Raw genomic sequence first — 56988 nt, forward strand, 5'->3', positions numbered from 1 at the left:
AAGGCATTGAGTAATACGAATAGGTGTAAAATAGAGAAAAACAAAAAGAAAAACATAAAAAAGGGGGGAGCGCAAAGCGCTCCCCCCTTTTGTCAACAGCCCCTTATTGCACCGCTTTCTCACCTTCCAAATTACGAGCTGTTTCACTCGTTTCGACATCTTTTCCTTCTTTATATGTCTTGAACAAAAAGTCGTAAAACAGATTCGATACTCCAAACCAGTAGTTCTCATTTTTATAATGATGGAGTATATGCTGTTTCTTTAGCCATCTTCCATATGGAGTCATTGGACGGATTGGCCGATGGGCAATGTAATGTTTCCATTCATATACTAAAAGCATGAAAACCATTCCGATTCCAAATGATAATGTCACCGTGAAGCTAGAAATAATACCATATACAATGAATAAATATATCGTAAATCCAGGAAGACTATACCAAACAGGTAAAAATAATAACTTTAAATCATTCGGATATACGTGATGATCATAATGAAGACGTTTTAACATTTTTAATAAAAATGGATTCTTTGGCGGCTTTAAATGAAATAAAAAACGATGTGTTACATATTCGTTAATTGTATAAAAGATAATACCCGCAATAACTGCAATAGCTGCAATCCATGTAAACAATTGCATGTTCAAAAAAACGATAAAAGCAATTAATATTCCAATCATAATGGCAATATCATGCTGAAAGAAAAACTCTTTTATAACTCGCTTCATCCCTATGTTCCTCTCCTTAGAAAGCGGCCGTAACGTATTGTTATGGCCGCTTTCTTTTATCTCTATTCTATTCCCATTATAAACTTACTTGTTTCTTTATTTGGATAGAAAAAATTACTTGAACCAAATATATTCTGTTTTGGAATAATATGTTCCACTGCAAAAACTGTTACTTCTCCTCTTTGTACTTCTCCAATAATTAATCCTAATATTTCATGATTTACAGCAAATGTCGGTTGTTTTGTTTGAAGCAATCGTTCAACAGTTTGAAGAACAGCTTCGTATAATGGATTTCTGTCTGTTACTTCTTTACGAATTTTTGGTGCTAATGTAATAATAATTTCTTTTTCATTTACTATGGTTCGATACATAAAAATCTCCCCTTTAATCTTATATGAACAATTGTAAAACTTTATACGCAAAACGACTGGTAGAGCCGACTAATATAACTCCTGCTCCACTGTAATATACCCAAATGCTTTGGGTCGAAGCATTGTTCTTTTAAAATGAACAGAAAAAGCAATATTTGATGTATTTCTGAAAGAAATTCTTTTGCCTCTTCCTGTTTATATTCCATATTTTATTGTAAAATTCCTTGTTTTACACTTCAGAATCCAAGATAAAACAATAAAAAAATCCTATATAGCACATGAATGCTTGTACAATATGTATATGTAAATACAAAAAAACAATCTAAAATGACAAGGAAACGCTAGATTTAATACAACATTAGAAAAGCTTTCGTATTCCTGTAATATCCAAGTTGGTATATCATCCCCTCATTATCTAATAAATAAGACCCATGCATTCTTTCATATTTTTATGTACAGCCTTTATTTAAAGATCTTAAAAATAGCAATTGTCCTTTATCCATTCATAAAGCTAGTGTAAAAAATTATTTAAAAATACAAAAAGATAAAATCGCTTACTTGACTAAAATCTCCCATTCCATGTATATTTAAGTTATCATTTAGCAGAATATTCGAGAATATAACAATTTCAATTTTATGAATTTGTAAATGTTTTCGTTCACTAAATGAGAAAGTAATCATATTTAGGAGGCATTATAACATGCAAGGTAAAGTAAAATGGTTTAATAGCGAAAAAGGTTTTGGATTTATCGAAGTTGAAGGCGGAGACGATGTATTCGTACACTTCTCTTCAATTCAAGGAGAAGGCTACAAATCTTTAGAAGAAGGTCAAGAAGTTTCTTTCGAAATCGTTGAAGGAAACCGCGGACCTCAAGCTGCTAACGTAGTAAAACTTTAATTCAACATATGACAGGAGGTTGCCTATTGGTAACCTCCTTTGTTTATCCCGCTATTCGCGGACAGTAAGCCCCCCACTGATGGAAGTTTCACTTTATTCCTCTGTATATTTCTTTTTCACAGAGCGAAAACTATGTGAAATGAGAAAATAAAGGAGGAGAAAACAATGGGTTCACCTGTAAACGATTTTGAAGAAGTAAAATTCCGCGTAGAAACGGCTCAAAAGATGGTTGGTTCCGCGACGATCACAATGGATCCTGAATCATTACAGCATGCTACAAATGCGGTTGAATCAGCTCGCCTTCAACTCGAAACAATGAAAGAAGTGGCAACAGATTTAGATACACCATTCTTATTAGATCAAGAAGAAAAATTAGAGAAATGTGAGCATCAATTACAAGAAGCAAAGCACTAAAAACATCCAGGGGATTTTCTCTGGATGTTTTTAATGTACATAACAAATTGTAATGTTTCATTTTCTACAAAGTGAAACTTCCATTATCTAGGGGTTTGCTACCCTCGAATAGCGGGATACAAACTAATGCAAGTTTCACTTTTACATTCAGTCCGATTTGAAATTTCTAATATAATAATACAAAAAATCCTCCTGCCTCAATAAAGTAGATAAGAACCTTTCAAGACAGTCGTTCTCCATACTCTTTTAGCTTTGCTCCTATTGTACATTGCCGAATGCAAAAGGAGTGGGCATAACGTTGACTATGTTCTTTTCGAAAATACTGCTGTAAAAAGCAGCCATCACAATATGTTTCTAATAAATCATTCACTTCCGTAATCAGCTGCTTGCGATCCACTCCTTCACACCCCCTACTCTGTTATTTCTTTATGACTATCAATGTTCGTTCCTTCAAGTGCTTGCGTTGCCAATTGATGAGCTTCCTTATTCTGTTTTCTAGAAACGGGTTCACATATTAGTTTTATTCTCATCTGTTTTGCTTTTTGTTCGACTTGATCTAAATAATGGATTAAATGTTCCTCATAACATGGCCACTCACCCGCTAATTGCTGAAGCACCACTTGAGAATCACCTCGAAGAATAACGGATTCATACTTAACTCCTAGCTCTTCTAGCACGTTCATTCCATATAATAGTGCAGCATATTCCGCCTCATTATTATCATCAATACCTTCTATGTAAGCATTGCGACGAATTCGATACGTTTTTCCCTGCTTCTTATAATAAATGCTCACTCCCACGCCCGCTTCTTTCGTCTCAATATCGTACCCTCCATCGAAATACAATAGGAGATCTTGCGGCTCTTCTTCGACTTGTTTACTCAATTTCTTAACTTCTTTTACCGTCCATTCTGCCCCCATTTCATCGTAAAATAACAGTTCTTTTGCTCTCCCTGTTTTTTCAAAGTCCACTGCAAACTGCATCGCCTCTTCTAAACGAAGATAATCTGTTTCAAGTTTAGTCTCGAAGCCATGCTTTGTTCGATATAACCAAGTTATTTTATATTTCATTTTGCTCCCCCTTTTACATACAAAATCCATACACTACCAAATATTACATGTTCATTTTATAATATTTTGTCTATGAGCACAGTATTCTATTCTGAATACATCACATCTTCAAACGATGAAGTGAAACTCCTGCGAGCATAAAATGAGGAAAAGAAATAAGAGTTGTCACGATTAAGTAAACAACTCTCTTATCCATCTTATACAAATTTTTCAAACTGCACTCGTTTATTAATAAAATACATAACAGGTGCTCCAATAGCCATTACAACAAATTCACCAATTGCACATGTTAGCCATGTAAGCAAAAATGGTAAATCGAATGCAAGATGTAGTTCAATGGCAATAAGGAACATTGTAAAGGTAAAGACAACTGTATTAAAAATCATACGCGCCCATATCCCTTTTATGAAACGCATAGAAACAATTGTACAAAGCAAGGCGACAATAGATTGCCCCACCCCAAATACAAGATCATATGCAATCATTGGTGAGAAAAAGAGATTTGTTAAAAATACTCCTAACACAATCCCATAAATATATTTTTTATTGAACACAACAAGATGATTAAACATTTCTGAAATACGAAATTGAATATTCGTAAAACCAAAAGGCTGAATAAGCATGGAAACAGCAATATATAAAGCTGCTAAAATCCCGTTACCAACAATTGTCTTAACTTTCATTTTGCATTCTCCTTAGTTTTTTTACGTGGGATGGTTCCGAACCACGTGAATATGTAAATGAACAAAAATACATTATATTTATAACTTGAATTTAAGTCAATATGGCAGAAGACATATCTAATGAGCTGAATTACAAACGGACATTCATAAACTACCCTTTTCTTTTTATAGGACGTATAATAAAGTGAAACTTCCATCATAATGGAAAGCCCGCCCAATGGGGCGCATACCAGCAGTTTTCCCTTACCTATCTTCTGAGGTGGGGTGCTTACTGTCACAAATAGCCGGATAAAAATATGAGAGATTTAGGAGGAATTGTTCATGATATCAACGATTCAAAATGAAAAAATGATCGTTTCCATTTCTGAAAAAGGTGCAGAGTTGCAAAGCATTCGCTTAAAAGAAGATCATACAGAATACATGTGGCAAGGAGATTCAAAGTATTGGGGACGACGCGCACCCATTTTATTTCCAATCGTCGGAAGATTAGTCGATAATACATATTATGTTGATGGAGAATCTTATTCATTAACACAGCATGGATTTGCTCGCGATCTAACATTTACAATAAAAGAACAAAGTGAATCAAAAATTACATACGTAGTAACGAGTAATGAAGAAACATTACAAAACTATCCGTTTGCATTTGAATTACTCGTTTCCTATGAATTAAATGAAACATCTGTATACGTAACATATGAAGTAATCAATCCAAACATGAAAGAAATGTATTTTTCAATTGGAGGACACCCTGGTTTTAATTGTCCTTTACTACCAAATGAATCTTTCACAGATTACTACTTATCTTTCAGCACTCCAGAGCATCTAGAAACAAGCGTATTAGAAGGACCATTTCTTTCTAAAAATAAACTCCTAGTAGCAGAAGGAACAACAGAACTTCCGCTTACATACGATTTATTTAAAAATGATGCACTTATTTTTGAAAATATGAACAAAAACGAAATTGCTATCCGTTCTCATAAACATAATAAATTTATTAAAGTAGCATTTGAAGGATTTCCATTTGTAGGTGTGTGGACACCTGGAGACGGGGCACCGTTTTTATGTATTGAACCTTGGTATGGCATTGCCGATGAAGTAGAACCTGTAAAAGACTTTAAAGAAAAAAAAGGAATTCAAATGTTAAAAGCGAATGAAGCATTTACATGCTGCTATAGCATTACAATCGGTTAATCGGAGGTTTTCAAGTTGATTGAAGTGTACATTGATGGTGCATCAAAAGGAAACCCCGGTCCTTCTGGCGCCGGTGTTTTTATCAAAGGTGTTCAACCGCCTGTGCAGCTCTCTATTCCACTCGGAGTTATGAGCAACCATGAAGCTGAGTATCATGCATTACTTGCTGCATTAAAATATTGCACCGAACATAATTATAAAATTGTATCGTTTCGAACAGATTCCCAGCTTGTAGAACAAGCTGTTGAAAAACAATATGCAAAGAATCCATTATATGCACCACTTTTAGAAGAAGCATTGCAGATGACACAGCAATTTGATCTCTTTTTTATGAAGTGGATTCCAAGCAGTCAAAATAAAGTAGCAGATGAATTAGCACGAAAAGCAATTTTAAAAAATGAACGGGGGTAGTGTATTGAAAAAAGAGTGGATTGCTCCTCTCGCATTGTTGTTCGTTTCCTTTATTTGGGGAGCTACGTTTGTTGTCGTTCAAAATGCTATGTCATTTGTCGGACCATTTTCTTTTAATGCTGTACGTTTTTTATTTGCTGGACTTATTTTATTCGTTATCCAGCTCATTTCTATGAAAAAAGCACCTATTAAACGTGCAGGGTATAGTAGCGTCGCTGGTATCATAGTAGGATTCTTTTTATGTATTGGTTACTTGCTACAAACATTCGGCTTATTATATACAACTTCTTCTAAAGCAGGATTTTTAACAGGACTTAGTATTGTCATGGTACCTGTTTTATCGTTTATCTTTTTAAAGCAAAAAGCGAATATATTTATTGTACTCGGAATTACAGTAGCTACAATTGGATTGTTTTTATTAACAGCTGGAAATTCATTTCAATTGAATATAGGAGACCTTCTTATCTTAGGCTGTGCTGTAGCATTTGCTGCTCACATACTTGTAAATGGATTCTTTTCAAAGAAGGTGTCTCCTCTATTATTAAGTACAACACAAATATTAGCAGTTGGACTCTTCTCTTCTATTTGTGCGTTTTTGTTTGAAGATTGGGAGAAATTATTTTCGCTAGCATTATGGACGAATCGCTCATTTTTATTTGCACTATTGCTAACATCGCTATTTGCCACCTCTCTTGCATTCTTTATTCAGACAACAGCACAAAAGTACACATCACCTACCCGCGTTGCCATTATTTTCGCAATGGAGCCAGTCTTTGCAGCAATCACAGGTGTTCTTGTTGCGAATGAGCAATTGTCAGTATCAGCTATCATTGGATGCATTTGTATTTTCTTAGGAATGATCTTTGTGGAACTTCCAAATAAACAAAAAAAAGAAGCGCAGGCTGCATGAAGTTATGTTTGTAACTTCCGCATAAAAGCCATTGCGCTTTTTTTATCTGCAATTTTCTCTTCTTTTAATCGTTCTAACAAAGCAATAAAGTAACTACCATCAAACTGTAATTGATGCTTAATCGTCGCTTCAATCGCCGCATTCACAATTCCATCAGATGAACCTGTATATCCTTGACCAAACATAATAAATCCTCGTGCTTCCTCTGATAGCTTAAATCCTTTTGTATGTAGGAATGAAAGGTAATCTTGAACTGTTTGCATGATGTCCCCACCTAATTTGAAAAATTCTCCACTTTCTATCATACATGTTTTCCCGTGTTATGAGAATGAATTTTCTTTGAAAACTGCTGTAAAATCTTCTATTTTCCAAAAAGACAGGCTTACACTTCAAGATTATTGCATCATTACGATTTGAAGGTCCATTCAGACTAGTACTGAATGGACCTTCAAATTAGTAGTACCCTATTCAATTGGAACGAATTTCTAAAATCTATTCCTCTACTTTGAGCTCAAGTAGTGAAAACTTCCTATTAATAGAGGATACCTCCCGCTAGCGGAAGTCTCTCTTTACTCAATTACTCGCTGCTCCATATGATATATGTCTTTTTTCAATTTTTTCTTCAATTTCTCTTACGTTCTCCTTATTATTCAATAATGATTGTCTATTTTCTATTAATAATTGTTTAAAGGATTTTCTTATTTTTTTTCGCATACTTAAACTCCTCCTTAATTGTTATGAAAAATTTCATTTATATAAAAGATAAGTAATTATCTGTATTGTGTAATAATAAATGACTTGTGTGAAATCCATTTGAATTTTAAATGAAAACTACGTATATTTTTGCATGAATCAATATGTGTATAGCACTGCGATTGAAACGTAACTTTGCCAACAGTTTGTTTACTACCTTTACTATCAATATAAAAAACTAGATATAGTAGAAACCATACCTAGTTGAATTGTTTTAAATATAAATAATAACGTCCAATCACATGCATAATTTGATTGGACGTTATCTATAGTCTAAAATAAATTCTTTTTTAAAACCGCTTTTTATCCCGCTGCTTTTGAACAGTAAGTACCCTATTAGCCGTGCTTTCCATCAATAAGTAATGGAGGAAAACACCTGCTAACGAAAGTTTTATTTCACAACATATTTACCAATGTTTCAGGTTTGCTCCAGTTCATTTGCTCACAAACCAATCGTATTTTTTCTATATCAATTGTGTGAAGAGCTTCTTCTAAGCCACAAGAAATCGGCACTTCACAATGAATTTGAGCAAGTTGTAATGACATATGCAAACTGTCTAAGTCATTTTCAATTTTTGTACGCTGTGCTTTCGTTACTAATGCAATGTTTTCTAAGACAGCTGCAACTGTCCCATGCTCTTGAATGAGCTTATATGCTGTTTTTTCACCAATACCTTTTACACCTGGATAGTTGTCGCTTGAGTCTCCCATAAATGCCTTTGCATGAACAATTTGCCACGGCTCTACACCTTTTTCTTCGATAATTTTTCCAGGTGTGTAAAACTCATAATTTCCAATCCCTTTACGAAGAAGCATAACTGTAACATTTGTATCAACAAGCTGCAGTAAATCTGTATCACCTGTTAAAATAAATACTTCAGCTTCATGTTGATATGCTTTTGCTAATGTTCCAATACAGTCATCAGCTTCATATCCTTTCATGCCAATGACTGGAATAGATAAATGTGCAGTCATTTCTTGTACTAAATCAAATTGTGGAATTAATTCTTCTGGCGGTGCTCCGCGATTCGCCTTATAGTTTGAAAATGTTTCTGTTCGGAACGTTGTACTCCCCATATCCCAGCACGTTACAATATGAGTCGGTTCAATTGTCTTAGACGCTGTTAATAAATGCTTCATATAGCCATGAATCCCGTTTGTTGGAGTACCATCTTGTCTTTTCATAAACTGTCCGTAAACACTTGTTGCATAAAAAGCACGAAATAATAGTGCCATACCATCTACTAATAATACTTTCTTCATAGTTCCTCTCCTAATGACAAAAATAAAAACCTCACGTCATGACGCAAGGTTATAAATAATCAATGATAATTGTACTTTTTATTATACAATGATTTACCCCATTTAGCATCTATAAAGATTACTTACAATATTGATGTAATAGTTCCACATACGTATTATTTCCAGTTGAAACAACAACTGCCTTTGCTGTTCCATTAACAATATGGGTACCTTTGTAGCATAAATTTTCAAGATAAAGTGGATTGTAATCTTTTATGCGTTTTAGCGGCATAAATCGCTTTTTTTCGATATGATAACAACTTTCATATTTTTCTACATGCATTTCTTTTCCTGTTAAAGAAGATTCATCTACTAATAAATCTTTTGCGTAAATAATGCGGGCATCCGCTGGTACAGTATCGCCTGCAGAAAGACAAATTACATCACCTGGAACCAATTCTTCTACAGGAATATTCATCATTTCAGAATCTGGATCTACTCCATTTGCCTTTTCATTTACTACTCTTAAAACAGCAACTGTTTTTGATGTTGTTGCATTCAATTGATTTTCTTCCTTTTCAAACACTTTTTCAATCAACTTCATCATGATATGATTCAGCATAATTTTTTTATTCGCATATCGTTCATTTTTCCCATATTGCGCGATACGTTTTTTTGCTTCCTTAATAGAAAGGCCATTTCTTGTGGTTTTAAAATAAGCATATACAGATTTCACATCTCGAATTGCAATTTCTACTAGCATTTCATTATTTTTCTGTAAAATTTCTCGCCCTTTATGATTTATGTTATCTATAATTCCATCTCGTTTATTTACATATAACATCGTCCGTCTCCTCCTTAACGCACGCAGGAAGAAACTCATTGTTTCTCGACTTATCTATTTACAGATATAGAGGGAGGAACAATTCGCTTCCTACCTACATGGCATATTCTTTTTTTGAAGTATATGGGTAACGGAACCGAGTCCGAAGCTGACATTGCTCCTCACCTCCTCATAATTTTTTTTGTTATGTATATTTGTACAAAATATAGCCTTACTAAAAAAGACCTTTACCCGGAAACGAGTAAAGGTCTGAACATACGCAAATAAGCGAAGCTTAATGAAACTACATTTCATAGCAGCTTACATTAAAAACAATCGCACCTCTCCCTCGCCGAGCTTTAGCACTGTATAGCATAGGTTCTTCACCAGCTACATTAAAAAGGACCTTAATTCGATCATTTCTGTTGACCCATTGGCGTCTCTCGACATTTTTGGGCAGTAGCATCTCTCTATACAGGAGCCTCACCTAACAGAGACATATTTAATTATAAGAAAAATGTTACTCTCGTTTCTAGTTGGTGTCAATGTTTTTTATGTAACATTCTCATATTTCTTCTATGATACTGAAAAAAATAAAAAAACCTTATGTTATACAACATAAAGTTTTTATAAAGGACCCACATATGCCGTTCTCTCTAGATGTCCATAAACCCGCTCTCGCAGGTGGATGCTCTCAAAAACGCTTTCATCTTCCTTCTTAAAAAGATGGTATGATGGCCACATTTAAATATTGAACTTCCGTATTACTCTCATTGGTTTAAGACATACACAAGCTACGTACATCGTAGGCATTTATTATTCATCATTAGAATAAATAGAACCCCGCACGTGCCGTCCCTCGTAAATGTCCAAAAACCCGCTACTCGCAGGTGGATGTTCTCACAGTTACCTTTCATCTTCCTTCTCAAAGAAAGGCTTGATGTTGGCCTCTAAATATCGAACTTCCGTAAAACTAACATCGGTTTTAGACATAAATAAGTTACGCACACCGCAGGATGTTTTATTTATTTGTCGCTATCTTATCACATTGTTCACATCGTGTAAAATAGATTGTTTCTTAAGTATTTCTTGTTTGTGTTCCTATTGTAATACAAATTTTTTCACCATGCAATAGGTTACTGATTTTCTTTCACAATTGAATTTTCAGGGTACGAAATCCAATCACTCCAGCTGCCTGCATACAATTTTACATTTGTAAAACCAGCCATTTTTAACGCTAATACGTTCGGACATGCCGTTACACCTGATCCGCAATATACAATCGTTTCTTTCTTTTTATCAAGATGAATAAAACGCTCTTCTTGTTCGCTTTGTCCTTTAAAAGCACCAAAATCAGTTACGCCGTCTTTCCAAAAATAATTTTGCGCAGTTGGAATATGACCTGCTACTTTATCCACTGGTTCTTCTATTCCTTGGTAGCGCCTTGGTTCTCGCGAATCAATAAGTGTTATATCTGCCTGTTTGTTGATTTTCTCTTGTAATTCTGCCATTGTTACGACAATATCATGCTGCATAGATGGAACAAACGTTTTAGATGCAAAAACCGATATATCATTCGTTACTTCGAATTTTTGCTCCTTCCATGCTTGGAAACCACCATTTAATACATATACTTTTTTATGTCCAAGGTACGTTAAGAGCCACCAAAGACGAGAGGCCATCGCTCCTCCTTGGCTATCATATGCTACAACTGTTGTACGTTCATCAATCCCAGCTTGTGAAAGTTTTTGTACAAACACTTCTATATTTGGAAGCGGGTGACGTCCTCCATGTTTTGTAACGGGGCTTGATAAATCTTTATCTAAATCAAAATAGAGCGCACCTAAAATATGTTCCTTATTATACTGCTCTCTTCCCCAATTCGGATTTGCTAAGTCAAAACGACAATCGATAATACGAACATGATCATCTTGTATATGTTCATGCAACCACTCGACTGTAACGATCATACTTAACGACCTTCTTTCTCTTTTAAACGTCCTACGTACTCCATCACCATTTCTTCTGTCACAATCTTACGTTGCTGTGCAATACCGTTTTTTGCAAGCTCATTAATTTGTTTTGTTACCATATTAATTACATCAACAGAGAAAGATTTCCCATTTAATGCAAGTGATACGGCCGCTTCAATAGCTGCTTCACGCTGTGCCTCTAATTGTAGAAATGCTTTCACAACCTCATTTTGTTTACGAGAATGCGCTGTTATTGCTGCATGTACTTCCATGTTCTCTTCCCCCTAGTGTAAGTCCATCATAAGCCGAATCATATCCCGGCATACAATGCCATTTTCAATAATCTCTTCTTCATAATGCTTTGAAAAGTAATCAAAATCAATAGAAAAAATACGAAATCCACATTTTTGATATAAAGAAAGCTGTGAAACACTTGAATTACCTGTCCCGATTTCAAGCGTGCGCATGTTTTGCTTTTTTGCAACTGTAACTGCATGTTGCAATAACTGCTTCCCAATGCCTTTACCCTGTTCTTGTTCACAAACTGCAATATTCATAATCTCCATCGTATTAGGGCGTGTTTCCAATAATATATATGTACCTACCACATGTTCATTACGTTTGGCAACGTAAATCATTCCTCGTTGAAGATACGACTGTAACTGCCTTTTGCTCGGATCAGCAAGTAATAATAATGATATCGGTGCCTTGTCTTGAGAAATACGTTCAATAATTAATTGCTCCATAAAAATTCTCTCATCTCCTCCTGTTCTAAATACCCCTTGTCTTCCATAAGTAATACAAAGGAGGTCATCACTATGGACAACAATGAAAAGAAGTGCAATATAATCTCCATTGATGAGAAGAAAAAGAAAAATGGCACGTACTCCTATCCAAAGTTAGTGATAGAAGGAAAACCATATGAGTTCACTTCCTTCGTCTTATGCGGTGAAACGCCAGATGGAAAACGTCTCGTCTTAACTCATATGGTTTCCTCAGATGAATTTGCAGGATTTGTAAAATCATTAGATACTGTACTGCAAAAACGTATTGAACGTATCTTTTTCTCTTAATACTTATAGAACTTCTACTTCATGTTCTATTTTCATTAATTGTTTTGTCAATTCTTCTTTCTTCTGTTCGTATGCAGAAACATCGATTGTTTCCAATAACGCAAATAATAAACTTTCATAGTATTGTGCTGCGTCTTGCACCATGGCTGTTTTCATAAGTTCCCAACTATGAAGCCATTCTTGTTTATAATGATCAATAAATAGATGCTGTTCTTCTATTACGTAATCTGCCACAAACGGTTCTAACGTTTGCTTCATTTCTTCTTGCATCAATACCTTATCATTTTTTTCAAAGAAGCTTTTCTCACTTTTAAAATGAGATAGTGCTTTTTTAAATTGTTTTGCTTCCATATTCGGAAATGGATTTTCATGCAAAAGAACGCGATAGTCATATGTTGCATCTGTACGGATAGCGAGCTGTTCATTCTTTGTAGCACATTGCATCGCTACTTCTTCTTGCACATGTTTCATCGTTTCATTCATCCATTTTTCAAGACGCAGCGACGTTGCACGCATTTCCTGTAACAAATCATGTTGTAAGAAAGCAATTAACTCCATCATGCACTCTTGTAATTTTTCTTTCACATTCCCTTGTGTTCGTAAAGAAGCTGGATTAATAAATTCTGTAAACACATCATTGTATCGTAAAAACAAACGCTGTTTTACATAATATAGAAGCTCTTTCACTTCATTTTCCAACGCCATTTCTTCTGTTACAACACTATGCGAATTGATTATATGAAGCAGTTCTTCACGTTCCGCTTCATATTTTTTTCGTTTTTGCTCTTTTTCTTCATTTCCTTGCGTTGCACTTTCAATCATATTTGTAAGAAGTTTATAACCATTCTGAAGTGCCCCATATAAAGAATGAATCGATACAAGCATTAAATCTCTCATGATAAACGAAGTGAAAGCTTGTTCAAACGGTGCAAGACCAGAATGTTTTAAAATACCATATGCTTCTTTCGAAATATCTTTCCCTTGTTTTTCTTCTAATGCAAATAAGCTAGAAATCGCAAACAGACGTGGATTCCGAATCCCATACTGTAACAATTGATCGCTAATATACCCTTTTACCGTGTGTAATTCCTCTTCTGACTGCGCTAAATCCGCAGCATTAATTAAGAAGAACATTTTATCAAGTGCAAACGTATCTTTTACACGTCCAAGCTGAATTAAAAATTCTCGATCAGCTCGTGAAAATACGTGATTATAATATGTTACAAATAAAATTGCATCTGCATTTTTTATATATTGAAACGCTACGTCTGTATGGCGTGCATTAACAGAGTCTGCTCCCGGTGTATCAACAAGCGCAATGCCTTGTCTCGTTAATTCACAATCATAATAAAGCTCCATGTATTCTACAAAGCATGATTTTTCCTCATTAGCAACATAATCAGCAAATTCAGCTAACGTTACGTGAGATTGCTCTCCTAAACGATGTCCTACTTCTTTATATCCATGCTGAACCGCTCGTAAAAAACTAAACGTCGTTTTTTGTCTGCCACTTGGCGCTGGATATTGCAGTACATCATCAATCTGTAAGAGCGCTTCTTCTAACGTTGTAACATCACGATGAAATAATTTATAAACAGCCTTTAAGTCTTCAAAGAGCGCCATTTCCGATTTGAACTGTACAACTACCGTACCATGTGGCTTCTCATCTGTTACGGGTAAAATTTGGTTTATTGTTGCTGTTGTGGGATTCGGTGATACAGGTAATACTTTCTCTCCTAATAAGGCATTGGCAAAGGACGATTTTCCTGCACTAAATGCTCCAAATAACGCCACTGTAAATTGTTTCGTTTCAATCCGCTTTCTCTTTTCAACAATTTCATCGTAGACGTGCGTCAAAGCTGGAAGCTGTTTTAGAACAAATTCTGTTTCCTTCACATGTTCTAATACGCTCTGAATATTAACATTGCCTGTATTTGCAACTTGCTCTTCACTATACGTAGATACAGCTTCTTGTTCTTGTAATTGAAATTTAGCATTTGTCACTTGTTGAGTTTGTTGTAAAATTTCTTCTATTTTCATCGTTTCAGGCACAGAAACACAATCGTTCCATACATCATGCAAATAGGCTTCATACTGATCGTACTGTTCTATATATTGACGTTTCAAGTCATTCGCATGTCGCACCGCTTCGTATTGCTTCCGCTCTCTATCAATACTTAATAGCTCTACTTTTCCCTTTTCTTGCAATATCGGTAAAGCTTTCGCAAATAGAGATTGTGCCGCATTGTAATATCGTTTCTTTAATTCATTTGCGACATCTGCTGTATAATGTAATAAATAATCTCCTGTAAATCCTGCTCCTTGCTTAATTGTTCTCTCCAAAAGCAACGGTTCAAAAGAAATATTCAAATCGTATACTGCTCTTCCTAATTCTTCTGTAAATATCTCTTCTTGCTTTGTAAAAGAAACAATATATTCTTTTACATGAAAGTCTAATTGCGCTTCTACCGTCTTTTGCAGTGACTCATAAAACACTTGTAAACGACGCTGCTTTTCTTGATCAGTTTTCGCTTTTGAAAATAATATACCAACTTTAAATTTCGTCAGTTTTGTTTCTAAGTATTGATTTGCTAAATCACGCATTTCAAATGGCATTAAATAAGCATTATCTAATATATTTTGCATCCCTATGAGGTATCTATTTTTCACTTCATCTTCTTTTGCGTAAAAGACTTTTTCTTTTTCAACAAGCTCTTCTAAAATCGACGTAACTTCTTCATATGATAATACCGATGTCAATTCTTCACAAAACGGCTCTAGTTGTTTCTCATACTGTGTTAACAAATAGGAAAGATGTTCTTGCAGTAAATAAGAAACTTCCTTTTCCATCCCTTCTTTTGCATAAAACTCGCGTTCTTTCATAATAGAAGCAAGCAGATTCTCTAGATTTTCCAATTCATTATAAGGATGTTGCTGTAATCGTAAAGACGTATAAAATATACCATCAACATCAACATTCCAATTTGCAAAGGACTGCATTACGCTTTGTTGATAAGCAGAAAAAGACAATTCATGTTCTTTATGCTTATCAATCTGGTTCACAACAAGATAAACTGTTTTTTTACGCTGCTTTAATTCTTTGACAAACTGCAAGTTCACTTCCGATTGCACATGATTATAATCCATCATATAAAAAATAATGTCAGCAAGATGCAGCGTAGATTCAGTCGCAAGTTGATGTGCATCATCAGTTGAATCAATACCAGGCGTATCAACAAGAACAACGCCTTCTGGGAGTGGTGCATCGTCCCGATAAATATGAATTCCAATCACTTCATCGCCATTTTTACAAAGCTGTTTCAATTCTTCTGCTGTATACATACCAGCATACTCATATTTCTGTCCTGATTTTAATGTAACAACGACGCGAGCATGTCCCTTTTCTATTTTTACGACATTCGCACTCGTTGGAATTGGACTTGTTGGCAACAACTGATCTTTATATAAATAATTCATCATTGTTGATTTTCCAGCAGAGAAATGCCCACAAAATGCAATCATAAGCTGCTCTTTTTTATATTTTTGTATAACTTCAAGCAACTTTTCACTATGTTCCATATCACTTTTTTTCTGCCACTCTTCATAAAAACAAACCAGCTTTTGTAAACTGTTTGTTTGCACTGTTTTTGTCATCCCCTCGTGCCCCTTTGTTCCAAGATGTATACATCTTTTATATTACTAAATTTTCAACATCTTCACAGTAAAAAAATAAAAAATCCCTTTCATTCTCTGTAAAAACGAAAGGGATTTCTATGTATTATAGTTCATTATTTAGTTGCTCCTACTCGATTTAGCACATGTTTTGTTACAACTGCATATAAAACAACTGTTCCTGCTAAAAATGCGTATACCATATAATCACACCTAACTTTCTTGATAATGATTATCAATTTTAAACATATTGTATCACTAAAGAGAATGATTATCAATATACATTTAAAAATAAAAGCTCTCTTTCGGAGAGCTTTTATACTGCCAGTTTTAAAGGAGTAGTAGGATTGTTGTGCCCTCTTATTATAACTCACCAAAGAAATGTTAACAGTTAAAAATATTGGAAATATATATACCACCAATTTTTATACCGTATATACTAAAAGAAATATATAGAAAAGGAGATGAAGTATGATAAAAAGCATTTCACAAAGCGAGAGGATTCATTCCATTGATATCATACGAGGAATTGCGGTCTTTGGCATTTTCCTTGTAAATTGGCCTGTATTAGCTGGCATTGACTCAAGAGATCTAACAAATGTTTACGAAGGATTGGATCGTTACATCCGACTATTTTATGATCTGTTTGTCCAAACAAAATTTTACACAATTTTTTCCTTTTTGTTCGGCCTTGGTTTTTATATTTTTATGAAACGTGCTGAAGAAAAAACAAATCGTCCAAAATTACTATTTATACGTAGACTACTGATATTGTTATTGTTTGGATTTTTACATTATGTGTTATTTTGGGACGGCGATATTTTACATAATTATGCGATTAGCGGATTCGTTCTCCTTTTATTTTATAAAAGGCAACCAAAAACTTTACTGATCTGGTCTATTATTTTGTTAAGTATATGGGAATTTATTATGTTGCTTGCTAGTTTAACGTTACTAGTCGTTCCATCTGAAAAACTTGGAGATTTTTCCGCTCCTGTTGTTCCATTACAAGATTGGATCTTGCAAGTTCAAGATCGCTTCACCTCTTTTTACTCTGAAGCTATTTCTCTTATGGTACTACCGGAAACAGTTGGCCTCTTTTTACTCGGTCTATATGCCGGCAAAAAAGAAATTTTCCGCCATGTAAAAGACATTGATACAAAGCTAAAGAAATGGCAAATCATTACCTTCATCGCTACTTTGCCAACATGGGGGATTATGATTGTCTATTTTAAAATGAACGATTCATACGTACCATTTAAGATGATTGCCTTTATTACGTTAAGCGGAAAAACATTATTCATTTTTTACATTCTCACACTTATACGTCTATTGCAGCATGCAAAATGGCAAAAAATATTCCGGCCCTTCCAATATGTTGGCCGCATGGCATTAACAAATTATATTTCGCAAACTATTGTAACCTTATTGGTATTCGGTTTACTATTTCAAGAAAATATCATATTCCCACTATGGGGCGGCACACTTTTCTGTATCGGCTTCTACATCATTCAAATCTTTTTTAGCCGCTGGTGGCTATCTCGTTATGAGTATGGACCACTTGAATATATTTGGCGTCTTGGTACTTACGGAAAAAACATGCCGATAAAAAAACAAAGAAGTATCTCATCGTGAGATACTTCTTTGTTTTACGCTTCAGAAACAGCACTTTGCATTGCAACTTGCTCTTCTTTTACTTTCGTTTGTTTTTGCGGAACCATATTAAACACAATATTTAAAAGTACTGCTGAAGCACTTCCTAATACAATTCCGTTATCTGTTAAAATACGAACGCTCTCTGGAAGCTGCGAGAATAACGTTGGCACAACTGTTACACCAAGACCAATCCCAACAGAGCACGCAACAATTAATAAGTTTTCCTGTTTTGCAAAGTTAACAGCGCTTAACATTTTAATGCCATATGCCATAACCATTCCGAACATAGCAAGCATTGCACCGCCAAGTACCGGCGTTGGAATAATTGTTGTTAATGCTGCAATCTTTGGAATAAATCCAAGTACAATTAACATACCGCCACATGTGTAAATGACAACACGATTGCGCACACCTGTCAGTTGAACAAGACCTACATTTTGTGAATATGTCGTATACGGAAATGAGTTAAAAATACCACCTAACATCATTGCAATTCCTTCTGCACGATATCCCTTTGCTAATTCTTTTTCACCAATTTTTTTATTACAAATATCCGATAGTGCAAAATAAACTCCTGTTGCTTCGACAATTCCAACACAAGCAACGAGAATCATTGTAATGATAGGTGTTAATTCGAATGTTGGTGTACCGAAGTAAAATGGCTGCACACCATGAAACCAATCTGCTTCCGCTACTGCTTGTAAACTTACCTTTCCCATTAACGCAGCAATGACTGTACCAAATAATAACCCTAATAAGATAGAGATAGAGCGAATGAAACCATCAAAAAAACGATACATGATGATGATAAATAACAATACTCCAAATGCTAATGCTAAATTAGATAAACTACCAAAATCTTTGCTTCCTACACCACCAGCCATATCGTTAATCGCGACTGGAACTAATGTAACTCCAATAACTGTTACAACTGAACCCGTAACAACTGGTGGAAACAGCTTTACAAGCTTTCCAAATACACTAGAAAATAAAACAACAAATAGTCCTGCTGCAATAATAGAACCATATACAGCAGATACCCCATATTGCTTACCGATAGCAATCATCGGTCCGACTGCTGTAAAAGTACAACCTAGTACAACTGGAAGTCCAATACCGAAGAAACGATTCGTTAACGCTTGTAAAATTGTCGCAATGCCACACATTAATAAATCAATTGATACTAAATACGTAAGTTCACGCTGATTCAACCCAAGTCCGCCTCCAACAATAAGCGGAACGATAACTGCCCCAGCATACATTGCCAACATATGTTGAATACCAAGAGATGCAATCTTAAGAGGGTGTTGCTTCATCTTATTTCACCTCCGCTGCCGCATGTTCGACAAAACGAACTGTACCATTATCAAGCGATGCGATTTCTGCCAACGATTCTACGCGAACGCCGCTCTCACGTAATTTACCTCCTCCATCTTGAAATGCTTTTTCAATCACGATTCCGATACCCGCTACTGTTGCTCCTGCTTGTTGAACTAAACTCATTAAACCAAGTGCTGCCTGACCATTTGCTAAAAAGTCATCAATAATAAGAACACGATCGCCTTCATGTATATATTGTTTTGATATGGAGATTTCATTCGTTTCTTGTTTTGTATAGGAATATACTTTTGCAATATACATATTATCTTGTAACGTTAACGATTTACGTTTTCTTGCAAAAACAACTGTTACACCAAATTCTAATGCAGCCATCACAGCTGGAGCAATTCCTGAAGACTCAATCGTCACGATTTTTGTAATATTCTCATCTTTAAAACGCTTGGCAAATTCTTTTCCGATTTCTTGCATAAGCACTGGATCAATTTGATGGTTTAAAAATGCATCCACTTTTAACACATCATCCGATAATACTTTTCCTTCCTCCATAATCTTCTCTTGTAATAACTTCATAATTTGTTCCTCCTCTTATGCAAATAAAAAAACTCCAAAAGCAGCCTTCACTCAATACAAGTGAGGGACGTGCTTTTGGAGCTTTGCAAAAAAGAATGCAGCTACAGCATATATTCGTCCTCACTCATAGTCGAAGCATTTACGGTACTTCGGTAGAAACTTGCAGGCCATATTCCTGCGATTATATGAGTGTCGCTAACTTATTTAATTTAATAAAAGGATTATAACGCACTTTTTTTACTTTGAAAAGCATTCCTCGAAAAAAACACGTACAAATTTCAAAAATGTACAATTTTCGTTCGACTTTTGAAACCTCTTTCATTTTGTAATCATTCGCATATTTTTCAAGAAATTCAAAATCAATTATCTTTTTAGCATCGTGAATGAACTACCTAATTCACATTTCTTTCACAATTCCTTGCTACAAAATATGTAATAAATCACGATTTATCAACTTTTCATCATAAACATAGTTTTAATTGTATCAATGAACACTTTTTGAAAGCACCACCGACTATATAGAAGTTGTCGAAATATTTTGTATGATAAAAATGTAAGATTTACTTTCTCAAGGGAGGGAGAAAAATGGGAGAGCGTAAACTACAGCCAGTCGGAAAGAAACAGCAAAAGAAAAGTTCATTAAAAGGAACATTGATTTCTGTTTTTTTACTCGGCTTCTTTTTAATTTTCACATGGTTTAGTGTGTACCAAATTTTTTTAAATCGCTTGTAATGTTATTGGTAAACAAAGGGGAGATGGGATATGCACTTGCATAAGTACGAAAAAATTTGGCTCATTTTCGGTATTGGTTCATTGTTTGTATTTTTAGCTGTAATTGGAATAAGCGCCTTTTATATGGGAAACCAGCCGCCCAGCTGTTTAACAACAATTGATCCAGAAAAAGTAAATGCGACTGCTCCGTTTGATCATCCTGGTGTAAAACAAGTTGGTAAAGATCATTATCAAGTAACAATTGTCTCACAAGCTTTTTCCTTTACACCAAATGTGATTAAAGTGCCAAAAGGTGCCAAAGTTGACTTTGTTGTCGCAACGAAAGATGTTGTGCATGGCTTTGAAATTGCTGGGACAAATGTGAATATGATGGTTGAACCTGGCTATGTTAGTACAGCTTCTCAAGTATTCCACAAGCCCGGTGAATATTTAATCGTATGCAATGAATATTGTGGTACAGGCCATCATATGATGAGTGCGAAAGTAGAGGTGACTGACAAATGATGCATGTTCAAGATAAAACATATAAAAAAGATGCCAAACTTGCGATGGCTCATATACATGTTGCATTTATCGCTCTGTTTTTAGGAGGATTATGCGGATTACTGCAAGTACTTGTCCGCTCTGGAAAGTTTAATCTTCCAGCTGGAATTGGTTATTACCAAGTACTAACAACACATGGTGTGTTACTTGGCCTCGTATTAACAACATTTTTTATTATTGGCTTTTTGTTTGCTTGTATGAGCAAAACTGCTGGGATTCTTTCAAAAGGGGTACGAACAACAGGTTGGATTGGTTTTTGGCTTATGACGATTGGAACAACTATTACTGCCATTTTTATACTATTAAATAAAGCTACTGTTCTCTATACATTTTATGCTCCGTTAAAAGCTCATCCTGGATTTTACATCGGTCTTACCCTCGTTGTTGTCGGCAGCTGGTTTAGCGGCTTTGCAATGTTTGCTCATTATCGCACATGGAAAAAACAAAATAAAGGAAAAAATGGTCCATTACTTAGCTTCATGGCTGTTATTACAATGCTGCTTTGGCTTGTTGCTACTCTTGGCGTTGCTGCAACAGCACTCGTTCAATTTATTCCTTGGAGTTTAGGCATCGTTGATAAAATCGATGTACTTGTTAGCCGAACATTATTTTGGTACTTCGGCCATCCACTTGTCTATTTTTGGCTTCTCCCTGCCTATATGGCATGGTATGTCATCATTCCGAAGATTATTGGCGGAAAAATTTTTAGTGATTCACTTGCTCGTTTATCATTTATTTTATTCTTATTATTTTCGGTTCCAGTTGGATTTCATCATCAATTAACAGAACCAGGTATCGACCCGGGATGGAAATACTTACAAGTTGTCTTAACATTCATGGTGATCATACCTTCATTAATGACAGCATTCTCTCTATTTGCATCATTTGAGCAATACGGACGCTCAAGAGGAGCAACTGGACTATTTGGTTGGCTACGTATGCTTCCATGGTCCGATGCTAGATTCTTTGCACCGTTCGTCGGAATGCTTATGTTCATTCCAGCCGGAGCAGGAGGACTTGTGAATGCAAGCCATCAATTAAACCAAGTTGTCCATAATACAATCTGGATAACAGGACATTTTCACTTAACATTAGCCACATCTGTTGTGCTTACATTTTTCGGCATTGGCTATTGGCTTATCCCGCACTTAACAGGACGCGTGATGACAACAGAAATGAATCGTCTTGCAATGATTCAAACTTGTGTATGGGCACTTGGAATGTTCTTCATGTCTGCTGGGATGCACTTTGCTGGATTATTAGGAGCACCGCGCCGCTCTTCTTTTTCCACATATGGAAATGCACCGCAAGCTATTGAATGGATACCATATCAAATTGCACAAGCAGTCGGAGGAACAATCTTATTTGTCGGCATTATATTAGCAATTATTATCTTCTTAGACCTTGCTTTCTTTGCGCCAAAAGGGCACACAGAATTTCCAGTTGGAGAAGTATCAGATGCATCTGATCAGCCACCAATTGTCTTTGAAAATTGGAAACTATGGCTTGGAATTACTGCACTGCTTATTTTATTCGCATATACCATCCCATTTATCGATATGATTCAAAACGCACCGCCAGGTTCAAAAGGGTTTAAAATGTGGTAAAGTCATTCATGCTGGATAAACATAATAAAGTGAAACTTCCATCAGTGGGGGATTCCTCATCCCCCACCTATCTTCTTCGCTTTTCTCTTAATCTTGAGGTGGGAGTCCTACTGCCCACGAATAACGGGATAAAAAAGGATATTCGCATCAAAAGCGAATATCCTTCATATACCTTATAGTTCATAAATCCCCTTGTATTTTGTTTCTAAATAATCCGCTAAATAGTTCGCATTTAATCCTTCACCCGTTACATCTTGTAAAATTTCTAACGGTTTTTTCATTTTTCCATATTGGTGAATATTTTTTGTTAACCATTCACGAATTGGTGCAACATTTCCTTCTTCTAATAGTTCATCAAAATTTGGAATATCTTCTAGCATCTTATGCTTGAATTGTGCTGCATACATGTAACCAAGTGCATATGATGGGAAGTATCCGAAATCCCCACCAGCCCAGTGTACATCTTGCAGTACACCTTGTGCGTCGTTTTCCGGACGAATTCCTAGGTAGTTCTCCATTTTTTCGTTCCAAACAGATGGTAAGTCTTTAACTTCTAATGTTCCATCAAATAATTCTTTTTCAATTTCATAACGAACCATCACATGAAGTGGGTACGTTAATTCATCCGCTTCAATACGAATGAAAGATGGTTTCGATTCATTAATTGCATCGTAGAATTCATCCACAGACAGATTATTAAATTGACCATCTGTATATTGTTTTAATAAATCATAGTTCTTCATCCAGAACGACTTATTGTGACCAATAAAATTCTCAAAGAATAAAGATTGTGATTCATGAATACCCATAGATGTACCATCACAAAGCGGTGTACCTTCTAATTCTTTTGAAATATTTTGTTCATACACTGCATGACCGCATTCATGAATTGTTCCAAATATCGCCATGCGGAAATCATTTTCATCATAACGTGTTGTAATACGGACATCACCGCGATTTAATGTAATTGCAAATGGATGCACTGTTTCGTCTAAACGACCTGCATCAAAATTATAATCTAATTGCTTTAGTAGTTGTAAACTAAATTGTTTTTGCTGCTCCTTGGAAAAATGTTTACTTAAGGCTTCCGTTTGCAGCATTTTACTTGCGCTAGCAATTTTCCCAACAAGCGGAACAATACGCTCACGTAATTGTCCAAATACGCGGTCTAATACTTCTACTGTTACACCAGGTTCGTACATATCTAATAATGTATTATACTTGTATGTTTCATAACCCCAATATGTAATAAACTTCTTTTTATATTCAACAATCTTTTCTAAGTATGGACGGAACATTTCAAAATCAGATTTTTCGCGTGCTTCTTCCCACACACTCTCTGCTTTTGCTTGTAATTTGACGAATTCCTCGTATTCATTCTTTGGAATTTTTTTATTTCGATCATATTCTTTTCGGCACTCTTCTACAGTTTTTCTTGTCACATCTGAGAGTTTTCCTTCTGCAATTAACTCTTCTAATCCTATTAAATAGGCCTCCATCTCTTTAGAAGTTGACATATCAAACACTTCTGCAGAAAGCATACCAATTACTTCAGAACGTTGATCTACACCGTTTTTGGGCGCACCTGTGCGTAAATCCCAAAATATAAGGTTCAGCGCTTCCTCATAATTCATCATTTTCTTTATAAAAGCTAGAAACTCTTTTTCAATTTCATATGTAACTGCCGTCATATTCAAAACCCTCCTTTTCCTACTCCACTTTAATTCAACACAACTACACAAATTCCTCTTATATATAAATAAGCTTGGCATATGCCAAGCTTATTGTAACATTTCCCCTTCTACTGGGAGAACTTGTTTGACAGCTTCTACTACTTTTTTATTCTCACCTTCTGATAAGAATAACGAAATACATCCTTTATCTTCACTCGTACGAATTAAACGCCCAATTCCTTGACGAAGACGTAAAATCATATACGGAACATCAACATCCCAAAACGGATCATTTACGTGCTTGCGCTTCGCTTCAAATACAGGGTCATTCGGAGGAAATGGAAGTGACCAAATAATAACATGAGATAGCGAAGAACCAGGAATATCTAAACCTTCCCATAAATGAACCGCACATAATACCGTTTCCTCTTCATTTTGGAATCGAGAAACAAGCTGACTAATCTCTTGATCTCCTTCATATAAAAACGGTACTGACATTTGTTCTTTACCTACATATTCTTTAAACGCTATTAATTCTTGTTTTGTACGGAATAGAATTAATGTGCGTCCATTTGTTTTTTGAATTTCTTCTAATGCATACTGACATTTTTTTTCCCATTCATTCTCTTTTGCATATGTTGGTAAATATACTTTCATTTGCTCTTCATATTCGAATGGAGAAGCAACTGAAAATGATAAATAATCCTTTACTCCTAAACTATTTGCAATAAATGCAAAAGAATTGTTTTCTGACAATGTCGCAGATGAGAAAATGTACGGAATTTTTTTGGAGAATACTTTTTCTTGCAGCACTTCTTCCACCGCACGCGGCATGATAACAAGCGTAAAGGTACCATCGCCTTCTTCTCCCCACGTAATTACATTTTTCTCATGCATAAACAAACGTAATGAATGTTCTAATACATCTAAATGTTCGTCAACAATATTTAAATCATATGTGTTCACAGTATACATTTCACTTTCAAAAACAAGCGCGTCGCCAACTTCAGAAATTTTTGCATATAAGCGCTTTGCTTCTGTCATTACTTTTTCTGTTAATTGAATTTCTAAACGATCAGAACCAGCAATTTCTTTCTTACTTTCTTTTAGCGCTTCAAAGAACTGTTCCGTTTGCCAAATTGTTTCTTCTACTAAATGAGCAAACTCTTCGCGAATATCATTTTGCAGTAATCTTGTTAAAAGTTGTTCCATCATTGTTTGTTTTAAACGATACGTAAGTGCTTTTTGCGCTGCATATTCTACAAGATGCCCTTCATCAAAAACAACGCAGCTACTTTCCGGTAACAATGGCATTTGCCCTTCACGTTTACGTGCATCATATGTCCAAATATGATCCATGTAGAAATCTTGCGAACAAATAATTAAATCTGCTGCTTTACGATAATGTTCACGAGATAACGTTTGTCCGCAGCGATGACGGGACTCACATGTGAAACAGTCCTGGAAATAATCCCAAGATACTTTAGACCATTCTTCATCGTTTAATAACGGAAATTCTTTTCGATCGCCGTAATGAGTAAAGTTTTGCATTGTTCCATGATCAAATACGAATTGAGGCAATTCATAATATAAATCTTCAATCACTTCCGGAGCTCGTCCACTCATTACATCTTCGAGTTTACGTAAACATAGATAATTATCCATTGATTTTGCCAAACGTACATCGACAGATAATCCTAATGCTTCTGATAATTTGGCAATGTCCCCTTCTTCTTTTACAAGCTGCTCAATCAACGTTTCGTCTGCACAAGCAATAATAGCTGGTTTCCCCGTATAACGTGCATAACAAATCGCATAAAGAAGATATACAATTGTTTTCCCCGTTCCAACACCCGCTTCAGAGAACATTACTTTCTTCTCTTGAAATGCTCGCTCTAATTGGAACGCCATAAAAATTTGCTCGTCACGCTCTTCAAATCCCTTTTCTGGTAAAATATCGTAAAATACGTCTCCAATCCACTCATTTAACTTGTCGAAAAAATTATCTTGTTTCCCCACTTCAAATGGCAGCTTTTGCTTCGTAAACATCGTATTCCTCCAACTACATAATTTCTATATAAAAAGACAGAGCAACCACTCATAAAAAGAGCAGTTGCTGTTTTCTTGTTGCTTACATAACAAACGAGCGAAAAAAGTTTTCCTAGATGCAGGAAAACTTTTTTACTCTATCAATGATTTTAAATACCGTTTATCAATCAATGTTTCATGTGATAAAGCTGATAAATACTCTTCACGTGCTCTTTGTAATTCATGATCCGCTACGCCGTGAAGGTTTACTTCTTTTTCTAATTCATCATGTGTATGATGAATAGCCTTTTGAATCATAGAAAATTGCAAACCATCCATTAGCGCTTCCTCCTTTAGATTATCGCATAATAGCAAGTATATGCGTTCTAAAGAAGTTTTATACTAATTACGCGGTGGGCGTTTGCCGAAATACTGATAGTAATCAGTACGAATAAATCCATTAAATAATTTTCGTTTCTTCGATGCATCCTTGCCGTACCATTTCTCAAACTCTGGATGGCTTGTTAATACATATAAAGACCAAGTATCCAGCGGGCGGAATGCTTGTCCCATCTCTGCATACATTTTTTCAACAAGCGGTTTTTCACTTAAACGCTCTCCGTATGGAGGATTCGTCACAACGTAACCATATTCCTCTTTTGTTGTAAAATCTTTTACTTGCATTTGCTTAAATGTAATAAGATCACTAAGCCCTACTTCATCAGCATTATCCTGGGCAACTTGTACCATACGATGATCAATATCTGATCCGATAATTTGAAGCGGTTGATCGTAATTCGCTAAGTCTTCCACTTCTTGACGAGCTTCATCCCAATTTTGTTTACCAATCCAACCCCATCCATCAGAAGCAAAATCACGGTTAAAGCCTGGAGCAATGTTTTGACCAATTAATGCGGCTTCAATTGGAATCGTTCCAGAACCACAAAAAGGATCTACAAACGGGCGATCTGCCTTCCAGTTGGTTAACATAATTAATGAAGCTGCCAACGTTTCTTTCAACGGTGCATCCCCTTGTCCAACGCGATATCCACGCTTATGAAGCCCAACACCACTTGCATCAATTGTCAACGTTGCAACATCTTTTAATAACGCAACTTCGATACGAAATAGCGGGCCATTCTCCTCAAACCATGTTGTACGTCTGTATGTACTTTTTAATTTTTCAACGACTGCTTTTTTTACGATACTTTGGCAATCAGGTACACTAAATAATGTAGATTTGATAGATTTACCAATAACAGGGAATTCTCCATTTTCCGGAATATAATCTCCCCAATTTAATGCCTTTGTTTTTTCAAATAATTCATCAAAAGTTGTTGCCTTAAATTCGCCAACTTTAATTTTCACACGATCCGCTGTACGGAGCCATAAATTACTGCGACAAATTGCCTTTTCGTCCGCTTCAAACGTTACTTTCCCATTATCTACCTGGCATTCATAACCGAGATCGCGAACTTCTCTTGCAACAAGCGCCTCAATTCCCATTGCAGCAGTTGCAATTAAAGTAACTTTTCCCATCTTCATTCTCCTCATAAATAAAGTAAAACTTTCTTTCGTGAACACTCTTCTCACGAAAAGTTAGTTGAACCAATCGAACTCTTACCTTCATACAACAAGAAAAAATACCGCCTATTTAAGCGGATAGAACTTCTTTACCATTTTAACTCATACTGTAACACTTCATACAAATAAAAAGCCCTCCTCTTACAAAGGAGAGCTGAACAAACTCATGATTGGTTCATAACGTTCTGTAAGCCATGTTCTGTACCTTTGTACTGCAAACGGCCCACGCCTCGTACTCCGGTGGCAATCATCTATCTACAGAGCAATTGCATCTGTCTTTTCCCATCGTTCATTTCCTTAGGAAAAGTTCCCCTACCAATATTTGGGTTTCTCGCTCGTGGGGTTTACCTCGTTCCACTCCCATCATTTCTTCTGGGACTTCGTCACTGTGGCACTTTAAAGGTAGTCAAACCATATCCAATGGACTTAGGTTTTTTCCCTGCCGTTAATCCAGCGTTACGCCAGAATACCCTAGCTTATGACTTCGCTAGGCACGAACACTACGACCATCTCAGGTCGTGCGAGCATGGACTTTCCTCTACAACAAAGCGTTGCAGCGATTACCCAAACGTTATGACATGAATTAGTATAGTGGAAACATAAATATTTTGCAACGTTTTTTGCATGTAAATTGCTACAAGTTTATTTAGATGCTTCCATTATTCGTACAACTTACTTCCAAACACAGCTTTTTCCAAATTCGACAGACGTTTTAAAATATCTGTATTCGTATTGTTATAAACTGGTTGCGGAGTAGGAACAGGAGCTGGAGTTGGCGCTGGCTGAGATTGCACTTGTTGTGCCATTGCTTTTTGTTGCTCCAATTCTTGCTTTAAACGTGAATTTTGTTGTTGTAATTGTTCAATTTCTTTATGGAATGCTTCATAATCCTTAATAATCATGTCTAAAAATTTGTCTACTTCTTCTTGTTGATAGCCTCGCATTCCCGTTTTAAACTCTTTTTCTAAAATGTCTTTCGCTGTTAACTTAATTTTATCAGAAATCATTTATTCCACCTCAAGTCTTTACCAAAACTTTCATTAAGTAAATTTTTTCAGAAACAGTCCGTTTTGTCAATCATATATCCTTATTCCACTGTTCTTCTTCTATTATATCTTGTAAATCAGAAAAAAGTATAAAATAGCATTGATAATTTTGTGCTTCTTCCTTTTTTTTTGCTACCTCTACCATATATTTAGGACTTCCTGGTTTCTCTTCATCATACATAGCAAGTAGTGCATCACTTTTTTCAATGAAAAACTGATTTTTTAGCCGGAATTGCTCTGGGCTTTCATATTTCCGCTTCGTTATACTATCTACGTGATCAGCTTGTGAAAGAATAAATTCATAATACTCCCGATTGTTTTCTTTCCAATTTTCTTCTTGCTCTAAAAAAGGGGTAAATACAGCTAATTTCAAATCTGAATACTCCAATTGCAAATCAAATACAACTTCAGCTGCCCATAGCTCAATCCCTAATTGTCCGCTAATCATAACCCATTCTAATCCTTCTTCTAACAAAGAAAGCAGTCTTTGATGTATCGCTTTTTTTATGTAAGAAATTCCAGGATGGTCATTTGAAAAAATGCCTAGTTCAAATGGCTTATATCCTGTAACAGCTACAACTTTCATATGAAACGCCCCTTCTCTAAAAAAAAGAACTAGCAATTTGCTAGTTCTAGCATAGCACTTACTTTTTAAACATGCCACCAACATTTGGGCCTGGTGGTAACATTGCTGGACTTACATTTGGTCCAACATTTGGGCCTGGCGGTAACATTGCTGGACTTACATTTGGTCCAACATTTGGACCAAATGGCGATACTTGAGGACCATATGGGCCATATCCACCAAATCCACCAACAAATCCTGGATCAACAGGGTCTATAACAGTTGCAGCAGAGTTTGTTTGTGGGAAAAAATGCTGAGATTGCACTTGCTGATGATGAACATGTTTCATATGTGTTGGGTGAATATGAGGGACCACCATTTTTGAGAATGTGTGTGTTTCACAACATTTTGTCGGATGCACAATAGGAGGTGTTGTTGTAATTGGTGAAACTGCTCCCCCAAAAGGTGCAACTGCTCCCCCGAAAGGTGCAACTGCTCCCCCGAAAGGTGCTGCTCCCCCGAAAGGTGCTGCTCCCCCGAAAGGTGCTGCTCCCCCGAAAGGTGCTGCTCCCCCGAAGCAAGGATGACAATGATACATAGTTCTCTCTCTCCTCTCACAGTTTGAAAATGAGCTTACACTTTACAATATGAGAAAAGAGTAAAAGCCGTTTGTTACAAATACCTATTTCTATATCGGAAATTTGTCTATAAAAATTGTTTAAAGTTTGTAAAAATAAAAACAATTAATGTAATCATGACAAAAAACAAAAGTAAAATAACCTTGTTCACATTCGTCCTCTCCATACATCATATTTTAACGCTACTGTCATTTTAAAATGGATGGAAGGTCCGAACAACTCTTTTTTATGACATTTCACATGCAAAATTTGGATTTTTATTAACCTACACATATCATCCGTATTTTAGAAAATCCTTCTTCAATCCTTCGCACATATTTTCCTATGTAAAAGATTGAAAAACGGCCCTTGTGAGCCCGATTTGTTCAACTAACCTTTCATGGGAAAGGCGCCCATGAAAGGAAGTTTCACTTTATAAAAAAGCCCCCTACTTGTTTGACAATACCGGTAATTTGATTCATTGCATTCATCATTTGACCTGCAGTACCCATCATTTTATTAATGTCATAATTTCCATCCGATGTTTTAAACTGCGACATCAGACTAGAAAATTGACTTGGCTGTTGTTGTTGTTTTGTATAATTTTGTTTATTCATCATCGGGTATGGCGTATGTGGATGAAAAGAAGATTGAATAGGTTGTTTCGGTGGATAAAACATTGATTGATTCATTGGTTGGTTCATTGGTGGAAGTTGAAAAGGTTGAAAATAATTTGTGTGATTCATATAGTAAGGTATGAATGGGTACATATTATAACGTAAGTATGGATCTTGTTCATTCTGATACATGCTAGAATGTTGAAACATACATTCTCCCCCCTCTAACGGTTTGCTATATAGTTAGAATATGAAATCGTAAAAAAAATGTGTAATCATCTCTAAGTTGAAAATTCCAGAGCAGGATAAATTAATATCAATTATACCTTACGCAAAATTTAAATTTTCAAAAAAATAAAAAAGTAAGCGTTTGTATGCTACCATTAAATAGAAAAGATTCTTATAGGGGAGGAATCAGCATGGTATTAGGGGAGTTAAAACAAGATTTTTTCGAAAAAAAGGGGTATGAACCTGCGGATTTAAATGAGTTACTTGATTTTGCAAGACACTCTTATTTACAAGGAAAAATTTGCTTATCACAGTATAGAAGTGTAACACGTGAACTAGAAACAATTGGAGCTACAAAACCAGCTTACGAAACAGAAAAAGATATCGTAACAGAAATATAAAGCAAAACTTTCATAAGTTAACCCCCACATACCTTCTTCACTTCTTTCTACATCTTGAGGCGGGGGTCTTACTGCCCTAAATTGCGGGATAAAAATAAGAGGGGGCTCCCCTCTTATCACCTACACTGTTCTAAAATATTTTGTAATGTATAATGAATCGCCTGATGTGTTTCATAAAAACGCTTTTTATTTATTTTCTGTGCAAAACACTGTAAAGAATTACTTTGTAAATTTGTACATACATGTTCAATTTGCTGCACATGTATATATTTAGGCTTTTCTCGGTTTAACCAATCAAGCGCAAGTTGTTTCCATTCTTCTAATCCTTCATCTACTTTAGACACAAATGGTTTTATATCATGATAAAAGTCAAACTCAAGTTTCTCGCGTTCCCTTTCCTTCGCAATTGTTTCATCATTATATTCAATTATTTTTTCTGTTACTTCAATCAATTCTATATATCCCACTATTTCCACCTACTTATATACTAACTGCTACTACTTGAAACGTTTGTACCCAATTCCCTTTCTCTTCATGATGCAATAATTTCGTTTCCATATGCTTTATATGCATTTCCATTATCTCTGCTTTATTAGCAACAAATTCTCTTTTATCCTTAAGCGCATGATTAACTCTCAGCGACACGTTCATTTCAAGCAAATCAAGAGTATTTAATAGCTGATCCATTTTTTTCATTACATCATCTTTCTGAACCATTTTCATCTTCAAAACGCCTCCCTCTTTGCCTTCCGTTTGTCATGTTAATTCGACAGCTCCTTTTTCGCTCCTGCACGCTTGACAAAACTAGTTTTAATTCGGCAAAGAAAGTGATTTTTTGTATGAAGTTTATGAAAGTGGCAACAATACGAAAGGGAGGTGTTGACAATGGCTAAAAACAAAAATGAAGATAAGAAAACACAAACTCAAACTCAAAACAAACGAAACAAACCAGAAACAGGAAATCCAAAATTGGATGGACCAAATTTCCCTGCTACATAAAGTGAAACTTCTTTTCATGGAAAAGATTTTCTTCCATGAAAAGTTAGTTGAACCAATCGGACTCTTACGCTTGGTTTGCTTTCCTCCCCGCTCTCACTTCTTACCAACCGTTTGAGCGGGGTAAAGTAAAACATCCATCAATGGTTACCTTTTTCCATTGATGGTTAGTTAAACCAATCGAACTCTTACAGCTAGTTTAACTCTCTTCCCGCTTTTCATAGAGCGGGATTTTTTTATTATATCATGAATATTAAATTCTTTTAAAAAAGACTGTTAATTGAAGCAAACACGTGTAATTGTTTCTGTTTGTGTAAAAACCATTCTGTAATATCAATATTTATTTTTGGTTCTTCAAACAAAAATAATTCCTCTATATTCATTCCTGAATGAAACCAATCTTTCCCTGCATCACGATGATGTGAGATAACAGAAAATACATCGCGAAGCTGAGGCGTATGTTGTTCCTTAAAAGTAAGGAAGTATTGTTCATAATCTAACCTTGACCCTGTATGAACTGTTTGAGAGGAGAAGGTATAAAACAAATCCTTATAAGTTGGATGAAATAATAACCATGCTAATCGTTTCCCTAGCTCAATTCTCTTTGTTAGTGTTTCGAACTGATGTACAGAGAATCCATATAATTTTCCAGTAACTGTCGGAAATATCGCCGCACTAAAATGAAACAATTCTTGAAATTTGAACAATAATGTTTGAAATACATGCTTTTGATAAAAAGGATGCTCAATTACCGGCTTTTGGATAATATGTTGTTCATTAATTATGAGAGCCTTCATAAGTCTATCCTCATTTTTTTGATTCCAAAAATAATTCCATTCTACTTCCATAAATATAGAAACAGAAAATATTTGCAACAAATGAAACAGAGGTTTTTGCATTTGTTTACTATACTCATACAATAACAGCTGGGGATATGCGTCTAAAAAAATAAGCCAATTTGAACGTTCATATGTAAGAAATAACTGTTTACGGATCTCCTTGGATAGAACTTTTGGATAATATTTTCCTTCTAAATCTGTCATATTCCAGCCTGCATTTCGAGATATCATACTGGCTAAAAATGACCAACGAATTTCTTTATTGTGCTCATAATATTCTTTATAAGCATGCGTACGCGAAATATTATCAGCATTAGCAAGGAGCGTTTGTTGTTCAATACGATGCACGAGCTCTTTCTCTTCTTTTGTATAAAAAGTAACTTGCCTTTTTTGTCTTATTTTTTCATATTCACTGTGTGCAAACACAATGCTTTCACCCCTTCTCTATGTTCAAAAAAATCGCCTATTTTTCATTTTTTTTGATATAATCACCTTTGTAAGTTATTCTATGCAAGTTGGAGTGGACAAACCATGACCATTCGTTACCCAAACGGAAGAAAGTATAAGGAAACGCAGCAAACTCATAATGCGCCTACAAGAAAACATACTTATAGTAATAGAGGTATGTCACTTGAAGAGGAATTAAACGAAACAAATCAGTACTATTTAACGCACAACATTGCTTGTGTTCATAAAAAGCCCACTCCTCTTCAAATTGTAAAAGTCGATTATCCGAAACGAAGCGCTGCTGTGATTAAAGAAGCGTACTTTAAGCAACCTTCCACAACCGATTACAACGGTGTATACAAAGGCAAATACATTGACTTTGAAGCGAAAGAAACTAAAAATAAAACAAGCTTTCCATTACAAAACTTTCATCTTCATCAAATTCAACATATGAAACAAGTATTAGCTCATAATGGGATTGCATTTGTTATTATTAAATTTACGCTTTATGATGAATTTTATTTATTAGAAGCAAAACATGTCATTACATTTTGGAATCGACAAGAAGCTGGTGGACGTAAATCCATTACAAAACAGGAAGTGGAAGAGTGTGGATACTTATTACCATGCGGTTATCACCCTCGCATTGATTATATTCGCGTACTAGACACACTTTATTTTTCGTGATAGAGTCAACAATAAGGCTCATTTTTCGACTTTTGGGGAGGAAATGAAAGGTAGGAGAAAGTATAATGTCAGAAAATTATCGTTCTCGTGAAGAACGAAAACAAGCTAAAAAACAGAAGCAAGAAAATCCTAAAAAAGCGAAACCAAAGAAAAAAGGCTCGTTTCTACGTAAATTTTTAATCACTTGCTTATTAGTCGGCATCGTGACACTAGTAGCTGGGGTTTCTGCTTTCTTTATTATGATAAAGGATGCTCCAAAATTAGATAAAGCAAAACTTGAGATTCCATTATCAACAAAATTTTATGATAAAGACGGCAAGTTCTTATACGAATATGGCGCTGAAAAGCGAACGAAAATCACATATGATCAAGTTCCAAAAGTAGTAGAAAATGCCTTCCTAGCTACAGAAGATTCACGCTTTTATGAGCACCATGGGATTGATTATAGACGTACTGCAAAAGCGATTTTCTTAAATGTAACTGGAGATTTCGGTTCTCAAGGTGGTAGTACAATTACACAGCAAGTTATTAAAAACTACTTCCTAACAATGGAAAAAACAACAAAACGTAAAGTACAAGAATGGTATTTAGCTTACAAGCTAGAGCAACAATATTCAAAACATGAAATTCTAGAAATGTACTTAAACAAGATTAACTTAGGTAACCGTTCTTATGGTATCGCAACAGCTGCAAAAAATTACTATGGAAAAGACCTAAAAGATTTAAAATTAAATGAGGCAGCGATGCTTGCGGGATTACCACAAGGACCTAATATTTATGATCCTACAAAACCAGAAAACGTGAAGCGTGCAACAGAACGACGCGACACAGTATTATATTTAATGAACAGACATGGCTATATTACGAAGCAAGAAATGGAAGATGCGAAGAAAATTCCAGTAACGGAAGGTCTTCAGCCGTCTCAAGAAGCAACACAAATGCCTTACCAAGGATTCTTAGATGCTGCAGTAAAAGAAATCGAATCACAAATTAAAGATGTCAACATCGGTTCTGATGGTCTTTCTATTTACACAACATTAGATCCAAAAGCACAGAACTATGCAGATAAAATAATGAACACAGAAGATGTTATTAACTATCCGAACGAGCAATTCCAAGGTGCATTTGTATTTATGGATACGGAATCGGGCGAAGTTCGTGCAATTGGTAGCGGACGAGGTGAAAATAAAGCAACATTTAAAGGACATAACATGGCCGTTGACTTACAGCGCCAAGTGGGTTCTACAATGAAGCCAATTTTTGACTACGGCCCTGCTATTGAATATAAACAATGGTCAACGTATCATCAAGTTGACGATTCGCCGTTTAAATATTCAACAGGACAAGAGGTTCGAAATTTTGATAACGACCACAAAGGTCCAATGTCAATGCGTGATGCATTAGCACAGTCTCGTAACGTTCCTGCTGTGAAAACTGCTAAAGAAGTCGGTTTAGATAAATCACAATCTTTTGCTGAAGGACTTGGTATGACATTTGGACAAGATGGTGTACATGAATCAACAGCAATCGGAAGTAATGAAGCATCCCCTCTTGACCTTGCTGGTGCCTATGCATCATTCGGAAATGGCGGTGTATATCATAAACCACACTTCGTAACAAAAGTTGTATATCCTGATGGCAAAGAAGTGAACTTTACACCAAAAGGAAAACGAGTAATGAAAGATTACACAGCATATATGATTACTGATATGCTTCGTAGTGTTGTGGATTCTGGTACTGGTAAAGCAGCAAATGTTCCATCATTAGACGTTGCTGGTAAAACGGGAACAACAAACTTTGATGACAAAGTATTACGAAAATATGGCATTCCATCCTCAGCAAACCGTGACAGTTGGTTCGCTGGCTATACACCACAATATACAATGGCTGTATGGACCGGGTACGATAAAGATGGTCCAGAAAATTATATTGCTAATAAATCATCAACAGCTACTATCGCACAACGTATGTTTAAAGCGATGATGAGTGAATTTGGATCTGATAATTCTCGCTTTGAAATGCCAAGTAGTGTAGAACGCGTAAATAATGAGCTTTATGTTAAAGGTGCTAAAAAAGATGATGTTCCAAAAATTAACGTTGATGCACCAACTGGGCTAAATGCATCATATGATGCTGCATCGCAAAGTATTTCGTTAAGTTGGTCTGGCTCATCTGATTCAGACGTATCCTATGCTGTAAGCTATAAAGGTAGTGATGGTTCTAGCGGTAGTGCAAAAGTAAGTGGCGCAAGTGCAACCATTAGCGGTACAAAACCTGGTGTTACCTATACCATCTCTCTTGTTGCGAAAAAAGGTGGCAGCTCGAGTGATGCAGTAACTGCAACAGTAGTAGTACCTGGTAGTGATGATACTCAGAAAAAAGCTGATGATGAGGCTAAGAAAAAAGCCGATGAAGAAGCCAAGAAAAAAGCTGATGATGAGGCTGCTAAGAAAGCCGAACAGGATAAACAAAATCAACAAAATGGAAATACTAAGCCGGATGAAGGAACAAATCCGAATCCGAATCCGAACCCAAATCCGAATCCGAACCCAAATCCGAATCCGAACCCAAATCCGAACCCGAATCCACCAACTACACCGACAACACCTCCAGAAGGTGGAAATACAGGTAATCAGAGTGGACAACAGCAATCTACACATTAATAAAAAAGAAGCCATCTTCACTGAGAAGATGGCTTCTTTTTTATTATAATTATTTTTACATATAGCTTTTCTACCTCTTCATACAATTGTATCAGCTGAATAAAAGAATGATAATGATCTGGCTGTTTCGTAATAAATAAAAAACGTTCCATGAAGTTAACTGGCTTTTTTTCTAACCTTTCTATTTGTTCATTCATATCCTTTAAACTGACAACAGACGTTCCATTGATCCAGTGTAAAATCGATAAAAGATGTCCTGCAAAGCGTACCATCGGATCTTTTGCTTCTTTTTTGTTCCGATTTCGAAATAGTATAGAAATCTCTTCTTTTTGTTCTTTCCATAAGTTTAATACAGTAGAAATGCTCATTTCTATCTCATTCCAAGGCTTATACCGCTGATCGATATCAAAGAGAAAGCACGTCTCTTTTAAAAGCTCTCCAAATGATTTTTCTGCATTGTATTCAATAACAGTCTCTTCTTTGAAAAAAGGACTATACCGAAAATCATTGGGTATTTCAAGGACTTGCTTCATTTCTTCTCCTTCTCTCTCATACGTTTCTTACCTTCACGACATAGCTCTAACAACCTACATTCTTCACACTGAGGACGCTGCGCCTTACAGTGATAGCGCCCAAAGAAAATCATACGATGATGTGTTACACCCCACTCTTCCGTCGGTACCTTCTTCATTAATGTCTTCTCTACCTCTAATACAGAATCTTTCCATTTACAAAAGGCAAGTCGTTTACTAACGCGCTCTACATGCGTATCAACGGCAATGGCCGGAATACCAAATGCAACGGAGACAACAACGTTTGCTGTTTTACGTCCTACACCTGGCAACTTCGTTAACTCGTCTCTATCCTGCGGAACCTCTCCATTATATTCATCAATAAGCATACGACATAGTTTTTGAATATTTTTTGCTTTATTTCGATACAAACCAATAGAACGAATATCTTGTTGCAATTCTTCTAAAGACACCCTTAAATAATCTTCTGGTGTTTTATATTTTTGAAATAAATTTTTTGTTACTTTATTTACAAGAACATCTGTACACTGCGCAGATAGTGCTACCGCAATAACAAGTTCAAATGCGTTGTCATGATTAAGTTCACAATGCGCTTCTGGATACATTTCTCCCATTACATCAAGGCAATGTCTAATTTGTGTTTTGTTTAGCATTTTTTCCTCCTACCATTATTGCTCTAGCCAATTATAAAACGGCACTTTTCCTGTATACTTTGTTTCTTGGTGTGATACTTTCTGATTTCGTTGCTGATTTTCTCTAAATTTCCGTCCTTGGTTCTGCGCTTGATCAACCGTTTTAATTCCGTTCTTCTTCCACTCAAACAATATGCGATCGATATAACGAAAGTTCAACTTTCCACTCATAACAGCCTCTCGAAGAGCACTTTGAATTAAAAGTGGATCGTGATGATCCTGATCTTGCCACATTGCTAATGTCTCACATTCAAATGGAGATAATGGTCTTCCAAATTCATGCTCAAACACCGTATATAAATTTATTTGTAATTGTTTTTGTTCTCGCTCTTCTTCTTCAATATTTTCACTCATTAAAAAGTGTAATATCTTTTCCCAAAGAGGCTGTAATGAGTAGCTTTCACAAATCATTGCCGCGGATTTGCGTCCTCCTTCTAACGCTAAAAAACCTTTTTGAATTAACGTTTGAATAATCTCCATACACTTTGTTTGCGTAATGGTCATCCGCTCTGCAATTTCTCCTGGTGTTGGGAAAGAGTTTCCCGATTCTAAAAATGTATGCACATGAAGTAATACCATAAACTCTACTTCATTTAAACCAAGTTTTTTATAGTGCATCATTAATAACTTTGGAATCGCAATGCTGCCTTGTTCAAACCACTCTAACATGATTTTCTTCTTCATAATCAAACACCTCGCTTTCTAGTATAACACACCTCTTCACATTTCTTTTTAGCACAATTCGTCAAAAAAACCTCCCTATATGAAAGGGAGGTATCATTTAAGCTGTCTAAGGTAAGCAACAACTATAGAAATGAAGGAGCTACGCTTAGCCCTTCATTTTGTTTTTCATAAATGTATTAATACGTTCTAACGCCTTCTCTAGTTGTTCAAGTGAAGTTGCGTATGATAAACGAACGTTATTTGGTGCTCCGAATCCTGTTCCTGGAATGAGGGCAACTTTTTCTTCTTCTAATAATGCTTTTGCCCATTCATCAACTGTTTCATAACCAGCTAATGCTACTGCTTCTTTCACATTCGGGAACAGATAGAACGCTCCTTGCGGTTTAATGCAAGAGAACCCAGGAATTTGAATCAGTTTCTCATAAACGATATTCAAACGCTCTTCAAACGCGCTGCGCATCATTTCTACAGGTTGTTGATCTCCAGCATAAGCAGCAATCGCTCCGTACTGCGCAATTGAAGTAGGGTTTGATGTACTGTGACTTGCTAAGTTCGTCATTGCTTTAATAAGTTCTTTATTACCTGCTGCATAACCAATACGCCATCCTGTCATTGAGTGCGACTTTGATACACCGTTAATAATAAGAGTTTGTTCTTTTAATTCATTAGAAATCTCAGCAATTGATATATACTCTGCATCGCCATAAATTAATTTCTCATAAATTTCATCAGAAACAATTAAAATGTTATGCTCTAAGCATACTTGCCCAAGCTGCTGCAACTCTTCTTTGCTATAAATCATCCCTGTTGGGTTGCTAGGTGAGTTAATAATTACGGCTTTCGTTTTCTCTGTAATCACTTGACGCAATTGCTCTGGTGTGATTTTATAATTATTTTCTTCTAATCCATCTACATATACTGGTTCACCACCTGCAAGCTTTACTTGCTCTGGATAACTTACCCAATACGGAGTTGGAATAATAACTTCATCACCTTCATCAAGTAATACTTGAAACAGCGTATATAAAGCATGCTTTGCACCGTTACATACAATAACTTGAGAAGGTTCATAAGATATACCTTGGTCACGCTCAAACTTTTTAATAATTTCTTGTTTCAGCGTAGCTAATCCACCTGTTGGTGTATATTTCGTATAACCTTCTAACATTGCTTTATGAGCAGCATCTATAATATGCTCTGGTGTATTAAAGTCAGGCTCTCCTGCTCCTAATGCAATTACATCATGTCCTTCTGCTTTTAACGCTTGTGCTTTTGCTGTAATTTCTAACGTTGTAGACGGTGTTAGAGCAGCTACTCTCTTTGCTAATTTCATCCTGAGTTCCCCCTGCACTTATTTTTCAATGCTGTATCGTTTTAAAAACTTACCATCTTCGAATGCAAGATAATAGTAAGTGTAACGATTTTCATCATCAATATATGTAACTTCCCATAATGGGACATTGTTTTCAGCGCCTAATTTTGCTTTCACAAATTGCTTTGGCTTTCTCTCTTTGGAAACAATTTGCAACGCATCTTTTTCAGAAATACCTTCACTTGCTTTTCGCACCAAAATATCTCCTTTTTTCTCAGGCACCCAAACGATATATTGTTCTCCTTTTTCATTCACACCTTGTACAACTTCATATGGAGCTTGACCGTTATAATAATCGACTGTTGTTACTTTGGTAAGTTTTGCTTTTTCTTTTGCAATCTCAACTGTTTTCGATTCTTTCGGAACTTTTTTCTCCATCGTTGTATTATAAATGTGTACCCCATATAAAACAACAGCAACGATTACAATAAATATTGTTAAAATCCACTTTTTCATTGTATCACTACGTTCTGTAAATCGTAAATATTGCTGTCTCTTTTTCTTTTTCGTCTAACGCTAATCCGAACATCAGATCTTTTTCTTTTAATGTTCGATTTAAACTATCAACAATCTTGTATAAATCAGACGTGTATCCAAGACGCGTCGTTGATAGTACTTCAATTTTCTTCTCCATAAAAACTCCTCCGTTACACAAAATTTCTAATTATAGAAGAACGCATTGCGGTTACAATAAGAGTACATTCTTTATAAACCCTGCTTCATCACCCATTTATTATAGCAGGACATGTTCTTCAAAAAAAGGTTTGAAGTCGAAAACCATCGTATTTCTATACTTAATGTAAGAAAAAATAAAATTTCCTCCTACCCACATGTAACGCCTGAAGCAAATTTGCTTTAGGCGTTAGTTTTTATCATGCTATTTGCAAGTAGTAAAAAACCCCCTCAAGATTTTGAGAGAAACAGTAATAACTGCTGACATATGCCCGGACGTACTTTCCATCATTAGGGGCATGAAGCCCCCTACTTATTCCATTTTTTCTAGCAAATCTTCTAACGGTCCTTCGTACAACGGAATGCTCGGAATAGATTGAAGAAATCGTTTCCCATAAAAAGATGCGGTGAGACGACGATCTAACACAAATACTGTTCCTGTATCCGTCGTTGTACGGATAAGGCGTCCAAAACCTTGTTTAAAACGAAGAATTGCTTGTGGCAAAGCAATTTTTGTAAATGAATCTTCGCCTATTTCTTTTAGCCGTTCACTTTTCGCTTGCATCATTGGCTGATGCGGTGATGTGAACGGAAGACGAACAATTACAAGACAGCTTAACGCCTCTCCTGGTATATCAATTCCTTCCCAAAAACTACTTGTTCCTAATAATATAGATTTTTCAAACTCCTGGAACTTTCGAATCATTCGAGTACGGCTACGATTATGAACACTTTGTGTTAACAAAAGAAATTCTTCCAGCGCCTCTTCTTTTTTCAATACTTCAAATGTCTGTTTTAGCATTTCATATGATGTAAATAAAACAAGCATTCGACCATTTGTAGCTTTAGCGATCTTCATAATATGCTCAGACACTGCTCTTACATACTCTTCTTCACTTACATGTTTAATATGCGGAATATCTGTTGAAACCATTAATTTTACTTGCTCTTCATAATGAAATGGTGATGGAATTGTTAATGCATTCGGTGTAAAATCCACTAACCCAAGCTCTTCTTCTATATAATCAAACGTATCATTCACAGTTAAAGTAGCTGAAGTAAAAATAACACTTCGCTTGCGGGTTAAAAATTGATCTGCAAATAAATCGCTTATATCTACTGGCTGTGCATATAGAATAGTCGAATGAATTGTTCCTTTCGCTTCTGCTTCCATCCATGTCACATAACTCGTATCTTCTAAAATAAGTTTCCGTAAAGAATGGGTCATCTTAGAAAGTACCTCTATAAGATGCACAAACTCCCCCGTAATCATATGCATTTCCCATTCATTTTGCCTTTGCAACATTTCACCTTGTTTTTCTAATAGCATAAGCAATTTGCCTAGTTGATGCAGAAAACGATCCGTTAATTCAACAATACTGCGCCAAAGTTTCCCTCGTTCTTTATTTACATCATAACGATACATAAGCGGCATATTTACAGGTGCATGTTCTTGCTTTGTTCTTTGGAATATAAATGTACGCAGCATTTGGAATAGCTCATCTGCATCAAACTTGATTTCTTTCAACGTACGACTAATCGTTTGAAACTCAGAACGAACAGCAATTTGCGACTGTTTCATCATATCGTACACTTTGGCTAACACATCAGATGTTTCTAATGTACCAAAACGCGATAAAATAAGTTGAAAATACATACAAGAAAACTGCTCTCCTAATGCTCTACTTGCCGTTTCTTCCAGATGGTGAGCTTCATCAAAAATAATATGTTCACATGATACAAGTAATGATTCTTCACTTACGAAATCTTGAAATAACAATGTATGATTTGTGATTACAACATCAGCAAATAATGCTTTATTTTTTGCACGCTGATAAAAACAGCGGCTAAACCACGCACTCTTTATACTGTTTGGACTATGGGCATCACTGCAAATACGTTCCCATAAAAACTTTCCTCCGGCTGGAATATTTAACTCATCTCGATCTCCTGAGTCTGTCTCAAGAAGCCATACTAAAATTTTTGCTTTCGTTAATGCATCATCATAATGATTGTCCACTTCGCCTAGTGCATGCTCAAATTTATGTAAACATAGATAATGCTTCCTTCCTTTTAACATGGCTACTTCAAAAGGAAATGGAATTATTTTTTTCAACAATGGAATTTCCTTTGCTAAAATTTGTTGCTGCAACTGCACAGTTTGTGTACTAATGACTACCGGCTGTTCTTTTTCTTTCGCATAAAAAATACTAGGCAGTAAATACGCTAGTGTTTTCCCTGTACCTGTTCCGGCTTCAATTAACGAAAATCGAGAGTCCCTAAGCGCTTCGTATACTTCATTTATCATCATCTGCTGCCCTTCTCTTTTTTCAAAAAACGGCATTACTTCAGCTAAACGCTGCGTCGCTTCTGTTAAAAAAGAAGAAAAGTCAGCAATTTTCTCCTCACCAATCTGCAATGCATAATTGCGTTTGCAGAGAGCAATATTTCGATGTATATCATATTTTTCCGCATCATCTGTTCCATGTATCATCTTATTCAAAATACATACAGACATAATGTCTCCGATGTTACTTTGGAACATATCGCTTAATTCATATAACGCTTGCAATGTAACGAGTGGTAAACTTTCTATTTTAGAAAGCAATTGTAAAAATATCTCTGCTGTTACCATTGCATCACTATCAGCACGATGAGGCTGATCATGATCAAAGCCATATCTTTTTGCTAAATTACGTAATTTATAACTATCAGCTGTCGGCAATAAAATATGTGCCATTTCAACTGTATCAATTTTGGGGCATGTTACTTCTAGGAATCCCGCTTGCCGTAATTCTTCTTGTAAAAAATTCCAATCAAAATGAACATTATGCGCAACAAAGTACGAACCTTGTAATAGTTCAATAATCATCGGCGCTACATCTCTGAATAACGGAGCTTGTTTCACAAGTGTTTCATCAATTCCCGTCAATTCTGTAATAAATGGTGGAATGTCCCGTTCAGGATTTACAAAAGAAGAGAAAATTTCAAGAATTTCTCCATCTTCTACAACAACTGCTGCAATTTGAGTAATTTTATCTTTTCCATCTTTCCAGGCATTCCCTGTCGTTTCTAAATCGACTACGACATAACGCTTACTCATCTATGACACCTCAATTTCTTACCTTTCAAACAATCAAAATTTCTATAGTGTTACTATACCACGTTTTCACTCATCTTAATGGAAAGATACGAAAAATGAAATGATTTTGCTTTCACACAAGAAAAGCTATCCCTTTCACAGAGATAGCTTTTTGTATACATTATAAAATTGTGCCTGCTTTTTCCGCTCCAAGCATTTCCATAATTTGATTATTGTCATCTAAAACAGCAATTTTCGGAACATGTGTTAGTACTTTTTCTTCTGAAACTAGCCCGTAGCAAATGATAATAACTTTATCGCCTGGCTGAACGAGTCGAGCAGCTGCACCGTTTAAACAGATTACCCCTGTGCCGCGTTCTCCTTTTATAACATATGTTTCTAAACGAGCACCGTTATTATTGTTTACAATTTGCACTTTCTCATTTTCAACAATACCAACTGCATCCATTAAATCCTCATCAATTGTAATACTTCCTACATAATTTAAATTTGCTTCCGTTACCGTAGCTCGGTGTAACTTCGCTCTCATCATTGTGCGAAACATAGTTGCTCCTCCTTATTCAACCGTAAATGTAATATTATCAATTAATCGTGCATTTTCAAACTTTACAGCTATTGCAATAATCATACGTCCGCTTATTTTCTCAACCTCAGTTAAATTCGGATACGCATATAGATCAGCATAATCGATAACACCATGTGTGTTCGTTTCAATATATTCTTTAATGAAGTTCGTAATATTTTTTGAATTACGTTCCCCTTTAGCAATTCGTTCTTTTGCCATGCATAAGCTTTTATATAATTGCGGCGCTTCTTGACGTTCTCTCTCTGATAAATAAATGTTGCGAGAACTACGTGCTAAGCCATCTTCTTCGCGAACAATTTCAACTGGCACAATTGTAACAGGAATATTATAATCATCCACAAATCCTTCAATAACTGCTACTTGCTGTGCATCTTTCATACCAAAATACGCATGATTTGGCATTGTAATATTGAAAAACTTCATCAATACCGTTACAACTCCAGCAAAATGACCTGGTCGCTGCTTTCCGCACAAAACATTCGTACGCTTCACAACTTCAAGATTTGTTGTTCGCTCTGCAGGATACATTTCTTCGACACCTGGATAAAATAAATAATCCACTTCTACTTCACGTGCTAAGCGCTCATCACGTTCAATATCACGCGGATAGCGATCTAAATCTTCATTCGGTCCAAACTGCAATGGATTTACAAATATACTTAACATAACAATATCATTTTCTTTTTTCGCTTGTCTCAGTAACGTTAAATGCCCTTCATGCAAATAGCCCATCGTTGGAACGAACCCAACTTTTTTTCCACTTGCACGAAGCTCCTCCGCGATTTGCTGCATCTCTTGCACTGTCGTAATAATATGCATTATTGTTTTCCTCCGTATAACGCTAAGCATTCTTCTTCTTTCATCGTAAACGAATGTTCTTTCTCTGGAAATTGTCTTACCTTTACCTCATGAACATATTGTTCAATACCTCTTACTATCTCTTCTTGCACAGACGTGTATTGCTTCACAAATTTCGGAACGCGTTTTACACCATACGTAATAAGATCGTGATATACGAGAACTTGACCGTCCGTTCCATTACCAGCGCCAATGCCGATGGTTGGAATTGATAATTGTTTTGTTACAAGTTCCGCTAATTGCATTGGTACACATTCTAATACAAGCGCAATTGCTCCAGCCTCTTCACATTTTTTGGCGTCCTCTAACAACTTCTTCGCACTTTCTGCATCTTTTCCTTGCACTTTATAGCCACCTAGTACACCGACAGATTGCGGTGTTAATCCAAGGTGAGCTACAACCGGAATCCCTGCATTCGTAAGGAAACGAATGATTGATACAACTTCATCTGCTCCTTCAACTTTTACTGCATGCGCACCACTTTCTTGCACAATGCGGCGCGCATTATGCATTGTTTCTTGCAACGAAACATGATAAGACATAAATGGCATATCTGTTACAACAAATGTATTTTTCGCTCCGCGGCGCACTGCTTTCGTATGATGAATCATATCATCAACTGTTACTGGAATTGTTGAATCATAGCCAAGTACAACCATGCCAAGCGAGTCACCAACTAAAATCATGTCAACTTCTGCTTCTTCAGCAAACTTTGCTGATGGATAGTCATATGCAGTTACCATTGCAATCGGTTCACTTTGCTCTTTCATTTTTAAAAAATCCGTTACAGTTTTCAAAAACTTCTCCTCCTTTACCTGGAGAGAGGAGATGGCCGGATGAAGAAAACATATAAAAAACCCTTCTAACCACAAAAGGCAGAAGGGTAGTATCATTCGGCAAAATTCATCCCTCTGTCCCAGTCCTATTTTGGATCAAGGCAGAATCCACATTTTTATTTTGATTTTTCTAAACAGCGGTGCAGTTCACATTGATACTGCCCATATTCGACCTTATTATAACAAATAGCAAAATATAATTGCTATACTTTTCGAAAAAAGAAACTTATTTTCCTATAAAATAACCCTCTGCTTCTTTAAGCAGAGGGTTGGGGTTTGTATAATACTCTAATAATGAAAAATAGAAAAGAGCAATCGACCATTAGAGCTTAATGCGCAGTACTAATTATCAGTCGCGTACTACCTCTTCACTTTATTTCAATATCTGCTGAATGAATATGATGTACGACTCCTTCATGATCTTCAAGTATAAGAACTCCGTCAGCAGTAATTCCTTTTGCAATTCCCGTAATTGTATTTGTCATCGTACGCGCTGTAATTTCTTTTCCAATACTCACAGCATAACTTTCCCACAGAAGCTTAATAACTGAAAAACCACGATCTAAATACTCTTTATATAGCTTTTCCATCTGTAAGAAGATTTGCTGCATAAGTTCAGCTCGTACAATAGTTTTTTCGGCTTCGATTGCTAAGGAAGTAGCAATATGCTGGATCTCTTCCGCAAAATGCTCTTGTTTTTGATTGACATTAATGCCAATTCCAATAATAACAGCATTAATTTTATCAGGATCTGCTTGCATTTCTGTTAAAATGCCGACTACTTTCTTCCCATTAATTAAAATATCATTCGGCCATTTAATACCAACGGAAAGATTTGTGCATTTTTCAATTGCCTGCGCTACGCTAACAGCAGCTAACAATGTTAATTGCGGTGCTTGATGAATCGGAACGGTTGGGCGTAAAATAATGCTCATCCAAATTCCTGTCCCTTTTGGTGAGTACCACTTTCTGCTTAACCGGCCACGACCTGCTGTTTGCTCCTCTGCAACAACAACGGTTCCTTCAGCCGCTCCTTCATAAGCAAGACGAGCTGCGATTTGCTGTGTAGATGTTACCGACTCTTCAAAGTATACCGTTCTGCCTAAAAACTCTGTCTGTAAACCAAGCTGAATTTCATTTGCCGTTACTTTGTCCGGTTTACTTGCAATACGATAACCTAAGCGTCGTACAGCCTCTAGCTCATATCCTTCTTCCCTAAGGGATTCCATATGCTTCCACACAGCCGTTCTTGAGCATCCAAGCTTCTCGCTAATCGTTTGTCCCGATAGAAATTCACCATTAGCTTCAGAAAAGATTTCCAACAACTGTTTTCTTATAGCAGATTGCATCTATGCAGCCACTCCTTTATACACTCTTTCTCATTTTTTAATCGTCCGTATACTACTTCTTCTTCAATTTTTTGCAATATATTAGCAATCCACGGTCCTGCTTGTTCATCTGTCCATGATAATAAATCATTTCCGCTAACTTGCAATTGCTGACGATTATGAATTGGTAAATCTTCATATACCTTTTCTACACTCTCAACGTTCGAATTTGAATATGTATTCATGATGGCTTCGTATACACGCTCTGCCGTAAGAGCAATATCTTTCCCAGCTTTATATAATAAAAACTCATTCCAACCGTGTTTTTCTCGTGCCCTCACATATAATAAAACGGATACAATATCTTTTATTTTTTTATTTGAAAATTTCCATTGTCTTAAAAAAACAGATGGGTGTTCTTCCCTAATGCAATATAAAAAGAACGCCCACGCCTCAGTATCATTATTGAAAAAGCTCCAATTATACTCTGTTGATTTTGAAATAAAATCTCCGCACATTTGTAAATAAGGTAAGTGCTCATATAATTTCGTTTCTACTAATAATTGAAGCGCTTTTGCGCAATATGTACCGACAAGTAGCTTTTCAAATTCAACTGTAATTCTTTCAATTGCGATATGTTCAAGTAAATGTCCATACTTTATAATGGCTTGTTTTGTTTCTTCTTCTAAAGTAAATCCAAGGGTACTAACAAAGCGAATACCACGCATCATACGAAGAGCATCTTCTTGAAAACGATCTGCTGCATTCCCTACAGTTGCAATTTCCTTTTTAGCAATGGCTTCTTGTCCACCAAATAAATCAACTATTTCTCCGGTCCCCGTCATAGCAATTGCATTCATTGTAAAATCACGACGCTGCAAATCTTCGTCTAGCGAACGAACAAATTGAACACTGCTTGGACGACGAAAATCTTCGTAGTCTCCCTCTGTTCGAAATGTCGTTACTTCATATGGAACATCCTCTTGCACAACAATGACCGTACCGTGTTCAATTCCAACAGGTACGTGGCGCGGGAATAGACGCATTACATCTTCTGGCAAAGCTGATGTTGCAATATCGATATCACCAATTGGTCTTCCAATTATATAATCGCGCACGCTCCCACCTACAAAATATGCTTCAAAACCATTCTGCGTTAACGTATTAATAATTGAAACCGCTCGTTTAAATCGTTTCATATTTGTCATCCCTTAATATGTCATAGTAAATCGCTTCATATTGTGAAACAATCTTTTCTGAGCCAAATTGTTCATACGCCACTTGCATGGAACGCTTGGACATTTTAGCATGTAATGTATCATCTTGAAGAAGCTGTATTGCTTGCTGTGCAGCTCCTTTTATATCTCCTAGTTCACATATGTATCCCGTTTCTCCGTGTTGAATGACTTCAGGAATACCGCCAACACGCGTACCAATACAAGGGACACCGCACGCCATTGCTTCCAGCAACACAAGTCCAAAGCTTTCTTTCTCTGATAACAACATCATCACATCACTCATTGCCAAAAGCTCAGCTACATTATCTTGTTTTCCTAAAAATAAGACATGATCTTCAATTCCTAAATTTTTCACAAGCTGCACAATCGTACAAAATTCAGGACCATCACCAACAAGCAATAGCTTTACTTTTACTTGTTTTACAATGAGGGCGAATGATTGTACAACATCCTGAACACGCTTAACTTTCCGAAAATTCGAAATATGAATTAATACTTTTTCTTCTTTTTGTATACCGTATTCTTTTCTTAACCGGGACATATCTCTTTGAAAATACACGCGTTCATCAATAAAATTATAAACCGTTTTAATTTCTTTTTGCGTGTTTACTAATTCATACGTTTCTTTAATGAGTGAATGGGATACTGCTGTCACAACATCCGATTGTTCAATTCCAAAACGAATGAGATTGTTTAAGGAAGGATCAGATCCTAATACAGTAATGTCTGTTCCATGTAATGTTGTTACAATTTTAATATTGTCTCCAATCATTTGCTTTGCCAAATATGCGCAAATTGCATGTGGAATTGCATAATGTACATGCAGTACATCTAACTTTTCTCTCTGCGCTACTTCTGCCATTTTACTTGCTAACGCCAAGTCATACGGTGGATATTGAAAAACAGAATAGTGATTAACTGTTACTTCATGAAAATAAATATTTGGATATACTTTATTTAAACGAAAAGGCAATCCTGATGTAATAAAATGAATTTCATGCCCGCGCTCTGCTAATAATTTCCCTAATTCCGTTCCAACCACTCCAGAACCGCCAACAGAAGGATAACAAGTAATCCCTATTTTTAATTTCATTTTACTCCTCCTATTAAATCTTCATCTAATAGAAGCGGCTTTTTGCTCATAAATCCTTCTGCATATGTCACGCCAACTTCTTTTCCAAACATTTTTTCACGCGCTACAACCGTTTCTACATACCCTTCTGTCAAAGGGGTTATTACACCGTTTGCTCCTTTTGTAAATTGACTTTCATATGCTTCTAGCGCAGCAATCTTATCAGAAATATATAAACTAATATCAATACAAAAATCCGGTTTATGAAAGCCATTAATCATGTAAAAATAGAGTGATTGCACGCGATGCGGCGGAAGCTCCGGCATATATTTACGAATTCCTGCTGAAAAAATGGCTTCTTCCACAAGTTTTGCACAGTTTGCATGATCTGGATGACGATCTTCATAAAACGGTACGAAAACAAGCTGCGGTTTCAATGTACGGATAATCTTCACAATCTCTTGAATATACTCTTCCTTCATATATAGGCCGCGGTCTGGCATCGCTAGATTCATGCGCTTCTGTACACCAAGCCTTCTAGCTGCCTCTACCGCTTCTTGTTTTCTCAGTTCTACCGTTCCATTAGAAGAAAGATCCGCCTCTGTTAAATCACAAATTCCAACTTCGTATCCTTGCTTCGTATATTTCGCGATTGTACCCGCCATGCCGATTTCAACGTCATCGGCATGAGCACCAAAAGCTAATATATGTAATCCGTTCATGTCATTCCCCTCATTTTCGTAGCTTTCGATAATCTAAATCTCCCCGCTCTAATGCATGCATTAAAAGCTCCGCACTTGCCATATTCGTTGCAAGTGGAATTGAGTATACATCACATAAGCGAAGAAGCGCATTCACATCCGGTTCATGTGGTTGCGATGTCAATGGATCACGGAAGAAGATCACCATATCCAAGTCATTTTTTGCAATCATTGCACCAATTTCTTGATCGCCTCCAAGCGGACCAGATTGATATCTTGTCACAGACATACCTGTCGCCTCCATAATTCGAAGACCCGTTGTTCCTGTTGCAAATAACATATGTTTCTCTAAAATAGGTTGGTATGCATACACAAACGAGACCATATCATTTTTCTTTTTATCATGGGCAATTAAGGCAATCTTCATCTTTATTTTCCCCTTTAGTCAATAATATTTTCTAAACCATATACGAGGTGGTCTAATTGTATGACTGTTTCAATAGAAAGTTTTACTCCTGACATAAATGATGCACGGTTAAAAGAATCGTGACGAATCGTTAACATTTGTCCATCCCCGCCAAATAGTACTTCTTGGTGTGCAATCAATCCTGGTAAACGTACGCTATGAATATGAATACCATCAACATTTGCACCGCGTGCACCTTCTAGTTGCTCTGTTTCATTTGGATGTCCTTGTTGCTTTGGTTCACGATTTTGACGAATTAAATCTACTGTTTTTACAGCTGTACCAGACGGAGCATCTAATTTTTGATCATGATGCAATTCAATGACTTCGACATCTTGGAAATATTTTGCTGCCATTTGAGAGAACTTCATCATTAAAACAGCCCCAACTGCAAAGTTTGGTGCAATAATTGTACCAACTTGTTTCTCTTTTGTTGTTTCTGTCAACTTTTGCAATTCTTCTTCTGTAAAACCTGTTGTTCCGATAACAGAACGGATACCTCGCTCTACCGCAAGTGTTACGTGTTTCTTTCCGATTTCTGGTGTTGTTAAATCAAGCAAAACATCTGCTTCCACTTCATCTAAACAAGTATGTAAATCCGCATAAATTGGAGCATCTATGTTAGGTAATCCAGCAATGTCAGAAATTTTCTTGCCGCCATGTTTATAATCAATAGCAGCAACTAAATTAAAATGTGGTGTTCTCTCCATAAGAAGTACTGCTTCTTGCCCCATACGTCCTCGTGGCCCTGCAATAATTACTTTAATCTCATTCATTCCTTTTTCTCTCCCTCTTCAATACGTGTCCAACGATCTTTATCACGTGTATTAAATTTTTCCATCACTATATTATGAGCTGTTTCTAAATCAATGTTTAAGCTATTTGCCATACAAATCATAACAAATAACACATCCCCAAGCTCTTCTTCAACTGTACGTTCTTTTTCTGTGCTTTTCTTTGGCTTTTCACCATAATAATGATTAATTTCCCTTGCAAGCTCTCCCATCTCTTCTGTTAAACGAGCTAGCATAGCAAGTGGACTAAAATACCCTTCTTTAAATTGACTAATATATGCATCTACTTCCTTTTGCATATCTTTCATTGTTTTTTGTTCCATGTTATTCACCTCTAATCCTTCATTTATCATGTTAGCCAATTCATGACGATTTGACAAATATTATCGCATGTTATCGCTTATTTACCACGTTTTTGAGGATACAATATGAAAACTCCATTCCTCTTTGGATCTTGGAGTGAGAGTTTTCCATATGTCATCTTACAATTTTTCGATAAATTACGTATACTATCCATAAGAACAAGATAAGGTGATAACTACATACTAGGGGGATTTGCATGAATTTAAACTTAAAAGCACAAAACATTCTTTTTATTCTAATTGGTTCTGCTATTTTCTCATTTGGCATCGTGAATATTAATATTGAAAACCATTTAGCAGAAGGTGGCTTTACTGGAATTACACTACTTCTTTATTTCCTATTTTCACTAGACCCATCCTATACAAACTTAATCTTAAATATACCAATCTTTTTTATCGGTTGGAAAATGCTTGGTCGTACGACATTTTTATATACATTAATAGGGACATTTAGTGTTTCGTTATTTCTCTGGATTTTTCAGCGTTATGATATATTTAATTTACATTTAAAGTTACAAAATGATATGATGCTAGCCGCTTTGTTTGCTGGCTTATTTATTGGTGTTGGGTTAGGAATTATTTTCAAGTATGGTGGCACAACAGGCGGGGTCGATATTATTGCACGGCTAGCTCATAAATATATCGGCTGGAGCATGGGAAAAACTATGTTTATGTTTGATGCCGTTGTCATTATCTTATCAATTCTTACATATTTATCTTACCAACAAGGAATGTATACATTAGTTGCCGTTTTTATCGGAGCAAAGGTCATTGATTTTATGCAAGAAGGAGCATACGCTGCCAAAGGAGCAACAATTATATCTGAGAAAAATGATGAAATTGCTGCACAAATTTTATCAGAAATGGATCGCGGAGCAACTTTCTTAAAAGGAATGGGTACATACACAAAAATTGAACGAAATGTTTTATATTGCGTTGTTGCTAAAAATGAAATTGTAAAACTTAAAAGTATTATCACATCTGTTGACCCACACGCTTTCGTTGCTGTAAGTGATGTGCATGATGTTGTTGGCGAAGGATTTACGCTTGATGAAAATAAGAATCCCCTTCACAATTAACTATATAGGTTCTTCGAAAATCATGCACTTTCTGTCTAAACACCAAACTAAAAAAAGTTATCCAATCGGATAACTTTTTTTAGTTTGTGTACGCCTTAGAAAAGAGGCTACCATATGTACTTCCGCAACTTTTCTAAATCCTCATGGATTACATCCAACAAACTACGATTATAAAAAATTGAAGCAGGATGAAAAGTTGGGAAAATTGTATAAGCTTTCTCTGTCCAAGTATAAGTTGCGTCATTAGAATCTGCTAGTCGCCGAACAGGTTGCGTAAACACTTGACCATGCATCTCTGACACCTTTTTGTCTGAACCAGCTAAACGTTTGAGCGCAATATTTCCTAGTGTAACAATAATAGGTGCATGAATGTGCTCAATTTCATAATCCAAAATTGGAGCGTGGGCAAGTATTTCCTGCTGGTTCGGCGTACGATTATATTTACGCTTCACTATTTCTCCACTTCGCTCTCGTTTCTCTCCCCATTTATATGGCCGACTACGTACTGCACTAGTAATGTATACTTCTTCTCTTGTCACACCAACCCTCTTTAGAAAATCCATGAGCTGATTACCAGCTCTTCCGCTAAAAGGTATCCCATTATGAATTTCTGTTTCGCCCGGCGCTTCTCCTACAAGCATCATTTTTGGATTTGGTGGTCCTTGTCCATATACAAAACCTTCAACAGGATAGGGAGCCATTCGCTCTTTCGCCTTCTTTACTAATAATTCTGGAAACTCCATGTTTATCACCTCTGCTTGTTACACTTTTATCCCGCTACTTTAGGACAGTAAGACTTCCACCTCAAGATTCTAAGAAAACAAAGAAGATAGTTGGGAGATAACTGCTGGCATGCGCCCGATTGGTGAGAGCTTTCCATGAGTGGGGGATAAAGACCCCCACTCATGGAAGTTTCACTTTATCCGGCTATTCGCGAGCTAAAAGAGCTGCTGTTCAATGATAAACAGCTAACTCTTCATTTATTCTTACACAACCTTCTCACATTACATACGTTTATAAATGACATAACAGGCACTTCGATAATTATGACAATAAAAAAGACTATCAAAACTGATAGTCTTTAATCGTCGTTGCGTTGCATACCTGTATAAATTAATAAAAGACGAAGCAGTTCAAATACTGCAACTGCCGCTGCTGCAACATACGTAAGAGCTGCTGCACTTAATACTTTACGAGCTTGGCCATATTCGTCCGTTGATACAATGCTAAGCGCTTCAATTTGTTTCATTGCACGTTTTGATGCATCAAATTCAACTGGCAATGTAATAAGTTGGAATAACACACCTGCTGCCATTAGGATAATTCCCAATAACAATAAATTTGACATACGTGCAAACATACCAATCATAATAAAAATCCACGACATATTTGAACCAAAATTTGCAACAGGAACAAGCGAATGACGGAAACGCATAAAGCCATAATCTTTTGCATCTTGAATCGCATGCCCAACTTCGTGTGCAGCTACCGCTGTCCCAGCAACAGAATGTCCATAATAATTGTCCGTCGATAAACGAACTGTTTTCGAACTTGGATCATAGTGGTCAGATAAATGCCCTGGCGTTTCTTCTACCGCTACATTGTACAAACCATTCTCATCTAAAATTCTACGAGCCACTTCCGCACCTGTCATACCAGAAGTTGAATACACTTGTGAGTATTTACTATATGCGTTGCGTACTCGAGACTGTGCATACAACGGTATGATCATGATGATAGCGAAGTAAATTAAGTAAAAACCCATCATGAACCTCCAATAAAGTTATGTCATATAGTAATAACCATTCTATTTTCTTCCTGTCACATTGTCAACAAAGAAACCTTACAACATAGTTTCTATATTTCACTTCATTTGAAAACAATTTTATCTATTTTTCGAATGCATTATACTTTTTTGTTTTTCTTTTTCTCCTTTATATTTTCTCCACCCAACATACGTTAATGTAAAAATAATAATACCTCCTGTTACAGTCATAAACCATATAAGCGAAGAATCTACCTCATCTCTTTTCGTCAAGCGGAAAATTTTATTTAAATCATCTTTTATAATTTTCACTTGTGTTTGACCGCTCTTATTTTGAATCATCATATAACGAAATTCATCTAAATACGACAAATGAGAATTTACACGTTGCAATTGTTCTTCCGGCAAGGCAATCATTAAACTTGGATAAATAATATCAAATTCATGCAAAAATACATTTAATGATTCTTGAAAACGTTCATGTTCTTCTTTTTGCATTGCATTTTCAACTTTCTTAAATGCACTCATCACATTTTCTTCTCGTTCCATCCAAAGCGGCTGATATTTCGATACTTCTGCATCTAACGCGAGACGAAGTGCTAGCACATCATCTATCTTTATTTGTTTACTTGTTCCTTGTCCTTCTAGTGATTGCAATGCTTTATCATAAGCAAGCGAAATAACACGAATATGCTCAGGCGTTATTTTCTTTGTTTGATTGACAGTTAAAAATTGCTGTGAAAAATGAGTTAATACTTGCGTTGCTTTGTCGTACTCCTCTTGTTTTACAAATTGCAACGAGTCATCTAATAATCCATTTAACTCATTCCAATTAGCTGCATATATACGAACAGGAAACAGTATAAACATAAACGCTATGATTCCAGCTAATACTCTTTTCATTCTTGTCCCCCCTATAGCTTCTAGTACAAACTATGTAGAATGGGACAAGAATAGAACAGAGAGATTCATTTCCTACAATGAAAACTGAAGACGACGCTCCCTCATACAAAGGTAGTATGTAATTCCTAAAGCAATTATACTCAGCCAAAATGTGAAATAACCAATTGGTTGATAGTACATATCTAACACACCATACCGTGGCATTTGTCTAAACACATAATCAATAATGTCATTATGCAGCGTCCAAATAGCTGCAAGTACAAAATGCCAACGCTTTATGCGGTAAAACGGAGCATACAATAAACCTTGGATAGCCATCGCACCATGAGATGCTATCAACATATACCCTGCCCAACCAATATCTCCTTGTACAATAAGCAACAGTATATTCATTACAACCGCCCATACACCGTACTTAAATAAAGTTACAATTGCAAGCGCCTCCACCAATCCCCAATTTTTCCCTCGAAGAAAAGCGATTAATACAAATACAAAAAACAAACTAGCGGTTGGACTATCTGGAACAAATGGCCAAAATATCAAAGGTGTTTCAACCAACTGATATTGATACCATATGTATCCATATATCGTTCCAAAAATATTCACAATGAGTAACAGCCATAAAAAGGTGCGTTGTCTTAATATTGAATATAAAAATGTCACGGTTTGATCCCTCAGCTTTCCTAACATACAGTCATATTATAGCAAATTTCCCTATATACAGTGCAGTTTCTATAGGTTGATAACTGAAAGCCTGTGAATAACGGGATAAACTAGAAAAACTGACTGCAAGTTTGCAGTCAGTACTCATTTACTTTTTGTTATATTTTTCTATAAAATCCGTCACTTTCTTCAACTCTTCATCTGTACCCTTAAAGACACCTTTTGGCATT

The 56988-nt window shown here is 36.0% G+C and carries 62 protein-coding genes, 3 other RNA genes, 2 pseudogenes and 3 riboswitches (1 of these 70 only partly in view); of the genes and pseudogenes, 14 read left to right on the forward strand and 53 right to left on the reverse strand.

Annotated features, from left to right (window positions below; all coding sequences use genetic code 11):
* Positions 1 to 103: 103 nt before the first annotated feature.
* From ACFQZ1_RS05945 to ACFQZ1_RS05960, 4 genes and pseudogenes are all read right to left on the reverse strand, one after another.
* Positions 104 to 724: a sterol desaturase family protein gene (locus ACFQZ1_RS05945; RefSeq protein WP_377881191.1), complete on the reverse strand. Its 621-nt coding sequence runs from the start codon at positions 722 to 724 to the stop codon at positions 104 to 106.
* Between the two features lie 62 nt (positions 725 to 786).
* A complete protein-coding gene (locus ACFQZ1_RS05950; protein ID WP_377881192.1) occupies positions 787 to 1095 on the reverse strand; it encodes a cytoplasmic protein in 309 nt (102 codons plus the stop codon).
* 19 nt (positions 1096 to 1114) lie between these two features.
* Positions 1115 to 1251, reverse strand: a pseudogene (locus ACFQZ1_RS05955) (amino acid transporter); the annotation flags it as partial.
* Positions 1252 to 1413: 162 nt separating this feature from the next.
* A pseudogene (locus tag ACFQZ1_RS05960) lies at positions 1414 to 1532 on the reverse strand (YqcI/YcgG family protein); the annotation flags it as partial.
* Between the two features lie 263 nt (positions 1533 to 1795).
* Between ACFQZ1_RS05960 and cspD the strand changes: the two are divergent.
* A complete protein-coding gene (gene cspD / locus ACFQZ1_RS05965) occupies positions 1796 to 1993 on the forward strand; it encodes a cold-shock protein CspD (RefSeq protein WP_377881193.1) in 198 nt (65 codons plus the stop codon).
* A gap of 165 nt (positions 1994 to 2158) precedes the next feature.
* On the forward strand, positions 2159 to 2407 hold the full coding sequence (locus tag ACFQZ1_RS05970; protein ID WP_377881194.1) for a DUF2564 family protein: 249 nt from the start codon (positions 2159 to 2161) through the stop codon (positions 2405 to 2407).
* Between the two features lie 220 nt (positions 2408 to 2627).
* On the opposite strand, the gene ACFQZ1_RS05975 is transcribed toward ACFQZ1_RS05970, so the two are convergent.
* From ACFQZ1_RS05975 to ACFQZ1_RS05985, 3 genes are all read right to left on the reverse strand, one after another.
* Positions 2628 to 2804, reverse strand: a complete 177-nt coding sequence (locus ACFQZ1_RS05975) for a zinc-finger domain-containing protein (protein ID WP_377881195.1) — start codon at positions 2802 to 2804, stop codon at positions 2628 to 2630.
* A gap of 13 nt (positions 2805 to 2817) precedes the next feature.
* A complete protein-coding gene (locus ACFQZ1_RS05980) occupies positions 2818 to 3477 on the reverse strand; it encodes a ribonuclease H family protein (protein ID WP_377881196.1) in 660 nt (219 codons plus the stop codon).
* 197 nt (positions 3478 to 3674) lie between these two features.
* Positions 3675 to 4160 (reverse strand): QueT transporter family protein, encoded by a 486-nt coding sequence (locus ACFQZ1_RS05985; protein WP_377881197.1) that lies wholly within the window; start codon positions 4158 to 4160, stop codon positions 3675 to 3677.
* Positions 4161 to 4166: 6 nt separating this feature from the next.
* Positions 4167 to 4211, reverse strand: a riboswitch (PreQ1 riboswitch).
* A gap of 270 nt (positions 4212 to 4481) precedes the next feature.
* Here ACFQZ1_RS05985 and ACFQZ1_RS05990 point away from each other — a divergent pair.
* Genes ACFQZ1_RS05990 through ACFQZ1_RS06000 form a run of 3 tightly spaced genes read left to right on the forward strand, consistent with a single transcriptional unit; the run spans position 4482 to position 6675 of the window.
* A complete protein-coding gene (locus ACFQZ1_RS05990; RefSeq protein ID WP_377881198.1) occupies positions 4482 to 5354 on the forward strand; it encodes an aldose 1-epimerase family protein in 873 nt (290 codons plus the stop codon).
* A gap of 15 nt (positions 5355 to 5369) precedes the next feature.
* Entirely contained in the window at positions 5370 to 5765 is a 396-nt protein-coding gene (locus tag ACFQZ1_RS05995) for a reverse transcriptase-like protein (protein ID WP_377881199.1), read from the forward strand.
* A gap of 4 nt (positions 5766 to 5769) precedes the next feature.
* Entirely contained in the window at positions 5770 to 6675 is a 906-nt protein-coding gene (locus ACFQZ1_RS06000; RefSeq protein ID WP_377881200.1) for a DMT family transporter, read from the forward strand.
* Between the two features lie 2 nt (positions 6676 to 6677).
* Here ACFQZ1_RS06000 and ACFQZ1_RS06005 read toward each other — a convergent pair whose 3' ends face one another.
* The 9 genes from ACFQZ1_RS06005 to ACFQZ1_RS06045 form a co-directional block, all read right to left on the reverse strand.
* Positions 6678 to 6938 (reverse strand): DUF6123 family protein, encoded by a 261-nt coding sequence (locus tag ACFQZ1_RS06005; RefSeq protein ID WP_377881201.1) that lies wholly within the window; start codon positions 6936 to 6938, stop codon positions 6678 to 6680.
* A gap of 310 nt (positions 6939 to 7248) precedes the next feature.
* Entirely contained in the window at positions 7249 to 7389 is a 141-nt protein-coding gene (locus tag ACFQZ1_RS06010) for an FbpB family small basic protein (protein WP_377881202.1), read from the reverse strand.
* A 435-nt stretch (positions 7390 to 7824) separates the two neighbouring features.
* A complete protein-coding gene (locus ACFQZ1_RS06015; protein WP_377881203.1) occupies positions 7825 to 8691 on the reverse strand; it encodes a 5'-3' exonuclease in 867 nt (288 codons plus the stop codon).
* A 118-nt stretch (positions 8692 to 8809) separates the two neighbouring features.
* The gene (locus tag ACFQZ1_RS06020) at positions 8810 to 9514 is read right to left on the reverse strand and encodes a P-type ATPase actuator domain-containing protein (RefSeq protein ID WP_377881204.1); all 705 of its coding nucleotides are present in this window, start codon (positions 9512 to 9514) and stop codon (positions 8810 to 8812) included.
* Between the two features lie 315 nt (positions 9515 to 9829).
* Positions 9830 to 9995: riboswitch (M-box (ykoK) riboswitch) on the reverse strand.
* Between the two features lie 129 nt (positions 9996 to 10124).
* A non-coding RNA gene (gene ssrS / locus ACFQZ1_RS06025) (6S RNA) lies at positions 10125 to 10308 on the reverse strand.
* Between the two features lie 21 nt (positions 10309 to 10329).
* Positions 10330 to 10514, reverse strand: a non-coding RNA gene (gene ssrS, locus ACFQZ1_RS06030) — 6S RNA.
* Positions 10515 to 10629: 115 nt separating this feature from the next.
* Complete coding sequence (locus ACFQZ1_RS06035) at positions 10630 to 11463, reverse strand: sulfurtransferase (protein WP_377881205.1); 834 nt, start codon at positions 11461 to 11463, stop codon at positions 10630 to 10632.
* A gap of 2 nt (positions 11464 to 11465) precedes the next feature.
* Positions 11466 to 11738 (reverse strand): DUF2533 family protein, encoded by a 273-nt coding sequence (locus ACFQZ1_RS06040; RefSeq protein ID WP_377881206.1) that lies wholly within the window; start codon positions 11736 to 11738, stop codon positions 11466 to 11468.
* A gap of 12 nt (positions 11739 to 11750) precedes the next feature.
* Entirely contained in the window at positions 11751 to 12212 is a 462-nt protein-coding gene (locus ACFQZ1_RS06045; protein WP_377881207.1) for a GNAT family N-acetyltransferase, read from the reverse strand.
* Positions 12213 to 12284: 72 nt separating this feature from the next.
* Between ACFQZ1_RS06045 and ACFQZ1_RS06050 the strand changes: the two genes are divergently transcribed.
* Positions 12285 to 12539, forward strand: a complete 255-nt coding sequence (locus tag ACFQZ1_RS06050; protein WP_377881208.1) for a DUF3931 domain-containing protein — start codon at positions 12285 to 12287, stop codon at positions 12537 to 12539.
* A gap of 3 nt (positions 12540 to 12542) precedes the next feature.
* Here ACFQZ1_RS06050 and ACFQZ1_RS06055 read toward each other — a convergent pair whose 3' ends face one another.
* Positions 12543 to 16193, reverse strand: coding sequence for a dynamin family protein (locus ACFQZ1_RS06055; protein ID WP_377881209.1), 3651 nt, complete (start codon positions 16191 to 16193; stop codon positions 12543 to 12545).
* Positions 16194 to 16682: 489 nt separating this feature from the next.
* On the opposite strand from ACFQZ1_RS06055, the gene ACFQZ1_RS06060 reads away from it, so the two are divergent.
* A complete protein-coding gene (locus ACFQZ1_RS06060; RefSeq protein ID WP_377881210.1) occupies positions 16683 to 17846 on the forward strand; it encodes a DUF418 domain-containing protein in 1164 nt (387 codons plus the stop codon).
* A 14-nt stretch (positions 17847 to 17860) separates the two neighbouring features.
* Here the strand turns inward: ACFQZ1_RS06060 and pbuX are convergent, their stop codons facing one another.
* The gene (gene pbuX, locus ACFQZ1_RS06065; RefSeq protein ID WP_377881211.1) at positions 17861 to 19183 is read right to left on the reverse strand and encodes a xanthine permease PbuX; all 1323 of its coding nucleotides are present in this window, start codon (positions 19181 to 19183) and stop codon (positions 17861 to 17863) included.
* Position 19184: 1 nt separating this feature from the next.
* On the reverse strand, positions 19185 to 19778 hold the full coding sequence (locus tag ACFQZ1_RS06070) for a xanthine phosphoribosyltransferase (protein ID WP_377881212.1): 594 nt from the start codon (positions 19776 to 19778) through the stop codon (positions 19185 to 19187).
* A 107-nt stretch (positions 19779 to 19885) separates the two neighbouring features.
* A riboswitch (purine riboswitch) is annotated at positions 19886 to 19987 on the reverse strand.
* Positions 19988 to 20363: 376 nt separating this feature from the next.
* On the opposite strand from ACFQZ1_RS06070, the gene ACFQZ1_RS06075 reads away from it, so the two are divergent.
* The 3 genes from ACFQZ1_RS06075 to ACFQZ1_RS06085 are packed head-to-tail and all read left to right on the forward strand — an operon-like array spanning position 20364 to position 22660.
* Complete coding sequence (locus tag ACFQZ1_RS06075; RefSeq protein ID WP_377881213.1) at positions 20364 to 20510, forward strand: cytochrome c oxidase subunit 2A; 147 nt, start codon at positions 20364 to 20366, stop codon at positions 20508 to 20510.
* 30 nt (positions 20511 to 20540) lie between these two features.
* The gene (locus ACFQZ1_RS06080; protein WP_377881214.1) at positions 20541 to 21014 is read left to right on the forward strand and encodes a cytochrome c oxidase subunit II; all 474 of its coding nucleotides are present in this window, start codon (positions 20541 to 20543) and stop codon (positions 21012 to 21014) included.
* The gene (locus ACFQZ1_RS06085; RefSeq protein ID WP_377881215.1) at positions 21011 to 22660 is read left to right on the forward strand and encodes a b(o/a)3-type cytochrome-c oxidase subunit 1; all 1650 of its coding nucleotides are present in this window, start codon (positions 21011 to 21013) and stop codon (positions 22658 to 22660) included. The genes ACFQZ1_RS06080 and ACFQZ1_RS06085 overlap by 4 nt, the downstream gene beginning before the upstream one ends.
* 173 nt (positions 22661 to 22833) lie before the next feature.
* Here ACFQZ1_RS06085 and ACFQZ1_RS06090 read toward each other — a convergent pair whose 3' ends face one another.
* The 9 genes from ACFQZ1_RS06090 to ACFQZ1_RS06130 all read right to left on the reverse strand — a co-directional run bounded on the left by ACFQZ1_RS06090 (position 22834) and on the right by ACFQZ1_RS06130 (position 31000).
* Complete coding sequence (locus ACFQZ1_RS06090; RefSeq protein WP_377881216.1) at positions 22834 to 24351, reverse strand: carboxypeptidase M32; 1518 nt, start codon at positions 24349 to 24351, stop codon at positions 22834 to 22836.
* 90 nt (positions 24352 to 24441) lie between these two features.
* Positions 24442 to 26382, reverse strand: coding sequence for an ATP-dependent DNA helicase (locus ACFQZ1_RS06095; protein WP_377881218.1), 1941 nt, complete (start codon positions 26380 to 26382; stop codon positions 24442 to 24444).
* A 132-nt stretch (positions 26383 to 26514) separates the two neighbouring features.
* Positions 26515 to 26700 carry a DUF3921 family protein gene (locus ACFQZ1_RS06100; RefSeq protein ID WP_377881219.1) on the reverse strand — a complete coding sequence of 62 codons (186 nt, stop codon included), beginning with the start codon at positions 26698 to 26700 and terminating at the stop codon, positions 26515 to 26517.
* A gap of 63 nt (positions 26701 to 26763) precedes the next feature.
* Positions 26764 to 27900: a THUMP domain-containing class I SAM-dependent RNA methyltransferase gene (locus ACFQZ1_RS06105; RefSeq protein ID WP_377881220.1), complete on the reverse strand. Its 1137-nt coding sequence runs from the start codon at positions 27898 to 27900 to the stop codon at positions 26764 to 26766.
* Between the two features lie 228 nt (positions 27901 to 28128).
* Positions 28129 to 28517: RNase P RNA component class B (gene rnpB, locus ACFQZ1_RS06110), an RNA gene on the reverse strand.
* An 87-nt stretch (positions 28518 to 28604) separates the two neighbouring features.
* Positions 28605 to 28952 carry a cell division regulator GpsB gene (gpsB, locus tag ACFQZ1_RS06115; RefSeq protein ID WP_098309365.1) on the reverse strand — a complete coding sequence of 116 codons (348 nt, stop codon included), beginning with the start codon at positions 28950 to 28952 and terminating at the stop codon, positions 28605 to 28607.
* A 70-nt stretch (positions 28953 to 29022) separates the two neighbouring features.
* Entirely contained in the window at positions 29023 to 29577 is a 555-nt protein-coding gene (locus ACFQZ1_RS06120; protein WP_377881221.1) for an SLOG family protein, read from the reverse strand.
* 58 nt (positions 29578 to 29635) lie between these two features.
* The gene (locus ACFQZ1_RS06125; RefSeq protein WP_377881222.1) at positions 29636 to 30154 is read right to left on the reverse strand and encodes a spore coat protein; all 519 of its coding nucleotides are present in this window, start codon (positions 30152 to 30154) and stop codon (positions 29636 to 29638) included.
* Positions 30155 to 30601: 447 nt separating this feature from the next.
* Positions 30602 to 31000 carry a YppG family protein gene (locus ACFQZ1_RS06130; RefSeq protein WP_377881223.1) on the reverse strand — a complete coding sequence of 133 codons (399 nt, stop codon included), beginning with the start codon at positions 30998 to 31000 and terminating at the stop codon, positions 30602 to 30604.
* Between the two features lie 209 nt (positions 31001 to 31209).
* On the opposite strand from ACFQZ1_RS06130, the gene ACFQZ1_RS06135 reads away from it, so the two are divergent.
* Complete coding sequence (locus tag ACFQZ1_RS06135; protein ID WP_377881224.1) at positions 31210 to 31419, forward strand: YppF family protein; 210 nt, start codon at positions 31210 to 31212, stop codon at positions 31417 to 31419.
* Between the two features lie 116 nt (positions 31420 to 31535).
* Here the strand turns inward: ACFQZ1_RS06135 and ACFQZ1_RS06140 are convergent, their stop codons facing one another.
* The 3 genes from ACFQZ1_RS06140 to ACFQZ1_RS06150 all read right to left on the reverse strand — a co-directional run bounded on the left by ACFQZ1_RS06140 (position 31536) and on the right by ACFQZ1_RS06150 (position 33680).
* A complete protein-coding gene (locus ACFQZ1_RS06140) occupies positions 31536 to 31886 on the reverse strand; it encodes a YppE family protein (protein WP_377881226.1) in 351 nt (116 codons plus the stop codon).
* 13 nt (positions 31887 to 31899) lie between these two features.
* Positions 31900 to 32142, reverse strand: coding sequence for a hypothetical protein (locus tag ACFQZ1_RS06145; RefSeq protein ID WP_377881228.1), 243 nt, complete (start codon positions 32140 to 32142; stop codon positions 31900 to 31902).
* 536 nt (positions 32143 to 32678) lie between these two features.
* Entirely contained in the window at positions 32679 to 33680 is a 1002-nt protein-coding gene (locus tag ACFQZ1_RS06150) for a DUF2515 domain-containing protein (RefSeq protein ID WP_377881229.1), read from the reverse strand.
* A 105-nt stretch (positions 33681 to 33785) separates the two neighbouring features.
* Between ACFQZ1_RS06150 and recU the strand changes: the two genes are divergently transcribed.
* Both recU and ACFQZ1_RS06160 read left to right on the forward strand, forming a co-directional pair.
* Positions 33786 to 34388: a Holliday junction resolvase RecU gene (recU, locus tag ACFQZ1_RS06155; protein WP_377881230.1), complete on the forward strand. Its 603-nt coding sequence runs from the start codon at positions 33786 to 33788 to the stop codon at positions 34386 to 34388.
* 65 nt (positions 34389 to 34453) lie between these two features.
* A complete protein-coding gene (locus ACFQZ1_RS06160) occupies positions 34454 to 37051 on the forward strand; it encodes a transglycosylase domain-containing protein (protein WP_377881231.1) in 2598 nt (865 codons plus the stop codon).
* Positions 37052 to 37068: 17 nt separating this feature from the next.
* Here the strand turns inward: ACFQZ1_RS06160 and ACFQZ1_RS06165 are convergent, their stop codons facing one another.
* From ACFQZ1_RS06165 to ACFQZ1_RS06245, 17 genes are all read right to left on the reverse strand, one after another.
* A complete protein-coding gene (locus tag ACFQZ1_RS06165; protein ID WP_377881232.1) occupies positions 37069 to 37584 on the reverse strand; it encodes a YpoC family protein in 516 nt (171 codons plus the stop codon).
* Positions 37581 to 38237: an endonuclease III gene (gene nth / locus ACFQZ1_RS06170; protein ID WP_377881233.1), complete on the reverse strand. Its 657-nt coding sequence runs from the start codon at positions 38235 to 38237 to the stop codon at positions 37581 to 37583. Before nth ends, ACFQZ1_RS06165 begins: the two co-directional genes overlap by 4 nt.
* A 15-nt stretch (positions 38238 to 38252) precedes the next feature.
* Positions 38253 to 38960: a DNA replication protein DnaD gene (gene dnaD / locus ACFQZ1_RS06175; protein WP_377881234.1), complete on the reverse strand. Its 708-nt coding sequence runs from the start codon at positions 38958 to 38960 to the stop codon at positions 38253 to 38255.
* Between the two features lie 145 nt (positions 38961 to 39105).
* On the reverse strand, positions 39106 to 40293 hold the full coding sequence (locus ACFQZ1_RS06180) for a pyridoxal phosphate-dependent aminotransferase (protein ID WP_377881236.1): 1188 nt from the start codon (positions 40291 to 40293) through the stop codon (positions 39106 to 39108).
* Between the two features lie 18 nt (positions 40294 to 40311).
* Positions 40312 to 40788: a cell wall elongation regulator TseB-like domain-containing protein gene (locus ACFQZ1_RS06185; protein WP_377881238.1), complete on the reverse strand. Its 477-nt coding sequence runs from the start codon at positions 40786 to 40788 to the stop codon at positions 40312 to 40314.
* A 7-nt stretch (positions 40789 to 40795) separates the two neighbouring features.
* Positions 40796 to 40966: a YpmA family protein gene (locus tag ACFQZ1_RS06190; protein WP_098309380.1), complete on the reverse strand. Its 171-nt coding sequence runs from the start codon at positions 40964 to 40966 to the stop codon at positions 40796 to 40798.
* Between the two features lie 351 nt (positions 40967 to 41317).
* Positions 41318 to 44107, reverse strand: a complete 2790-nt coding sequence (dinG, locus tag ACFQZ1_RS06195; protein ID WP_377881239.1) for an ATP-dependent DNA helicase DinG — start codon at positions 44105 to 44107, stop codon at positions 41318 to 41320.
* Positions 44108 to 44267: 160 nt separating this feature from the next.
* Positions 44268 to 44651 carry an aspartate 1-decarboxylase gene (gene panD, locus ACFQZ1_RS06200; protein ID WP_377881241.1) on the reverse strand — a complete coding sequence of 128 codons (384 nt, stop codon included), beginning with the start codon at positions 44649 to 44651 and terminating at the stop codon, positions 44268 to 44270.
* 12 nt (positions 44652 to 44663) lie between these two features.
* The gene (gene panC / locus ACFQZ1_RS06205) at positions 44664 to 45512 is read right to left on the reverse strand and encodes a pantoate--beta-alanine ligase (RefSeq protein WP_377881242.1); all 849 of its coding nucleotides are present in this window, start codon (positions 45510 to 45512) and stop codon (positions 44664 to 44666) included.
* Positions 45512 to 46348 carry a 3-methyl-2-oxobutanoate hydroxymethyltransferase gene (panB, locus tag ACFQZ1_RS06210; protein ID WP_377881243.1) on the reverse strand — a complete coding sequence of 279 codons (837 nt, stop codon included), beginning with the start codon at positions 46346 to 46348 and terminating at the stop codon, positions 45512 to 45514. Before panB ends, panC begins: the two co-directional genes overlap by 1 nt.
* Positions 46349 to 46755: 407 nt before the next feature.
* Complete coding sequence (locus ACFQZ1_RS06215) at positions 46756 to 47736, reverse strand: biotin--[acetyl-CoA-carboxylase] ligase (protein WP_377881244.1); 981 nt, start codon at positions 47734 to 47736, stop codon at positions 46756 to 46758.
* Positions 47721 to 48914, reverse strand: a complete 1194-nt coding sequence (locus ACFQZ1_RS06220) for a CCA tRNA nucleotidyltransferase (protein ID WP_377881245.1) — start codon at positions 48912 to 48914, stop codon at positions 47721 to 47723. The genes ACFQZ1_RS06215 and ACFQZ1_RS06220 overlap by 16 nt, the downstream gene beginning before the upstream one ends.
* Positions 48901 to 50046 carry an N-acetyl-alpha-D-glucosaminyl L-malate synthase BshA gene (gene bshA, locus ACFQZ1_RS06225; protein ID WP_377881246.1) on the reverse strand — a complete coding sequence of 382 codons (1146 nt, stop codon included), beginning with the start codon at positions 50044 to 50046 and terminating at the stop codon, positions 48901 to 48903. Before bshA ends, ACFQZ1_RS06220 begins: the two co-directional genes overlap by 14 nt.
* Positions 50043 to 50747: a bacillithiol biosynthesis deacetylase BshB1 gene (gene bshB1, locus ACFQZ1_RS06230; RefSeq protein WP_377881247.1), complete on the reverse strand. Its 705-nt coding sequence runs from the start codon at positions 50745 to 50747 to the stop codon at positions 50043 to 50045. Before bshB1 ends, bshA begins: the two co-directional genes overlap by 4 nt.
* Before the next feature lie 10 nt (positions 50748 to 50757).
* Positions 50758 to 51153: a methylglyoxal synthase gene (gene mgsA, locus ACFQZ1_RS06235; protein ID WP_336482820.1), complete on the reverse strand. Its 396-nt coding sequence runs from the start codon at positions 51151 to 51153 to the stop codon at positions 50758 to 50760.
* A gap of 14 nt (positions 51154 to 51167) precedes the next feature.
* Positions 51168 to 51968: a 4-hydroxy-tetrahydrodipicolinate reductase gene (gene dapB / locus ACFQZ1_RS06240; RefSeq protein ID WP_377881248.1), complete on the reverse strand. Its 801-nt coding sequence runs from the start codon at positions 51966 to 51968 to the stop codon at positions 51168 to 51170.
* Positions 51965 to 52309: a nucleotide pyrophosphohydrolase gene (locus tag ACFQZ1_RS06245; protein WP_377881249.1), complete on the reverse strand. Its 345-nt coding sequence runs from the start codon at positions 52307 to 52309 to the stop codon at positions 51965 to 51967. The genes dapB and ACFQZ1_RS06245 overlap by 4 nt, the downstream gene beginning before the upstream one ends.
* 236 nt (positions 52310 to 52545) lie before the next feature.
* On the opposite strand from ACFQZ1_RS06245, the gene ACFQZ1_RS06250 reads away from it, so the two are divergent.
* Positions 52546 to 53427, forward strand: a complete 882-nt coding sequence (locus ACFQZ1_RS06250) for a YitT family protein (protein WP_377881250.1) — start codon at positions 52546 to 52548, stop codon at positions 53425 to 53427.
* A gap of 107 nt (positions 53428 to 53534) precedes the next feature.
* On the opposite strand, the gene ACFQZ1_RS06255 is transcribed toward ACFQZ1_RS06250, so the two are convergent.
* The 5 genes from ACFQZ1_RS06255 to ACFQZ1_RS06275 all read right to left on the reverse strand — a co-directional run.
* Positions 53535 to 54170, reverse strand: coding sequence for a uracil-DNA glycosylase (locus ACFQZ1_RS06255; protein WP_377881251.1), 636 nt, complete (start codon positions 54168 to 54170; stop codon positions 53535 to 53537).
* 338 nt (positions 54171 to 54508) lie between these two features.
* Positions 54509 to 55192 (reverse strand): zinc metallopeptidase, encoded by a 684-nt coding sequence (locus ACFQZ1_RS06260; RefSeq protein ID WP_377881252.1) that lies wholly within the window; start codon positions 55190 to 55192, stop codon positions 54509 to 54511.
* Positions 55193 to 55312: 120 nt separating this feature from the next.
* Complete coding sequence (gene ypjB, locus ACFQZ1_RS06265) at positions 55313 to 56095, reverse strand: sporulation protein YpjB (RefSeq protein WP_377881253.1); 783 nt, start codon at positions 56093 to 56095, stop codon at positions 55313 to 55315.
* A 72-nt stretch (positions 56096 to 56167) separates the two neighbouring features.
* Entirely contained in the window at positions 56168 to 56758 is a 591-nt protein-coding gene (lhaT, locus tag ACFQZ1_RS06270) for a lipoprotein heptaprenylglyceryl N-acetyltransferase LhaT (protein ID WP_377881254.1), read from the reverse strand.
* Between the two features lie 148 nt (positions 56759 to 56906).
* Positions 56907 to 56988, reverse strand: the end of a protein-coding gene (locus ACFQZ1_RS06275) for a menaquinol-cytochrome c reductase cytochrome b/c subunit (RefSeq protein ID WP_377881255.1). It continues 686 nt past the right edge of the window; the window shows 82 of its 768 coding nt (coding positions 687–768); the start codon falls outside the window, past its right edge; its stop codon occupies positions 56907 to 56909.

Origin of the sequence: Bacillus sp. CGMCC 1.60114, assembly GCF_042676365.1 — a bacterium.
Taxonomy (GTDB): domain Bacteria; phylum Bacillota; class Bacilli; order Bacillales; family Bacillaceae_G; genus Bacillus_A; species Bacillus_A rhizoplanae_A.

Excerpts from the sequence above, each read along its gene's own strand:
- ACFQZ1_RS05945 (WP_377881191.1), bottom strand. The coding sequence starts at position 724 with ATGAAGCGAGTTATAAAAGAGTTTTTCTTTCAGCATGATATTGCCATT.
- ACFQZ1_RS05950 (WP_377881192.1), bottom strand. The coding sequence starts at position 1,095 with ATGTATCGAACCATAGTAAATGAAAAAGAAATTATTATTACATTAGCA.
- cspD (WP_377881193.1), top strand. The coding sequence starts at position 1,796 with ATGCAAGGTAAAGTAAAATGGTTTAATAGCGAAAAAGGTTTTGGATTT.
- ACFQZ1_RS05970 (WP_377881194.1), top strand. The coding sequence starts at position 2,159 with ATGGGTTCACCTGTAAACGATTTTGAAGAAGTAAAATTCCGCGTAGAA.
- ACFQZ1_RS05980 (WP_377881196.1), bottom strand. The coding sequence starts at position 3,477 with ATGAAATATAAAATAACTTGGTTATATCGAACAAAGCATGGCTTCGAG.
- ACFQZ1_RS05985 (WP_377881197.1), bottom strand. The coding sequence starts at position 4,160 with ATGAAAGTTAAGACAATTGTTGGTAACGGGATTTTAGCAGCTTTATAT.
- ACFQZ1_RS05990 (WP_377881198.1), top strand. The coding sequence starts at position 4,482 with ATGATATCAACGATTCAAAATGAAAAAATGATCGTTTCCATTTCTGAA.
- ACFQZ1_RS06005 (WP_377881201.1), bottom strand. The coding sequence starts at position 6,938 with ATGCAAACAGTTCAAGATTACCTTTCATTCCTACATACAAAAGGATTT.
- ACFQZ1_RS06010 (WP_377881202.1), bottom strand. The coding sequence starts at position 7,389 with ATGCGAAAAAAAATAAGAAAATCCTTTAAACAATTATTAATAGAAAAT.
- ACFQZ1_RS06015 (WP_377881203.1), bottom strand. The coding sequence starts at position 8,691 with ATGAAGAAAGTATTATTAGTAGATGGTATGGCACTATTATTTCGTGCT.
- ACFQZ1_RS06020 (WP_377881204.1), bottom strand. The coding sequence starts at position 9,514 with ATGTTATATGTAAATAAACGAGATGGAATTATAGATAACATAAATCAT.
- ACFQZ1_RS06035 (WP_377881205.1), bottom strand. The coding sequence starts at position 11,463 with ATGATCGTTACAGTCGAGTGGTTGCATGAACATATACAAGATGATCAT.
- ACFQZ1_RS06040 (WP_377881206.1), bottom strand. The coding sequence starts at position 11,738 with ATGGAAGTACATGCAGCAATAACAGCGCATTCTCGTAAACAAAATGAG.
- ACFQZ1_RS06045 (WP_377881207.1), bottom strand. The coding sequence starts at position 12,212 with ATGGAGCAATTAATTATTGAACGTATTTCTCAAGACAAGGCACCGATA.
- ACFQZ1_RS06050 (WP_377881208.1), top strand. The coding sequence starts at position 12,285 with ATGGACAACAATGAAAAGAAGTGCAATATAATCTCCATTGATGAGAAG.
- ACFQZ1_RS06055 (WP_377881209.1), bottom strand. The coding sequence starts at position 16,193 with ATGACAAAAACAGTGCAAACAAACAGTTTACAAAAGCTGGTTTGTTTT.
- ACFQZ1_RS06060 (WP_377881210.1), top strand. The coding sequence starts at position 16,683 with ATGATAAAAAGCATTTCACAAAGCGAGAGGATTCATTCCATTGATATC.
- pbuX (WP_377881211.1), bottom strand. The coding sequence starts at position 19,183 with ATGAAGCAACACCCTCTTAAGATTGCATCTCTTGGTATTCAACATATG.
- ACFQZ1_RS06070 (WP_377881212.1), bottom strand. The coding sequence starts at position 19,778 with ATGAAGTTATTACAAGAGAAGATTATGGAGGAAGGAAAAGTATTATCG.
- ACFQZ1_RS06075 (WP_377881213.1), top strand. The coding sequence starts at position 20,364 with ATGGGAGAGCGTAAACTACAGCCAGTCGGAAAGAAACAGCAAAAGAAA.
- ACFQZ1_RS06080 (WP_377881214.1), top strand. The coding sequence starts at position 20,541 with ATGCACTTGCATAAGTACGAAAAAATTTGGCTCATTTTCGGTATTGGT.
- ACFQZ1_RS06085 (WP_377881215.1), top strand. The coding sequence starts at position 21,011 with ATGATGCATGTTCAAGATAAAACATATAAAAAAGATGCCAAACTTGCG.
- ACFQZ1_RS06090 (WP_377881216.1), bottom strand. The coding sequence starts at position 24,351 with ATGACGGCAGTTACATATGAAATTGAAAAAGAGTTTCTAGCTTTTATA.
- ACFQZ1_RS06095 (WP_377881218.1), bottom strand. The coding sequence starts at position 26,382 with ATGTTTACGAAGCAAAAGCTGCCATTTGAAGTGGGGAAACAAGATAAT.
- ACFQZ1_RS06100 (WP_377881219.1), bottom strand. The coding sequence starts at position 26,700 with ATGGATGGTTTGCAATTTTCTATGATTCAAAAGGCTATTCATCATACA.
- ACFQZ1_RS06105 (WP_377881220.1), bottom strand. The coding sequence starts at position 27,900 with ATGGGAAAAGTTACTTTAATTGCAACTGCTGCAATGGGAATTGAGGCG.
- gpsB (WP_098309365.1), bottom strand. The coding sequence starts at position 28,952 with ATGATTTCTGATAAAATTAAGTTAACAGCGAAAGACATTTTAGAAAAA.
- ACFQZ1_RS06120 (WP_377881221.1), bottom strand. The coding sequence starts at position 29,577 with ATGAAAGTTGTAGCTGTTACAGGATATAAGCCATTTGAACTAGGCATT.
- ACFQZ1_RS06125 (WP_377881222.1), bottom strand. The coding sequence starts at position 30,154 with ATGTATCATTGTCATCCTTGCTTCGGGGGAGCAGCACCTTTCGGGGGA.
- ACFQZ1_RS06130 (WP_377881223.1), bottom strand. The coding sequence starts at position 31,000 with ATGTTTCAACATTCTAGCATGTATCAGAATGAACAAGATCCATACTTA.
- ACFQZ1_RS06135 (WP_377881224.1), top strand. The coding sequence starts at position 31,210 with ATGGTATTAGGGGAGTTAAAACAAGATTTTTTCGAAAAAAAGGGGTAT.
- ACFQZ1_RS06145 (WP_377881228.1), bottom strand. The coding sequence starts at position 32,142 with ATGAAAATGGTTCAGAAAGATGATGTAATGAAAAAAATGGATCAGCTA.
- recU (WP_377881230.1), top strand. The coding sequence starts at position 33,786 with ATGACCATTCGTTACCCAAACGGAAGAAAGTATAAGGAAACGCAGCAA.
- ACFQZ1_RS06160 (WP_377881231.1), top strand. The coding sequence starts at position 34,454 with ATGTCAGAAAATTATCGTTCTCGTGAAGAACGAAAACAAGCTAAAAAA.
- ACFQZ1_RS06165 (WP_377881232.1), bottom strand. The coding sequence starts at position 37,584 with ATGAAGCAAGTCCTTGAAATACCCAATGATTTTCGGTATAGTCCTTTT.
- nth (WP_377881233.1), bottom strand. The coding sequence starts at position 38,237 with ATGCTAAACAAAACACAAATTAGACATTGCCTTGATGTAATGGGAGAA.
- dnaD (WP_377881234.1), bottom strand. The coding sequence starts at position 38,960 with ATGAAGAAGAAAATCATGTTAGAGTGGTTTGAACAAGGCAGCATTGCG.
- ACFQZ1_RS06180 (WP_377881236.1), bottom strand. The coding sequence starts at position 40,293 with ATGAAATTAGCAAAGAGAGTAGCTGCTCTAACACCGTCTACAACGTTA.
- ACFQZ1_RS06185 (WP_377881238.1), bottom strand. The coding sequence starts at position 40,788 with ATGAAAAAGTGGATTTTAACAATATTTATTGTAATCGTTGCTGTTGTT.
- ACFQZ1_RS06190 (WP_098309380.1), bottom strand. The coding sequence starts at position 40,966 with ATGGAGAAGAAAATTGAAGTACTATCAACGACGCGTCTTGGATACACG.
- dinG (WP_377881239.1), bottom strand. The coding sequence starts at position 44,107 with ATGAGTAAGCGTTATGTCGTAGTCGATTTAGAAACGACAGGGAATGCC.
- panD (WP_377881241.1), bottom strand. The coding sequence starts at position 44,651 with ATGTTTCGCACAATGATGAGAGCGAAGTTACACCGAGCTACGGTAACG.
- panC (WP_377881242.1), bottom strand. The coding sequence starts at position 45,512 with ATGCATATTATTACGACAGTGCAAGAGATGCAGCAAATCGCGGAGGAG.
- ACFQZ1_RS06215 (WP_377881244.1), bottom strand. The coding sequence starts at position 47,736 with ATGCAATCTGCTATAAGAAAACAGTTGTTGGAAATCTTTTCTGAAGCT.
- ACFQZ1_RS06220 (WP_377881245.1), bottom strand. The coding sequence starts at position 48,914 with ATGAAACGATTTAAACGAGCGGTTTCAATTATTAATACGTTAACGCAG.
- bshA (WP_377881246.1), bottom strand. The coding sequence starts at position 50,046 with ATGAAATTAAAAATAGGGATTACTTGTTATCCTTCTGTTGGCGGTTCT.
- bshB1 (WP_377881247.1), bottom strand. The coding sequence starts at position 50,747 with ATGAACGGATTACATATATTAGCTTTTGGTGCTCATGCCGATGACGTT.
- mgsA (WP_336482820.1), bottom strand. The coding sequence starts at position 51,153 with ATGAAGATTGCCTTAATTGCCCATGATAAAAAGAAAAATGATATGGTC.
- dapB (WP_377881248.1), bottom strand. The coding sequence starts at position 51,968 with ATGAATGAGATTAAAGTAATTATTGCAGGGCCACGAGGACGTATGGGG.
- ACFQZ1_RS06245 (WP_377881249.1), bottom strand. The coding sequence starts at position 52,309 with ATGGAACAAAAAACAATGAAAGATATGCAAAAGGAAGTAGATGCATAT.
- ACFQZ1_RS06250 (WP_377881250.1), top strand. The coding sequence starts at position 52,546 with ATGAATTTAAACTTAAAAGCACAAAACATTCTTTTTATTCTAATTGGT.
- ACFQZ1_RS06255 (WP_377881251.1), bottom strand. The coding sequence starts at position 54,170 with ATGGAGTTTCCAGAATTATTAGTAAAGAAGGCGAAAGAGCGAATGGCT.
- ACFQZ1_RS06260 (WP_377881252.1), bottom strand. The coding sequence starts at position 55,192 with ATGGGTTTTTACTTAATTTACTTCGCTATCATCATGATCATACCGTTG.
- ypjB (WP_377881253.1), bottom strand. The coding sequence starts at position 56,095 with ATGAAAAGAGTATTAGCTGGAATCATAGCGTTTATGTTTATACTGTTT.